The sequence below is a fragment of the Brevibacillus sp. FIR094 genome, assembly GCF_050477165.1.
In the GTDB taxonomy this organism is placed as follows: Bacteria; Bacillota; Bacilli; order Brevibacillales; family Brevibacillaceae; genus Brevibacillus.
Genome location: NZ_JBEAES010000010.1, coordinates 1 through 57,671, shown reverse-complemented (window position 1 = coordinate 57,671; position 57,671 = coordinate 1). Strand labels below are relative to the sequence as shown.

The 57,671-nt window shown below is 49.1% G+C and carries 44 protein-coding genes, 2 pseudogenes and 1 riboswitch (1 of these 47 running past the window's edge); of the genes and pseudogenes, 33 read left to right on the top strand and 13 right to left on the bottom strand.

Annotated features, from left to right (window positions below):
- From ACQ5DJ_RS10755 to ACQ5DJ_RS10745, 3 genes are all read left to right on the top strand, one after another.
- On the top strand, positions 1-309 hold the 3' portion of the coding sequence (locus tag ACQ5DJ_RS10755; protein WP_429842461.1) for a VanZ family protein. Its footprint begins 237 nt before the window's first position; 309 of the gene's 546 nt are visible here — the last part of the coding sequence; its start codon lies off the left edge, out of view; its stop codon occupies positions 307-309.
- A gap of 395 nt (positions 310-704) precedes the next feature.
- Positions 705-2,480 (top strand): DNA helicase RecQ, encoded by a 1,776-nt coding sequence (gene recQ, locus ACQ5DJ_RS10750; protein ID WP_429842460.1) that lies wholly within the window; start codon positions 705-707, stop codon positions 2,478-2,480.
- A 199-nt stretch (positions 2,481-2,679) separates the two neighbouring features.
- Positions 2,680-4,623, top strand: coding sequence for a bifunctional metallophosphatase/5'-nucleotidase (locus ACQ5DJ_RS10745; protein WP_429842562.1), 1,944 nt, complete (start codon positions 2,680-2,682; stop codon positions 4,621-4,623).
- A 73-nt stretch (positions 4,624-4,696) separates the two neighbouring features.
- Here ACQ5DJ_RS10745 and lplT read toward each other — a convergent pair whose 3' ends face one another.
- From lplT to ACQ5DJ_RS10725, 4 genes are all read right to left on the bottom strand, one after another.
- Positions 4,697-5,887, bottom strand: coding sequence for a lysophospholipid transporter LplT (gene lplT, locus ACQ5DJ_RS10740; RefSeq protein WP_429842459.1), 1,191 nt, complete (start codon positions 5,885-5,887; stop codon positions 4,697-4,699).
- 1 nt (position 5,888) lies between these two features.
- Entirely contained in the window at positions 5,889-7,997 is a 2,109-nt protein-coding gene (locus ACQ5DJ_RS10735; RefSeq protein ID WP_429842458.1) for an AMP-binding protein, read from the bottom strand.
- Positions 7,998-8,127: 130 nt separating this feature from the next.
- Positions 8,128-8,766, bottom strand: coding sequence for a response regulator (locus tag ACQ5DJ_RS10730; protein WP_429842457.1), 639 nt, complete (start codon positions 8,764-8,766; stop codon positions 8,128-8,130).
- Positions 8,767-8,785: 19 nt separating this feature from the next.
- Positions 8,786-10,165: a HAMP domain-containing sensor histidine kinase gene (locus ACQ5DJ_RS10725; protein ID WP_429842456.1), complete on the bottom strand. Its 1,380-nt coding sequence runs from the start codon at positions 10,163-10,165 to the stop codon at positions 8,786-8,788.
- Between the two features lie 269 nt (positions 10,166-10,434).
- Between ACQ5DJ_RS10725 and ACQ5DJ_RS10720 the strand changes: the two genes are divergently transcribed.
- The 8 genes from ACQ5DJ_RS10720 to ACQ5DJ_RS10685 all read left to right on the top strand — a co-directional run bounded on the left by ACQ5DJ_RS10720 (position 10,435) and on the right by ACQ5DJ_RS10685 (position 18,554).
- Entirely contained in the window at positions 10,435-13,113 is a 2,679-nt protein-coding gene (locus ACQ5DJ_RS10720) for a sigma 54-interacting transcriptional regulator (protein WP_429842455.1), read from the top strand.
- Between the two features lie 202 nt (positions 13,114-13,315).
- The gene (locus tag ACQ5DJ_RS10715) at positions 13,316-13,618 is read left to right on the top strand and encodes a PTS sugar transporter subunit IIB (protein ID WP_017252565.1); all 303 of its coding nucleotides are present in this window, start codon (positions 13,316-13,318) and stop codon (positions 13,616-13,618) included.
- Positions 13,619-13,631: 13 nt separating this feature from the next.
- On the top strand, positions 13,632-14,975 hold the full coding sequence (celB, locus tag ACQ5DJ_RS10710; RefSeq protein WP_026043405.1) for a PTS cellobiose transporter subunit IIC: 1,344 nt from the start codon (positions 13,632-13,634) through the stop codon (positions 14,973-14,975).
- Positions 14,976-14,996: 21 nt separating this feature from the next.
- Entirely contained in the window at positions 14,997-15,743 is a 747-nt protein-coding gene (gene chbG / locus ACQ5DJ_RS10705; protein WP_429842454.1) for a chitin disaccharide deacetylase, read from the top strand.
- 12 nt (positions 15,744-15,755) lie between these two features.
- Positions 15,756-16,082, top strand: coding sequence for a PTS lactose/cellobiose transporter subunit IIA (locus ACQ5DJ_RS10700; RefSeq protein ID WP_429814639.1), 327 nt, complete (start codon positions 15,756-15,758; stop codon positions 16,080-16,082).
- Positions 16,079-17,401 carry a 6-phospho-beta-glucosidase gene (locus tag ACQ5DJ_RS10695; protein WP_429842453.1) on the top strand — a complete coding sequence of 441 codons (1,323 nt, stop codon included), beginning with the start codon at positions 16,079-16,081 and terminating at the stop codon, positions 17,399-17,401. Before ACQ5DJ_RS10700 ends, ACQ5DJ_RS10695 begins: the two co-directional genes overlap by 4 nt.
- A 13-nt stretch (positions 17,402-17,414) precedes the next feature.
- The gene (locus ACQ5DJ_RS10690) at positions 17,415-18,254 is read left to right on the top strand and encodes a Cof-type HAD-IIB family hydrolase (RefSeq protein WP_429842452.1); all 840 of its coding nucleotides are present in this window, start codon (positions 17,415-17,417) and stop codon (positions 18,252-18,254) included.
- Between the two features lie 36 nt (positions 18,255-18,290).
- The gene (locus tag ACQ5DJ_RS10685) at positions 18,291-18,554 is read left to right on the top strand and encodes an HPr family phosphocarrier protein (protein ID WP_429842451.1); all 264 of its coding nucleotides are present in this window, start codon (positions 18,291-18,293) and stop codon (positions 18,552-18,554) included.
- A 65-nt stretch (positions 18,555-18,619) separates the two neighbouring features.
- Here the strand turns inward: ACQ5DJ_RS10685 and ACQ5DJ_RS10680 are convergent, their stop codons facing one another.
- The gene (locus ACQ5DJ_RS10680; protein WP_429842450.1) at positions 18,620-20,773 is read right to left on the bottom strand and encodes a histidine kinase dimerization/phospho-acceptor domain-containing protein; all 2,154 of its coding nucleotides are present in this window, start codon (positions 20,771-20,773) and stop codon (positions 18,620-18,622) included.
- The gene (locus ACQ5DJ_RS10675; RefSeq protein WP_429842449.1) at positions 20,751-21,443 is read right to left on the bottom strand and encodes a response regulator transcription factor; all 693 of its coding nucleotides are present in this window, start codon (positions 21,441-21,443) and stop codon (positions 20,751-20,753) included. The genes ACQ5DJ_RS10680 and ACQ5DJ_RS10675 overlap by 23 nt, the downstream gene beginning before the upstream one ends.
- Before the next feature lie 173 nt (positions 21,444-21,616).
- Here ACQ5DJ_RS10675 and ACQ5DJ_RS10670 point away from each other — a divergent pair, with 173 nt between their 5' ends.
- On the top strand, positions 21,617-22,237 hold the full coding sequence (locus tag ACQ5DJ_RS10670) for a class I SAM-dependent methyltransferase (RefSeq protein WP_429842561.1): 621 nt from the start codon (positions 21,617-21,619) through the stop codon (positions 22,235-22,237).
- An 18-nt stretch (positions 22,238-22,255) separates the two neighbouring features.
- Positions 22,256-23,998, top strand: coding sequence for a DEAD/DEAH box helicase (locus ACQ5DJ_RS10665; protein WP_429842448.1), 1,743 nt, complete (start codon positions 22,256-22,258; stop codon positions 23,996-23,998).
- Between the two features lie 57 nt (positions 23,999-24,055).
- Here ACQ5DJ_RS10665 and ACQ5DJ_RS10660 read toward each other — a convergent pair whose 3' ends face one another.
- Both ACQ5DJ_RS10660 and adh read right to left on the bottom strand, forming a co-directional pair.
- A complete protein-coding gene (locus ACQ5DJ_RS10660; protein ID WP_429842447.1) occupies positions 24,056-24,406 on the bottom strand; it encodes a DUF779 domain-containing protein in 351 nt (116 codons plus the stop codon).
- Between the two features lie 3 nt (positions 24,407-24,409).
- Positions 24,410-25,930 (bottom strand): aldehyde dehydrogenase, encoded by a 1,521-nt coding sequence (gene adh, locus ACQ5DJ_RS10655; protein ID WP_429842446.1) that lies wholly within the window; start codon positions 25,928-25,930, stop codon positions 24,410-24,412.
- Positions 25,931-26,174: 244 nt separating this feature from the next.
- Between adh and ACQ5DJ_RS10650 the strand changes: the two genes are divergently transcribed.
- From ACQ5DJ_RS10650 to ACQ5DJ_RS10560, 19 genes and pseudogenes are all read left to right on the top strand, one after another.
- Positions 26,175-27,908, top strand: a complete 1,734-nt coding sequence (locus ACQ5DJ_RS10650; RefSeq protein ID WP_429842445.1) for a sigma-54-dependent Fis family transcriptional regulator — start codon at positions 26,175-26,177, stop codon at positions 27,906-27,908.
- Between the two features lie 217 nt (positions 27,909-28,125).
- Entirely contained in the window at positions 28,126-29,202 is a 1,077-nt protein-coding gene (locus tag ACQ5DJ_RS10645) for a tartrate dehydrogenase (protein WP_429842444.1), read from the top strand.
- A 20-nt stretch (positions 29,203-29,222) separates the two neighbouring features.
- Positions 29,223-30,647, top strand: coding sequence for an aldehyde dehydrogenase family protein (locus ACQ5DJ_RS10640; RefSeq protein ID WP_429842443.1), 1,425 nt, complete (start codon positions 29,223-29,225; stop codon positions 30,645-30,647).
- Positions 30,644-31,413, top strand: a pseudogene (locus ACQ5DJ_RS10635) (SDR family oxidoreductase). The gene ACQ5DJ_RS10640 and the pseudogene ACQ5DJ_RS10635 overlap by 4 nt, the downstream one beginning before the upstream one ends.
- A gap of 64 nt (positions 31,414-31,477) precedes the next feature.
- Positions 31,478-32,533 carry a TRAP transporter substrate-binding protein gene (locus tag ACQ5DJ_RS10630; RefSeq protein ID WP_429842442.1) on the top strand — a complete coding sequence of 352 codons (1,056 nt, stop codon included), beginning with the start codon at positions 31,478-31,480 and terminating at the stop codon, positions 32,531-32,533.
- A 64-nt stretch (positions 32,534-32,597) separates the two neighbouring features.
- Positions 32,598-33,065: a TRAP transporter small permease gene (locus ACQ5DJ_RS10625; protein ID WP_392427223.1), complete on the top strand. Its 468-nt coding sequence runs from the start codon at positions 32,598-32,600 to the stop codon at positions 33,063-33,065.
- Positions 33,066-33,072: 7 nt separating this feature from the next.
- Positions 33,073-34,347, top strand: coding sequence for a TRAP transporter large permease (locus tag ACQ5DJ_RS10620; protein ID WP_429842441.1), 1,275 nt, complete (start codon positions 33,073-33,075; stop codon positions 34,345-34,347).
- Between the two features lie 16 nt (positions 34,348-34,363).
- Positions 34,364-35,727 (top strand): annotated as a pseudogene (locus ACQ5DJ_RS10615) (FAD-binding oxidoreductase).
- 147 nt (positions 35,728-35,874) lie between these two features.
- Positions 35,875-37,503, top strand: coding sequence for a formate--tetrahydrofolate ligase (locus tag ACQ5DJ_RS10610; protein WP_429842440.1), 1,629 nt, complete (start codon positions 35,875-35,877; stop codon positions 37,501-37,503).
- Positions 37,504-37,640: 137 nt separating this feature from the next.
- Positions 37,641-37,741, top strand: a riboswitch (cyclic di-GMP riboswitch).
- Positions 37,742-37,813: 72 nt separating this feature from the next.
- Positions 37,814-39,787 carry a methyl-accepting chemotaxis protein gene (locus tag ACQ5DJ_RS10605; protein WP_429842439.1) on the top strand — a complete coding sequence of 658 codons (1,974 nt, stop codon included), beginning with the start codon at positions 37,814-37,816 and terminating at the stop codon, positions 39,785-39,787.
- Between the two features lie 115 nt (positions 39,788-39,902).
- Positions 39,903-40,760: a transporter substrate-binding domain-containing protein gene (locus ACQ5DJ_RS10600; protein WP_429842438.1), complete on the top strand. Its 858-nt coding sequence runs from the start codon at positions 39,903-39,905 to the stop codon at positions 40,758-40,760.
- A 253-nt stretch (positions 40,761-41,013) separates the two neighbouring features.
- On the top strand, positions 41,014-42,555 hold the full coding sequence (locus tag ACQ5DJ_RS10595) for a DEAD/DEAH box helicase (RefSeq protein WP_429842437.1): 1,542 nt from the start codon (positions 41,014-41,016) through the stop codon (positions 42,553-42,555).
- A gap of 147 nt (positions 42,556-42,702) precedes the next feature.
- A complete protein-coding gene (locus tag ACQ5DJ_RS10590) occupies positions 42,703-43,026 on the top strand; it encodes a PepSY domain-containing protein (protein ID WP_429842436.1) in 324 nt (107 codons plus the stop codon).
- 191 nt (positions 43,027-43,217) lie between these two features.
- Entirely contained in the window at positions 43,218-44,648 is a 1,431-nt protein-coding gene (locus ACQ5DJ_RS10585; RefSeq protein ID WP_429842435.1) for a PTS mannitol transporter subunit IICB, read from the top strand.
- 63 nt (positions 44,649-44,711) lie between these two features.
- The gene (locus ACQ5DJ_RS10580) at positions 44,712-46,817 is read left to right on the top strand and encodes a BglG family transcription antiterminator (protein WP_429842434.1); all 2,106 of its coding nucleotides are present in this window, start codon (positions 44,712-44,714) and stop codon (positions 46,815-46,817) included.
- Positions 46,814-47,248, top strand: coding sequence for a PTS sugar transporter subunit IIA (locus ACQ5DJ_RS10575; RefSeq protein WP_429842433.1), 435 nt, complete (start codon positions 46,814-46,816; stop codon positions 47,246-47,248). The genes ACQ5DJ_RS10580 and ACQ5DJ_RS10575 overlap by 4 nt, the downstream gene beginning before the upstream one ends.
- Before the next feature lie 6 nt (positions 47,249-47,254).
- Positions 47,255-48,415, top strand: coding sequence for a mannitol-1-phosphate 5-dehydrogenase (locus ACQ5DJ_RS10570; RefSeq protein WP_429842432.1), 1,161 nt, complete (start codon positions 47,255-47,257; stop codon positions 48,413-48,415).
- 17 nt (positions 48,416-48,432) lie between these two features.
- Positions 48,433-50,154 carry a phosphoenolpyruvate--protein phosphotransferase gene (ptsP, locus tag ACQ5DJ_RS10565; protein WP_429842431.1) on the top strand — a complete coding sequence of 574 codons (1,722 nt, stop codon included), beginning with the start codon at positions 48,433-48,435 and terminating at the stop codon, positions 50,152-50,154.
- 18 nt (positions 50,155-50,172) lie between these two features.
- Positions 50,173-50,430 carry an HPr family phosphocarrier protein gene (locus tag ACQ5DJ_RS10560; protein WP_106839562.1) on the top strand — a complete coding sequence of 86 codons (258 nt, stop codon included), beginning with the start codon at positions 50,173-50,175 and terminating at the stop codon, positions 50,428-50,430.
- 64 nt (positions 50,431-50,494) lie between these two features.
- Here the strand turns inward: ACQ5DJ_RS10560 and ACQ5DJ_RS10555 are convergent, their stop codons facing one another.
- Positions 50,495-52,168 carry a sulfatase-like hydrolase/transferase gene (locus ACQ5DJ_RS10555; RefSeq protein ID WP_429842430.1) on the bottom strand — a complete coding sequence of 558 codons (1,674 nt, stop codon included), beginning with the start codon at positions 52,166-52,168 and terminating at the stop codon, positions 50,495-50,497.
- Positions 52,169-52,304: 136 nt separating this feature from the next.
- Complete coding sequence (locus tag ACQ5DJ_RS10550) at positions 52,305-53,372, bottom strand: YeiH family protein (RefSeq protein ID WP_429842429.1); 1,068 nt, start codon at positions 53,370-53,372, stop codon at positions 52,305-52,307.
- Between the two features lie 128 nt (positions 53,373-53,500).
- Between ACQ5DJ_RS10550 and ACQ5DJ_RS10545 the strand changes: the two genes are divergently transcribed.
- On the top strand, positions 53,501-54,397 hold the full coding sequence (locus tag ACQ5DJ_RS10545) for a LysR family transcriptional regulator (protein ID WP_429842428.1): 897 nt from the start codon (positions 53,501-53,503) through the stop codon (positions 54,395-54,397).
- A 48-nt stretch (positions 54,398-54,445) separates the two neighbouring features.
- Here the strand turns inward: ACQ5DJ_RS10545 and ACQ5DJ_RS10540 are convergent, their stop codons facing one another.
- The 3 genes from ACQ5DJ_RS10540 to ACQ5DJ_RS10530 form a co-directional block, all read right to left on the bottom strand.
- Positions 54,446-55,999 carry a HAMP domain-containing sensor histidine kinase gene (locus ACQ5DJ_RS10540; RefSeq protein WP_429842427.1) on the bottom strand — a complete coding sequence of 518 codons (1,554 nt, stop codon included), beginning with the start codon at positions 55,997-55,999 and terminating at the stop codon, positions 54,446-54,448.
- Positions 55,989-56,666: a response regulator transcription factor gene (locus ACQ5DJ_RS10535; RefSeq protein ID WP_429842426.1), complete on the bottom strand. Its 678-nt coding sequence runs from the start codon at positions 56,664-56,666 to the stop codon at positions 55,989-55,991. Before ACQ5DJ_RS10535 ends, ACQ5DJ_RS10540 begins: the two co-directional genes overlap by 11 nt.
- Before the next feature lie 175 nt (positions 56,667-56,841).
- On the bottom strand, positions 56,842-57,671 hold an 830-nt coding region (locus ACQ5DJ_RS10530), incomplete at its 5' end, for a hypothetical protein (protein ID WP_429842425.1).

Here is a 57,671-nt window from a genome sequence, read left to right as displayed (position 1 = left end):
AAAGGGATTCGGTATTACCAAAGCTGGCATAGTGCCGTGAACTTCGTAGGCAACGTGATCGCCTTCATGCCGCTAGGCTTCCTGCTGCCGCTCCTGTTTCCGAAAAAAGCCGGTTCAATGTTCCGAGTCACCCTGCTATCCCTGATGCTTAGTCTCGGTGTGGAGCTGACACAACTCGTGATGGATGTAGGAACGTTTGATGTCGATGATTTACTCCTGAATACAGCAGGCGGGATGATCGGATATATCGTGTACTTTTTCATTTGGCTTCTACAGAAAAAGCGGCTCATCTTGTCCGTCTCTTCATAGGCTACTTATAAGGCACCCATGTGGTGCTTTTTTGCTATTTTTGAAAAGGTGTGGATGACCGACAAAGCCGGTGAGAAGAAAAAGCACAGGACTCGCAGACCTTGACAACGCTTGCCCAGTCGGAACTTCAAAAAGGGGACCACGCTTGTCGAACACTTCTTCCTCGAGAACCTTCCGCCCGTAGGGTGGCTTTGGCTCGACGGTCCCCTTTTTGAAGTGTAGACGGACAGTGAATCCCCCACGCTGGCGTGTCAGAGTCGAAGAGAACTGTGCTTTTTCTTCTCCTCCACAATGTTGACTCAAACAAAGCACTCCCCCTTGTTTTGTCCCGATGCCTATGTTTACACTAATAGAAAACCATTGAAAATTCATGTCGAAAGAGAAGGTGATTCTCTTTGTTAGATAAAGCGCAAGAGATTTTACGAAAATACTTTGGCTACGAATCATTTCGGGAAGGCCAGAAAAAAATCATCACGAGCCTGTTGGCCGGACATGACACCGTAGGCATCATGCCAACAGGAGGCGGGAAATCGATCTGCTATCAAGTTCCAGCGATGCTCCAAGAAGGAGTAACCATCGTGATTTCCCCACTCATCTCGCTGATGAAGGATCAGGTCGACGTGCTGGTCAGCATGGGCATTCCGGCCACCCAAATTAACAGCTCACTGGATTATAGCGAGGTTCGCGATCGACTGCGTATGGCGGCGCGGGGAGAGTACAAGCTGTTGTATATCGCCCCAGAGCGATTGGAATCCGAAGTATTCCAAAACCTGATTCAGGATGTACCGATCTCGTTTGTGGCAGTGGACGAAGCGCATTGCGTCTCGCAGTGGGGGCACGATTTCCGTCCGAGCTATTTGGCGATTCCGCGTTTTCTTCAATCCTTGCCACAGCGCCCGATCGTCGCAGCCTTGACGGCGACAGCGACTCCAGAGGTAACCGAGGACATCAAGCGGCAGCTAGAATTAAAGGACGAGCGCCTTTTTATCACAGGGTTTGGCAGAGACAATCTCATCTTGTCTGTACGCAAGGGGGAGAACCGTCGAGAATTCATCCAGGCGTACTTGCGGGCGAATAAGCAGCAGGCGGGAATTATTTATGCGGCAACGAGAAAAGACGTGGACGCCTTGCATGCAGATTTGGACAAGCGTGGTTTTGCTGTGACCAAATACCATGCAGGACTGACGGAGGAGGAGCGTGCGGCCAACCAGGAAGCATTCCTGTACGATGATGTCCGGACGATGGTCGCGACCAACGCATTTGGGATGGGCATCGACAAGTCCAATGTGCGCTACGTCATTCATTACAACATGCCGAAAAACCTGGAGGCGTATTACCAAGAAGCAGGCCGTGCGGGACGCGATGGGGAGCCAAGTGAGTGTATCCTACTGTTTCAGCCACAGGATATCCAGACGCAAACGTTTTTCATCGAGCAGAATCAAGTGCTGGACGAGCGCAAGGAGTTGGAGTACAAAAAGCTGTACGCAATGATCGACTATTGCCGGACGCCGCGCTGCTTGCAGCAAAACATCGTGCAATACTTCGGTGAAACAGATGCTGCCGTGTGCGGACGCTGTGGAAACTGCACGGATGAGACAGAGCTGTCCGATATTACACTTGAAGCGCAGAAGATTTTCTCCTGCGTAAAACGTATGAGAGAGCGCTTCGGTGCGGCACTCGTCGCGCAGGTATTGAAAGGCTCCAAGAACAAGAAGGTCACCCAGTTTTCTTTCGATCAGCTGCCTACGTACGGTCTGATGAAGGAATACAAAGAAAAAGAAATCGCAGACTTGATCCAGCTCCTCATTGCCGAAGGATATTTGCAAGTAACGGAGAGCCAATATCCAATCGTCAAGCTGGGGGAGCGGGCATTGCCTGTTCTGCGGGGCGAAGAGCGCGTCGTGCAAAAAATCTCGATACGTCCTGTGAAACTGACAGAGGATGACGAGTTGTTCGAGCACCTACGGGCGTTGCGCAAGGAAATCTCGACGAGACAAAAAGTACCGCCATACGTGATCTTCCCAGACAGTACCTTGAAGGAAATGAGCAGTGTTTGCCCGACTGACAAGCAGGCCATGCTCAAGATCAAAGGAGTAGGCGAGGCGAAATTTGAGAAGTACGGAGAACTCTTCCTGGAGTGTTTGCAGAACTATGCAGCGATCAAGTCGTGACATTTACGTCACGGCTTTTTTTGCTATTTTTCTGTTCATATGCCTGCTATAGTTAGAGAGCAACCCAGAATTTTCATACATAATAGAATAGGAGGACAATAAGAGCAATACCATCGAGGGGCACTGACAGATTAAGAGAGACAGAGGGGAAAACATGAAAAAACTAGCGAAGGGCTTATTAAGTGTAGCACTTACAACTATGGTGCTAGGTAGTGCGATGATGGGGATCGCCGCACCGGTAAAAGCCGCAGAAACACCAACCAAAATTACGCTACTGGGTACATCTGACATTCACGGACGATTCATGCCGTGGGATTATGCTTTGGATGGCCCGAATCAAAATGGCAGCATGACGCAGCTGTTCACGATGATTAAAGAGATTCGTAAAGAAAATCCGAACACGGTGTTGCTGGACGCAGGCGATTCGATCCAAGACAACTCGGCAGAGCTGTTCAACGACCAACCGCAGTCTCCTATCATGGTCGCGATGAACGAAATGAGCTATGACGCATGGGCTTTTGGCAATCATGAATTTAATTTTGGGCTCGATGTATTGGACAAGGTTAGCAGCCAATACAAAGGCTCTGTTTTGGCAGGGAACATTTACAAAGAAAATGGCGAGCGTTTCTTGCCAGCATACACGATCATTGAACGCGCAGGTGTAAAAATTGGCGTCATTGGGATGAACACGCCGATGATTACCGATTTCGAAAAAGGAACCGATCATCTGGATGGCCTCGTGATCAAGAACCCGGTAGAAGAAACCAAGAAAGCCGTAAAAGAGTTGGAAGGCAAAGTAGACGTCATGATCGGTCTCATGCACATGGGCATCGAGAATGAAAACGGAATTCCGGGTACGGGTGTAGCAGATATCGCGAATGCCGTTCCAGAACTGACCGCGATTTTTGCTGGGCACATGCACAAGCTTGTGAAAAAGGAAGAGATCAACGGCGTCCTGATTTCCGAGCCAGACAAATATGCTACTCATATCTCCCGCATTGACCTGACTTTTGAAAAGAAAGACGGCAAGCTCGTGCTGACTGACAAGGAAGCGACAGCGCTCCCTGTAAAAGGCGCAGATGGCACACCAGCGGTATCCGATGCAGCGCTGGAGACCAAGCTCAAGCCTTTCCATGAGTTCGCACGTGCAGATGCTAACATCGTCGTAGCAGAGCTCAAAGGCATGAATCTGGTATCAAAAAATGAAATCGAGGGCATCCCGACGGTCCAAATTCAGGAGACGCCACTCTCTGACTTTTTCCATGAAGTGATGCTCTACTACAGTAAGGCAGATGTGGTTGCTCACCAGATCGATAACGACAAAGCCAAGCTGGATGTCGGTCCAATCAAGAAAAAGGATATCGCCTACAACTACCAATACGCGGGTGGCGAGATTACCGTTTATAAAGTAACCGGAAAAGACTTGAAGGACTATATGGAGTGGGCTGTGGGCTACTTCAATTCCACGCGCCCTGGTGACGTGACAGTAAGCTTTGATCCAAAACGCCGCGCATCCAAATACAGCACCAACGATTTCTTCGGTGGCGTGAAATACGAAATCGAACTGACGAAGCCATATGGCAGCCGCATCACGAACCTGCGCAAGCTCGATGAGACTCCGATCAAGGCGGAAGATACAGTGAAGCTCGGAATGAACTCATACCGGATGGAAGCTTTGCAGGCAAAAGGTGGCGCGTTGGAAGGACGCAAGTTCGAACAACTGTGGTCTTCCAAAGACAATAAGGCGTTTGGTGAGACAGGTGGAACAATCCGCAACCGTGCAATTGCGTACCTGAAAGAAGTGAAAAAGGGCGTTTACGAGCCTAAAGTACAAAACAACTGGAAGATTACAGGTGTGGATACCACTGCACCTGAACGCAAGGACGTCGTAGAGCTGATCAATGCAGGCATTCTGAGCGTTCCGAAAACGGCAGATGGCAAATACACCAATATCGCTTCCATCAACATCAAGGACGCGGTAACCAAAGAAGAAATCACCGAGCTGTCTGCAAAAGCAAAAATCGATGCAGCGAAGTTCGCGACTCTCAAAACAAAAGGTGAATTTTATCATCAGCTGAACGAAGCGAGAAAGGCTGCGGAAAAGTCGGTCACACCACCAACCAAAACGCAGCAAAAGAAATAACAGAGATGAATGCAAGAAAGCCGTGACGCTAGTAGTCACGGCTTTTTCTTTTCGATGACGCCAATCGGTAAAGTCAACGAACGATTCTTCTGCGGTACTTCACCAAGTACAACAGGAACCCGAGCAGCAGCAACCCTTGACCAACAATTGCACCAGAGATGGAGATACCGATATAGGTTATCAAGTAGTAAATGCCGGAGCCTACTGCCATCAGCAGATTCTCGATGAAGTTCTGAATCGCAATCGTTTTTCCGGATCCGACCATCCGCTTGCCTTCATCTTGCAAGACAGTATTCATCGGGATAATGAACACGCCACCCATGAATCCAACGAGGAGCAACAAACTGATGGCAACAAAGATATTATCCGTCCAAGGAAATAGCACGATGATGAGAAACATTCCGAATCCGTATGTCAGCGATCGAGTGAAATGAGACAAAGGAATGAGCTTCGGAGCGAGAAAAGCTCCGGCGATAATCCCGATGGATGTCGTTGCGAGAATCAGCGATACAGAGAAGCTCTCTGGGTTAATCCCAAGCGCGAGGGGAATCCAGGCCAGAACGGCCACGCGTAGGACAGCAGAGGACATCCAGAATGCTCCGGTTCCAATCAGAGCAAAGCTCGTTTCTGGGCGATTCATCAGGTGCTGGAAGTCGATGAAAAAGCGTCGTGCTTCTGCCCCATAGCGAATCGATGAATTCCCTCTCATACGCGGAATGAAGAAAGTCATACCAAGTGACAGCAGATAGATCAGCAGACAAATTCCTGAGGAGATAAGCGGCGCTGTCATGTTTGCGATGGCTCCACCACCGCCGATTCCTGTGAGAATCGCAAAGATCGTATAGGCTTCGATGCGTGCATTCGCATGAAACAGTTCATCTTCATTTCGGGTCAGTTCCGGCAAGATTCCGTACTTGGCGGGAGAATACACGACCGCTCCGACTCCAACTGTGAAGTAACACAGCATCAGCATTATGATGCTCGACTGGTCAATGAAAAACAGCAGGACGACACCAAGCGCTTTAATCAGGTTGCCGATCACCAGCACGATTGACTTGGCGTGCTTGTCGGCAAAAGGCCCAACCAGTGGCGCGAGAAAAACGTAAGGAAGAAAGAATGAAATCGATACGAGTGCAAGCATCGCGGGAGAAAAACCGTTCTCCCGCAGTAGATTCGCGATGACAAACAAAATCATATTGTCGGCAAAGGCCGATAGAAATTGAGTGAAGTACAGGGCCTGTAGTGGTTTTAATCGTATGTTCACATCATTTTCCTCCAGTCTCCGCCAGTTGTTTCAAGCTGACGTAATCCGTTTTGCCGCTACCGAGAAGTGGTAGAGCCTTGATGACTTGCATCGTACCTGGGATGAGCAATGGCGAGTATTGTTTTTCCGTCAAATAAGCGCGCAATTGGCTCAGTTGAACCGATTCATCTGTGGTAAATAGCAGAACACGCTCACCTTTTCGCGTATCATTCACTGTAATTGCAGCAAAACCGGAGTGTCCGAAGCACTGCATAGCCAGTTCTTCAACCAGATTGAGCGAAACCATCTCGCCGCCGATTTTGGCGAAGCGCTTCAGGCGGGATTGAATGCTGAGAAAACCGTCCTTGTCAGCTGTAACCAAATCACCTGTGTGATACCATTCCTCAGCGGGAACAAAACCTTTTCCGTGAATCATATAACCCTTCATGACGTTCGGGCCCTTCACCAAAAGCTCTCCACCAGCATCGATTCCTTCGACTGGTTCCAGCTTGGCGGACATTCCTGGCATCAAACGACCAACGGTTCCTGGTTTGTTAGCCAGCGGGGTGTTGAGCGACAGGATCGGAGCTGTTTCCGTTGCCCCATAGCCTTCAAAAATCCGTACACCGAACTTTTCCATCCACAGCTTGCGCACATCGTCCTTTAGTTTTTCTGCTCCTGCAAATACGTAGCGCAAGGAGTAAAAGTTGTAAGGATGAGCCATGCGTCCATAACCAGCCATAAAGGTCGAGGTTCCGAAGAGGATCGTCGCGTTTTGATCATAGACCAACTCCGAAATTGCCTTGTAATGCAAAGGACTTGGATACAGAAAGACTGGAATTCCTTTGATGACTGGCACGAGCGTTCCTACAGTTAGTCCAAAGCTGTGGAACATGGGTAGCGCATTGAAAAACTTGTCGCGACTCGTAATATCGATTGTACAGGTAACCTGTTGGATATTCGCGTACAGGTTGGTATGCGTGAGTATGACGCCTTTTGGCTTGCTCTCACTGCCGGAGGTGAAGAGGATCAGCTCGTTGCTAGCCGCAGAAGCTTTTTTCTTCTGCAAATAAGAGAAGAGTGCGGACACTTTGTCAAAAGCAGTAGCTGATGCCTTCAAATCCTCGAGATAAATAATCTTCATGCTTGGTGAAAGACCTGCGATGATGTGCTCCAGCTTCCCTTTTTCAATGAATACACGCGACGTCAGGATCGTATCGATATGGGCGGTCTCACAGCAATCCAGTAGCGAACGGATGCCAAGCGAAAAGTTCAGGATGGCTGGAGTAGTTCCGATGCGGAACAACGATAGTAACGTTACGAGATGGCCTACCGAATTGGGAAGAAATACACCGACAACCGGTTTTCCCAAGAGCATTGGCTGCAATTTGTTGCCGAGTAAGTAGCTGCCGATTAACAAGGTCTTGTAGTCGATCGATGACGTCAAGTCCTTGGCGATTTCCATTTTGGCACCATTCAGGCGAGCTGCTTCGAGAACTTCATCAAACAGATTTACGTTTTGCTTCATTCGGCTCTCGAACAAGCCCTCTTGGAGAATACGCAGGATACGATCATTGGCAGTGGCTTTTTGTTCGCGCATCGACAGGTTTTGATCGCGCTCGATAGTGAACGGAGTGCCTACTGTCATGGTCACATCCGGGAACCAGGAGAGCTTCAGCTTTCCTTTCAAATACGAGAAGATCGAACGTTCCAGGCCATTAATGATGATCGGGTAAACGGGTACGCCAGTACGTAGAGCCAGATAGCCAACACCGCTGTAGATTTTCATGATACCGCCCGTCATCGTAATCCGACCTTCTGGGAAAATTACCAGCGTCTGCCCGTTGCGGAGGACGCGGAGCATGTGGCGGATGGAGTACGGGTTGAGCGGATCGATCGCGATATGTTTACGGAAGCGGAGGAAAAACGCAAACCGCTTGGCGATCTCCGTGTTGACGACAAAGGTCGCTTCTTTTGGCAAGCAAAAGGATAGGAGTACCGCATCTAGCAAGGAGACATGATTGGGAGTGATAAGAGATGGCTTCGACAAGTCGATTTTGGAGAGCCCAAGTACACGAGGACGGAACCATAACATCAATATCGCTTTTAAGAAAGAATAAATAAGGGCCATGTGGACCACACCTTTACAAAGGATAATTAGAGGTTGATCAAAAAGTCGACTTTTGATCTTGCACTTTTAATTGTAAGGAGTGGAGCATGTAAAAAAAGTACCAACATTCATTGGTACCTGGTAATAAGACCTAGAATAGCTTTTTTTGGCTGGCTTTTGCGGCCGCTTCCTTGCTTGTTTTGACGCCCATTTTTTTCAGGATTCGATTGATGTGATTTTTGATCGTACGCTTCGTGATGTGGAGAGATTGTTCAATCTGCGTCTGCGTCTGACCTTGGTGAATTAGTTGTAGGATGTCCCTTTCTGCGGGAGATAACAGCTTTTGATTTTCATCATTTTTCAAACGCAAAAATTCATTGCGCAGTGCCGCAGCTGCCGTAGGGTGAATGGCAGATTGGCTGTTGTGAGCAGCACGGATGGCGTCGGGTATTTCCTTGAAGTTTGATTTGCTGATGTAATTGACGGCACCTGCTGAGAAGGACTCCACGATCACTGCCTCGTCTGTCAGAGAGGTGAGCATGATGATTTTACTGTCAGCTTGGAGTGCCATGAATTCGATTGCCGTCTCGATCCCGTCCAGATTATTCTCGGTCAAGTTAATGTCCATCAGGACGACATCAGCTTTGGCAGGCAAAAAGCGCTCGATTGCTTCGGCCTTGAACCCGGCTTCCCCTACTACAGTGAGATCTGGTTCTTTGTTCAGGAAGTCAATGAGACCTTTGCGCCAGACAGGATCGTCCTCTACTAAAAATACCCTGATTGGATTCATGTTTGTGAGCGTCCTTTCGCTATTCAGAGTCGTTTATGATGACGCGCTTTTTCGGGAAGAACAGGAAAACGGTGGTTCCTTTGCCTTGCTCACTGTAGATTTCCAGTTGGCCCTGATGCTTTTGCATGACATTGTAGCAGTAGGAGAGCCCAAGACCAAAGTTTTGTCCGGTCCTTTTTGTCGAGAAAAAAGGATCGAGTACATGAGGCAGGTTCTCTTTGGTAATGCCTGTGCCTGTGTCCGCGACAGTGATGATGAGATGCTTGTGGGACAAAAATAGCTGAAGATGGAGCTTGCCGCCCGACTTCATGGCTTCCAGCGCATTCATGCACAAGTTGGTGATGACTTCGCGCAGTTGTACGCCATCGCCATATAAGCGAAGGGTATCGTCCAATTCACTAATGACTTCTACCTGTTGTTTCAGGGTATAGGGCGTCAGATTTTGTGTGACTTGCCCGATGATTTGTCCGGGGTCACATGGTTCTTCGCGCAGCTCGACGTCCCGCAGCTGGTTTTGAATCCGATTCATCATGTCCAGCATATGCTGCGAGGATTGCATCAGGACAAGCGCGTCTTCTTTTAGCGACGGCTGGTTGGTTTCATCTGCATATGTCTCGATACGGTCGGCATACAGCGAGATTTTGCCTACTTCATTTTTGATCGTATGGTTAATGATTTGCGCACCGGAAGTTAAGGCACGTAAGGTACTGTCCAGACGTCTTTTTTCTACGCGGAGACGGACGCCAAGGAAGCCGTATTTCAAACTGATGGCAACGATCAGGATAAACTGGATCGTGACCACCGCCATGTTGTAGCGCCAAGCTTCGTAATCGTTCTGGATACGCATGATGTAGATGAAAATAAAGACGAAAAACAACGGAACGATGATGAGTACGTTCGTGAAAAAGCTGTTTTTTTTCACGAGTGGATCTTTTTCTCGCATGTACTGCACGACAAGCAGCGTACAGGAGAACAGAAAAAACGGAATCACCCATGCCACCATAATCCAGTAGTTAAAAAGCAGCTCGGGATAAACGGGTGTAATCCAAAGCATCCCAAGCGGCAAGAGAAGCGCAGCGTATTGTATCGTCAGCTTTACTCTGCGAGACATAAATTCAGCAGAATGTACGGCAAACATGAGAAACGTGTACGGCAAACCCACTTGGCAAGCAAAAGAAGAGATGCGGCTCACCAATATCAGGGTGTTCGTAGTCCCGGGCTTTGCGGCCAGGTAATCTGCAAAATAGGGCATGATCGTCTCGTCAATCACTCCTGAGAAAAAGCCCCCAGCCCCAACAAAGGCAGTCGCACAAGCCCAGCGGATCGACGTTCGTTTCGGGTCTGTGAACAGTACGAACAGACCTAATGCCCATATGGTGAACAATATGAAAACCATCATGGATTTGCTATCTCCTGTCAATCATTATTTATCTATTATATCGTACATAAGTCAAAGGACACGGAAAAATTAAAGGATGGACAAGCATGCAGGTGTTTATATTCAGAATATACATATCTATCCGTAAGCTTCGAAATCGCCTTTTTTACAAAGACGTATATATGCCCATCCTATTCATAGGAAAGCAGGTTTTTCCAAATATTCGTGGAAATGAAAAGGATTGGTTGTGTATTTCGTGACTTTCTATCTATTCAACGGCGGGTGATAGAGTGAAACGATTAGATTTAATATTCCAGACGTTAGTAGACGCTGGTCCTGATAAAAAAGTAAGCGCTTCAGAGTTGGCTGAGCGGCTTGGTTTGAGTCGAGCGAATGTGAGCAGTGATTTGAACCGTTTGTGGAAGGAAGGCCGAATCGAGAAGGAAGAAGGGCGTCCGACGCTGTTTTTTGCCAAGCAAGGAAACGATTCGCTCTATTTGGCGGAGACATCGCTGGACAGGCTGGCGAAAACCAACAAGAGCCTGATCACGCGTATTGAACAGGCAAAAGCGGCCGTCTTGTATCCACCGCGAGGGATGCATTGCTTGATTTTAGGCGAAACCGGTGTGGGCAAATCGTGGTTTGCTGGGATGATTCATGAGTTTGCCGTTGATATTGGACGCCTGGATAAGCATGCTCCTTTCGTGATTTTTAACTGTGCCGATTATGCCAACAACCCGCAGCTCTTAATCAGTCAATTGTTCGGAGTCAAAAAAGGGGCGTACACCGGAGCGGAGATGGACCGCAAAGGACTAGTGGAAAAGGCAGACGGGGGCATTCTATTTCTGGATGAAGTGCATCGGTTGCCAGCGGAAGGACAGGAAATCTTTTTTACCTTTATGGATAAGGGCATATTCCGCCGCGTAGGGGAAACGGAGATGGAGCGAACGGCGCACGTCCAGATTGTGATGGCTACGACAGAAAATCCAGAGTCGAGTCTCTTAAAAACGTTCATGAGACGCATTCCCATGGTCATCAAGCTGCCATCTTTGGTTGAGCGTGGCTTGGAAGAGCGTTTTAGTATTACGATGGAAATTTTTCAAGAAGAAGCTTTTCGATTGGGGAGAGAGATTCAGATATCGGCCAATGCTGTGCAGGCATTCTTGTGCTATCACTGCCCGAATAACATTGGACAGTTAAAAACGGATATTCAGCTAACCTGCGCCAGCGCCTATGCCGAATTCATTTCGTTAAAAAAGAATCAACTGCACGTATCGGTTCAGGACTTGCCGCATCATGTCAAGCAAGGGCTGCTTTTGGTGAAGGATTACAAGCAGGAGCTAGATGAAATCATTGGGACGGAGCACAATTGCTTTGTCGTGCAGCCATCAAAAGAGGGCATCTGGATCGGGCGAGAAACAGGGGATACGACGGACAGTGTCTATGAAAAAATCGAGCAAAAAATATATGAACTGCAAAACCTCGGTGTGAGTGAGGAAGAATTGGAGTTTGACATCGAGAATTATTTTACGACCTTTATCAAAGGTGTCCATCAACGGGTAAATAAGGGCGACATGGCCCGGATTATCGATCCGTTCATCATTCACCTCGTAGAAGAGATCGTTCGCTTCGCAGAGGCCAAGCTGGAGAAGATTTTGAGCCAGAAGGTGATCTTTGGTCTCGCGCTGCATATTCAGACGTCGAAGGAGCGCCTCGCACAAGGCAAGCAGATCGTAAATCCGCAAATCAACCATGTGCGAATCAAATACAAGAAAGAGTTTGCTGTGGCGCTAGAGTGCGTGCGCATGATAGAAGAAGCAATACTCATGGATCTGCCAATTGGTGAGGCTGGATATTTGACTATGTTTTTCGTGCTCGACGATGTCAGCATGGAAGAAGAGAGGGAAACAATCGGGGTGCTTGTTATTACGCACGGCAGCGGCGGTGCGACAGCGATGGTCGATGTGACGAACCGATTGCTAGTCACACAATATGCGAGAGCCATCGATCTGCCGCTCGAAGAAGATTCCATGAGTGTTTTGGAAAAAGCACTGAAAGTAGCCAGAGAGATCGGGAGCAAGGCTGGACTGCTGTTGCTCGTAGATATGGGGTCGCTGCTCGGCTTTGGCGAGATCATCGAGAGGGAGATTGGCATTCCGGTCAAGGTCATTCCGATGGTCAGCACGCCACATGTGATTGAGGCCACTCGAAAGGCTATGCTCGGCCATTCGCTGGAGGATGTTTATCGAGATGTCTTGGGCATTTCACTCTACCAGCGGGAGGAGCAGCCAAAAGAGCAGGTGCAAAAGCATGTTCCGGCGCTGACGATCGTCGCAGCCTGCCTGTCTGGGGAAGGCAGTGCCTTGTTTTTGAAAAAGCTGCTGGAATCGAGGCTCAGGTACGATGATAACTTGCTGGAATTTGTGCCGCTGCAACTGATCGATAAGGCACAAGCCCGCAGTCAGCTTCGAAAAATCAAGGAGGAGAGAAAAATTCTCTTCGTGGTGAGCAATTACATTCTCGACCGCGAATTGCGCCACCATAGCATGGACGATGTTTTGAACGGAGAGGCGATGTCTGATATCCAGAAAGTAATCGATCTGGAAGAGGCCTATCTGAAGATGCAAGAATCGCTTGGAGAGCACCTGCAAATGGTAGAGGGACAAGATATTCTCGCTGACGTGAGGATGTGTGTCGGCCGTATGGAAGAGCGACTGAACAATTCTTTGGTGTTTGACACGCGAATTGGGGCCTACTTGCACATCTGCTGCCTGGTTGATCGCTTGAAAGCTGGGGCGCAGTCCGTAGCGTATATTCAAAAAGAAAGCTTTTTGCTGGAGAACCGCAAGCTGTACAGCTTAATCCGTCATGAATTATTACCGCTGGAAGACAAGTATGAGGTAGTGATCAGCGAAGATGACGTTTGTTTTATCATGAACTTCTTTATACACAACAAAACACTGGCGTAACCAGTGTTTTGTTTTTTAATTTTTCCACCTTCAAAACAAAACACTACAGCGCTTACATAAAAACACTAATAGGGATGACAGGCGATGAGGTCGCGAAATATGCCTAAACATGCGGTTATTTTGGAAAGCGCATACATTTTTTGGTGTTTTGGCATGTAACTTGCTCTTATAAAAAGGCATATCGTCGAGAGGAGGGGGTACAATGAATATTTTATTGTGTTGCGCAGCGGGTATGTCGACTAGCTTGCTGGTTCAAAAAATGGAGGAAGCTGCCAAAGAAAAAGGGTTAGACGCAAAAATATGGGCAGTTTCCGCAGATGAAGTGAAGCATCATATCGATCAAGCAGCAGTGCTCTTATTGGGGCCACAAGTTCGTTACAAGCTGACAGAGATGAAAAAAGAAGGGGCATCCAGAGGAATTCCTGTAGACGTAATCAGTACGGTGGATTACGGAACGTTGAACGGGAAAAACGTGCTTGAGTTTGCACTTCGTCTAAAACAGTAGGAGGGGGATGCGTATGGGCGGATTTGTTTCTTTTATGGAAAACCGCATGATGCCGATTGCAGGAAAAATGGCGGAGCAAAAGCATCTGCAGGCCATTCGTGACGGAATTATCCTTACTTTGCCTTTGTTGATCATTGGTTCCATTTTCCTCATCATTGGCTTCATACCGATACCTGGTTATGACGAATTCATGGGTGGTATTTTCGGAGAGAAATGGCGAACGAAGCTGTTGTATCCGGTAGGTGCTACTTTTGATGTCATGGGTTTGATTGTTAGCTTTGGCGTCGCCTATCGACTGGCGGAGAAGTACAAGGTCGATCCGCTGTCGGCTGGAGCAATCTCTGTCGCATCCTTCTTGCTCGCTACTCCGTATAAAATCATGTTCACCCCAGAGGGAGCGAGTGCAGCCCAAGAGGTTGGCGGCGTCATTCCTCTTACGCTAATGGGGAGTCAGGGACTTTTTGTAGCCATGATATTGGCGATCTTATCAACGGAGATTTATCGCAAAATCATCCAAATGAAAATCGTCATTTCCATGCCACCCGGAGTTCCCCCTGCCGTTTCTCGATCTTTTGTGGCATTGATCCCTGCGGGTGCTGTGCTTGTCGTTGTCTGGCTGATTCGAATTCTTTTGGAAAACACCTCCTTCGAGAGTATTCATAATATTGTAAAAGATTTGCTTGTCGGACCATTGAGTGTAGTCGGCAGCAGCTTGATTGGGGCCATCATATGCGTGTTGCTTATTCACGTGCTATGGGCCGTCGGTTTGCACGGTGCTGCGGTTGTCGGCGGGATTATGAGTCCAATCTGGCTTACCTTGATGGACCAGAACAGAGCGGCGTTTCAGGCAAATCCGAACGGTGAATTGCCAAATGTCGTTACCACACAATTTTTTGACATGTGGGTATATGCAGGCGGATCAGGTGCAACTTTGGCCCTCGTGTTCCTGATGGTATTCATGGCGCGAAGTAAACAAATGAAAAACATCGGCAGGCTCTCAATCGGACCTGGTTTGTTTAACATCAATGAACCCGTCATATTCGGTATGCCGATCGTCATGAACCCGCTCTTGATCATTCCTTTTGTTCTTACCCCTGTCATCTTGGTCATTATCAGTTATTTTGCGATGTCGCTCGGATGGGTAGCAAAGCCTAGCGGGGTATCTGTTCCGTGGACGACACCATTGCTTGTCAGCGGGTATTTGGCTACGGGCGGTAAAGTGTCAGGGATGGTTCTCCAAGCCGTGAACTTCATCATTTCGCTCGCGATCTACTATCCGTTCTTCCGACTGTGGGATAAACAAAAAGTTAGCGAAGAAAAAGCGGGTACTGCTTCCGATACAGCTGTGACTATGTAATCGCTAGAGGAGAGGCTATCTATGAAACTGATTGTGAATGCAGACGATTTTGGGTATTCCAAAGGCGTCAATCTGGGCATCGTCGAAGCGCATCGGGAAGGAGTCGTTACTTCTACGACCTTGATGGTCAATATGGAGGGGTTCGAGCACGCTGTAGGGCTGGCCAAAGAACATCCAACGCTCGGAGTAGGTATTCATCTGGTACTCACATGCGGATCGCCAGTCAGTCAGGATGTACCATCGCTAACGGATGGAGAGGGGCGTTTTCGACGCGGGCAAGATCATTTGATTTCTGCTGCACCGGAGGAGATCGAGCGGGAGCTGCGGGCTCAATTGGAGGTGTTCGTGGCGTCGGGGCTCAAGCTGACGCATATCGACAGCCACCACCATGTGCATGCACATCCAGCCGTTTTGCCGATTGTTCTGAAGCTGGCAGAGGAATATAGAGTGCCAGTTCGCTATCCGTGGATGTCCGGGACGGAGGAGCAGCGAGTCCAGTCGACTGTTTTGACGACAGAAGGCTTTTCTCATCATTTTTATGGAGACGACCTAACCGTACAATCCTTCGTCAGGATCGTAGAGAATATGGCAGATTATCCTGTAGTTGAGATCATGACGCACCCTGCGTATTTGGACGAAGCGGTACTGACAGGCAGTTCATACGCAAAGCAACGAACCACAGAATTGAAAATCTTAACAGCAGCAGAGTTAAAGCAATACATTCGTGATCAAAAAATACAGCTCGTGACTTTTAGCGAACTTGGATAGGTGGAGATAGATTTGGACCATACAGACGTAATTTTTCAACTAATACTTCACGGAGGAAACGCGCGAAGTCTGGCAATGGAAGCGATCGCTCTGGCTAAAAATAGAGACTTGCCAGGTGCAGAGGACGCGTTGAAGCGTGCAGGAGAAGAGCTCGGTCGTGCACACCAAAATCAAACGGCACTTATCCAGAAGGAGATAGCCGGCGAAAAGACCGAGATCAGTATGCTCTTGATTCACGCCCAGGATCATTTGATGAACGCGATTACAGTCAAGGATTTGGCTACGGAGTTTGTAGAGCTGTACAGCCAAATCCATGAAGGCAAGGAGGCAGGAGTATGAGCGGAATCAAAATTGTAACGATCGGTGGAGGGTCTAGCTATACACCTGAGCTGGTGGAAGGCTTCATCAAGCGCTACGATGAATTGCCCGTTCGAGAGTTGTGGCTGGTGGATATTCCAGAGGGCGAGAAAAAGCTGCAAACAGTTGGTGCCCTGGCAAAAAGGATGGTAGAGAAGGCAGGGGTGCCAATCGAGATCCATTTGACGATGGATCGGAGAAAAGCACTTGCGGGCGCAGATTTTGTCACGACACAAATGCGCGTAGGACTCTTGGATGCGCGGATCAAGGATGAGCGTATTCCTTTGAAATACGGAGTAATCGGTCAGGAAACCAATGGTCCTGGCGGTTTGTTCAAGGGCTTGCGTACCATTCCGGTCATTATGGACATTTGTTGTGACATGGAAGAACTGTGTCCAGATGCTTGGCTGATTAACTTCACGAATCCGGCTGGTATGGTCACAGAGGCAGTGCTGCGATATACCAACCGTAAAAAGGTCATTGGGCTGTGCAATGTTCCTATTGGGATGAAAATGGGTGTTGCTACTGTTTTGGGGGTCGAGCAATCACGGGTTCATATTGATTTTGCCGGATTGAATCATATGATCTTCGGACTGGGTGTGTACCTGGATGGGGAAAACGTCATTTCCCAGGTAATCGATAAGATAACGGGCGACCAATCGGGTATTACGATGCAAAACATTTTGGACCTTGGTTGGGATAAAGATTTCATCAAAGCATTGGGGATTCTGCCGTGCCCGTATCATCGTTACTACTATCAGACCCGTACGATGCTTGAGCATGAGATGGAAGAAGCAGAGCAGAAGGGTACGCGGGCTGAAGTGGTCAAGCAGGTGGAAGCGGAACTATTCGCACTCTACGAAGACCCAGACTTAGATATCAAGCCTCCGCAGTTGGAGAAGCGTGGCGGGGCCTATTACAGTGAGGCTGCCTGCAATCTCATTTACTCCATTTACAATGACAAGCGCGATATCCAAACGGTAAATGTTCGTAACAATGGAGCGATTGCCAGCATTCCGGATGATTCGGCAGTCGAAGTGAACTGCGTCATTACAAGAGAAGGACCGATTCCTTTGGCTGTTGGTGATTTGCCTGTTCCCGTGCGTGGACTCGTACAGCAAATCAAATCGTTTGAGCGAGTGGCAGCGGAGGCAGCTGTAACGGGAGATTACCATCAGGCGCTATTGGCGATGAATATTAATCCGCTGGTACCGTCTGATGTGGTCGCCAAAAAAATACTCGATGAGATGCTGGAGGCGCACAAGGAGTATCTGCCACAGTTTTTCAAGCCCGTCACATAAGGATGGGACTCGTGTGAAATACAAACTCCTCGCCTTGGACGTGGACGGAACGATTTTGATGTCGAACCATACCTTATCCAAAGTAACAGAGCAGGCCATTACCCAGTTAGTGAAGCAAGGAGTCCACGTCACACTGGCAACCGGCAGGGCATACCCATCGGCCAAATCGTTGGCGCAACAGTTCCAGATCAGCGCACCACTTGTTTCCCATGATGGCGCATATGTCGCAGATCCCATGACGGATCATGTACTGTATGTACAGCGTATTCCGTATGAGATAGCGGCGAGGATTACAGATATACTCGTATCGCATGGCTTGGATGTCATGCTGCTGCATGAGTCTTATGCTGTCACGAATCGCACGTGGAAATGGACGGACTTGTTTCCACTGTTAAATGCCTGGACACTGCGCCAGCTCTGGAAAAATCAATACCCGCTCAAAATCCAGGCTTCGCGGTTGATAGCCGGATACGTTCGAAAACATGAAGTGTGTGCTCCGAAAATATTTGTCACGGGCGACGAGAAGCGTCTGTTGGTAGCGAGACAAGAGCTGGAGAAAGCCGAGCTTTCGGGGATTCGCGTGACGGCATCGGGCGCGAATAATTTGGAAATATTGCCTGTGGGCATCTCCAAGGCAAGTGGCCTTGCGGTAGTGAGTGAGAGGCTCGCGATTCAGCCTAACGAGATCGTTGCTGTAGGTGACAATTACAATGATGCAGAGATGCTCCAATTCGCTGGAATGGGTGTGGCGATGGGCAATGCTCCTGATGATCTGAAGCAGCTGGCTCGGCATGTCACGGAAACGAACGATCGGCATGGGGTAGCAGAAGTTATCGAGAAGTTTTTCTTGTAAGTGCAATACGCACAAGGACAGGAAGGGAGGCGTGAAATGATCCGTATTAATCGTGAAGTAGCTGTGAGTGGAGGTCTCCATGCTCGCCCTGCTTCTGTCTTGGTGAACCTGCTCAATCAATACAGCTCGTCGGTCAAAATGATTTACAACGACAAGCAGGCCAATGGCAAAAGCATCCTCAGTGTAATGGCTCTCGGGGCTAAGACTGGAGATGAAATTATGTTTGAGGTGGAGGGGGCCGATGAGCAAGAAGTGGCTGCAAGTATAGAGGCCCTTTTTGAAAGAAATTTTTCCATCTAATAGGATGAAATCTACGTAATAAAGCCAGTGCCTAATGACCGGGCACTGGCTTTCCTATTTGATCCTTAAGCGTGTTTGCGGAATACGACCATGACTTTGAAGTAATCGCCATCAATTTCGATGGACAGTCTGCCACCTTGCAATTCTACGATGCTTTTTGCGATAGCCAAGCCGAGGCCAGAGCCTTCGGTATGTCGGGATTGATCAGCGCGTTTGAACCGTTCAAACAGTTCCTGTGCATCAAAGTCGATTTCATAGGCGGAAACGTTTTTGAACGTTAGGATGACCTCATCTTGTGTCTCTGCCAAATGGATCAGGACGCGCGTATTCGGCATGGAATACTTCAGGGCGTTGCCGATCAGATTTTCAAATACGCGCCACGTTTTCTTGCCATCCAGAGGGGCGACAATCTTTGGCTGCTCCGTCGTTACGCGGAAGGTGAGCGTCGATTGCTCGATTTTATCACTGAATTCTGCAATGGACTGGTTGAGCAGGGAGGCGACATTCACTTGCTCGATATTTAGCTCAACCGCGCCGCTGGACATTTTGGCTGCGTCAAACAGGTCATCGATGAGGACGCGCAGTCGATCTGCTTTGCGATCCAAGACATCGACGTAGCTCTTGCGTTCCTCAGGTGTCAAATCTTCCTGCTTGAGCAGGGTAACGTAGTTGATAATCGACGTCAGCGGTGTTTTCAAGTCATGGGAGACATTCGTGATCAGTTCGGATTTCATGCGCTCGCTTTTGATTTGCTCTTCCATCGCGTGCTTGAGTCCTTGTTTGATGTTGTTGAGGGAATGAGCAAGATCGGAAAGCTTCCCCTTTTTAATCTTTCCAATGGTTGCGTTCAGATTGCCCCCCGCCATTTCGGAGGCTCCGTGCATGATGCGATTCATTAGTCCCAAACGGCGTAGAGTGTATGGGAAAACGATGACCATGTAGAACATGCCATACAAGAAGCTAAAAAACAGTAAGGCGCCAGAGCCTTCGACTAGGCCGACGAATCCAAAACCGATACTCATCCCAAACATGACAGTCAGGATGAACAAGGTGGATATTTTAAAGAACAAGCCGCGGTTGGCGTAGCTTTCTTGAAGAAGAACACGCTGTCTGGCAAAAATACTCTTTTGCCACTGCTGCGTAAATCTCTCGGGTTGGTTATACATAAGCCATGCCTCCATGAATTGTAGAAGCAAGAAAGCAGTAAACAACGAAACGAACGCAAGGGTGAAGAAATGGTCCCCATCAATTGGCAAGAAGAAAAAGCGCAAGTTCGAGATCATGATGAAATACATAAAACCAAGTACGAACGCCAGCGCCATTCGAATATCCAACGGGATAAAGCGGAACAGTGCCAAGCTTTTCGCTACAATCGGTACTTCTAGCGCTTTGCTGACTGGCAAGTACCAGTAGCAGAGTGCAAGGATGAGCAGAGTACCCCCGAGCAGAACAAACTCGGTAATCAGCCGATCACGAATGGAATCGTAATAAAGCGCATCTGCGTGGACCTGACTATATCCGTCTGGTTCTTTTGGGACATAAAAGATACCACTTAGTTGATTCAGTTGATAAGTGCGATTGATGCTTTCCAAATCCCCGTTTGTATTAGGGAGGTTGATTGTATAGCGCGCATATCGTGCCAGTTCCCAATCTGTAGGTTCTTGAGGGAGATTGGTGTAAGCTTTGTTGTTCTTTTTATCGGTGACATAGTATTTGAAGGAGCCACTTCGAAGAGTGAGACTGTTTATTCGTTCCTCGTACTCGGCATCTCTTTCGGCGATTCTGTTGTTCACTTGCTCCTGATAATGCGACATTGCTTTCGCGATGTCTTCTTGTAAGCTACGTGAATGTTCTTCGGTTAATTGGGCGACTCTCTCGTTGTCACGCTCTCTTTTTGCCTGTTCTATCATATCTGAGAGCTGGTTATCTTCCTTAATCGACCGGATGGTTTCCTCATGCTCTTTTTTGAGCTGATTCGCTGTTTTCTCGTCGAGCTTTCCTGGAGTGTAATCTGCATAATCTACATGAACGTTTTTCACCAGATCGGCAAATGTCTCTAATTCACTATTGAAGCCTGAGCTTTGAAAGTAATTATCCTCTTCGAGAGTCTCACGCTTATGGTACAGATCGGCCATCGTTAGGAGAGCGAGCGAAATACTCACGATCATAACAATGAGCACGGGCACCGCAAAGCGTTTATTTTTCGATTTTGTATCCAATTCCCCATACCACCTTCAAGTATTTAGGTTCCTTCGGGTTGATCTCTATTTTTTCCCGAATGCGTCTCACGTGGACGGCCACCGTGTTTTCCGCGTTCATATAAGGCTCTCTCCAGACCCGTTCATAAATTTCCTCGATCGAAAACACCCGACCCTTATTTTCCATTAACAGCTCCAAGATTTTGTACTCGGTAGCAGTCAGCCTGACCTCGTTACCGTCAATCGCTACGTTTTTTGTGCTTTTGTTCAAGGTCAAGCCGCGCACCTGAATCTCATCTTCTGTCATTTGAGCGCTTCCCAGATTGGTAAAACGTCTTAACTGAGATTTGACCCTAGCGATGAGCTCCAAGGGATTAAAAGGCTTCGTCATATAGTCATCTGCACCGATGTTGAGCCCGAGGATTTTATCGGTATCCTCTGATTTGGCTGAGAGCATGATGATCGGGATGTTTTTTTTCTGGCGAATTTGAAAGGTGGTAGTCATTCCGTCCATTTTTGGCATCATGATGTCCATCAGGATGAGTTGGATCTCTTCATTCTCCAGTACTTCCAACGCTTCCAGTCCATTGCTAGCCTTGAATACGGTCATGGATTCATTTTTGAGATAGATTTCGATTGCGTCGCGGATTTCAGCCTCGTCGTCGACTACGAGGACTTGATATTTGGTCATGATTCGTCCCACCTTATGAATGCATTATGGTACTATCTTAACGCCCAGCTCTAACAAAACAGTAATGAAATGTCTTACAAATTTCTTAATAAACCACGTTCAGGAAATGCTAACTAATAGGATCAAACAGATAAATAAGGTAAGATGTGAGGAAGAATACAAGAAAATTGGTGATGGCTTTGCTGGAATGGACCGGGGAGAGAATTATCCCCAAGCTTTTAAAACCTACGAATGGCATGCTGTTGGAGCACATAGCCAGATATTATTTTGCCGCGCCTTATGTAAAAGGTCGAGTGCTGGATATCGCTTGCGGTACCGGCTATGGATGTCATATGATCGCAAAGGATCGAAAACGAGAGCTGACAGAACTGATCGGAGTCGACAATGATGAGGCGACGATATTTTACGCCAATCGGGAATACAACCATCAAAAGATTACGTATCAGCAGGGCGACGCGCTTGATCCAACGCTTCCCGAGCAATTGGGGTTGTTTGATACAATTTTGAGCTTTGAGACGATTGAACATGTCGCAGACGATTTGCAGTTTATGGATAACTTGTATCGGATGCTGAAACCAGGTGGTACGCTCGTGCTGTCCAGTCCCTTTGGCAGAGGGCGAGGCATGCAGACGAGTGAGCCCTTCCATGTTCATCAGTTGACGCAGGAAGAGTTTGCGGAGCTGTTTGTACGCTATTCTGACGTGGATATGTACTATCAGAGAGGCGTTACGTTTGAAAAAACACCTCGCGATGGCATACGGTACTTTATCGGCATGGCAGTATGTACGAAGTAATAACGGAACGATTTATGAATGGAGATGGCGAAACTGGCTGATTTTTGGAGATTGGGAATACATAAGGAACTGATAGATGCTCTGCAAGCAAATAAGATTACCGAGCCTACACCGATTCAGGAAAAAGCAATTCCTGTTGTGCTGGAAGGAAAAGACGTAATCGCGCAGGCACAGACGGGAACCGGGAAGACACTCGCATTTGTCCTGCCGATCTTGGAAAAAGTAGATCCACAAGCGACGCATGTTCAGGCGTTGATTCTTACCCCTACTCGGGAGCTTGCCTTGCAAATTACGGCAGAGGTAAAGAAGCTGACAGAAAAGCTGGAAGACATCCATGTACTCGCAGTTTATGGTGGACAAGATGTCAATCAGCAACTGAGAAAGCTGGCAAGAAAAATACAGGTAGTCATCGCGACACCGGGACGTTTGCTGGACCATCTGCGAAGAGGGACGATCGATTTATCGCAAGTTTCAATGTTTGTCCTGGATGAGGCGGATCAAATGCTTCATATGGGTTTTTTGCCTGAGGTAGAAGATATTATGGCAAATACGCCTTTTGAAAAACAGACCTTGCTGTTTTCGGCAACCATGTCAGAGCAGGTGCAAACACTTGCGAAGCGCTTTATGCAAAAGCCGGAAAATATCAAAGTTCAAGGCAAACGTATCACATTAGAGGATATTCGCCAAATTGCGGTGGAGACGACAGATCGAGCGAAGCAAGCGACGTTGCGCAGTCTCTTGGATGAAGTACGGCCGTTTCTCGCGGTGATCTTTTGCAGAACGAAGCGTAGAGCTAGTACGTTGAATGCTGCTCTGCAAGGTTTGGGCTATATGTCTGACGAGTTGCACGGAGATTTGTCACAGGCGAAGCGCGAGGACGTCATGAGGAGATTCCGCGAGTCGAGGATTCAGTACTTGGTCGCAACTGATGTGGCAGCGCGCGGGCTTGATGTAGAGGGAGTCACACATGTTTTCAATTACGACATTCCAGAAGATGTAGACAGTTATATACACCGGATCGGCAGGACGGGGCGAGCCAAGGAAAAAGGAACGGCTTTCACGTTGGTGGCTGGGAAGGATTGGGGGCAACTCAGGGAGATTGAAGAAGGGATCAATCTGTCTCTGGAGCGGCGTGAAATGGATCGCGGGGAATCGGATGATCAGAAAAAGCAAAAGCCTGAGAGGGAGCGAGCCGAGAAAGCAAATCGGCGCGGCGACAAACAAGGCAGAGAGGCAAGAGGCAAAGGCAAGTCCGCTGAGGGAAGGCAGCAAGGCTCTAGGGAGCGTCGTGATGGAGATGGACGACGTCAATCAAAGGGTGGCAGTTCTGAGCGAAATTCAGGGAAACGTGAACGCGTAGAAGTTCGCTCTGAGAGCAAGGCGAAGGGCAGAGACCGTGCAGCAGGCGGGTTCGAGCGCAAGCCGAAGGACGGTAACCGAGCAACAACAGGTGGCTTTGAGTACAAACCAAAGGACGGTAACCGAGCAACAACAGGTGGCTTTGAGCGTAAACCGAAGGAAGGAAACCGAGCAGCAGGCGGTTTTGATCGTAAGCCGAAGGACGGTAGCCGAGCAACAGGCGGTACTGGACGTAAGCCGAAGGAAGGAAACCGTGCAGCAAGTGGTTTTGATCGCAAGTCGAGCAGCTCTGGCAAGAAGCCGGTAACTGCGCAACGCGGCTCAGCTCGCCCGAATGCAAAACAAGGCAATCGAGCAAGCGCTGCTCCTGCAAAACGTACCTCTCGCAAAAAATCGAGATAGCCATCCAAGCAAAAAAAGACCGTTCCAGCCAGGAAAAAGGCAGGAGCGGTCTTCTTTTTATTCCCGTTCCGTGTCTGAAAATACCCGTGAACGTGTGAGGAAGCGTACCCCCTCAGGTCCTTCCAGGGAAAACATTCCGCCACGCCCATTCACGACGTCAATGATGAGCTGCGTATGCTTCCAATACTCATACTGCGCTTTGCCCATGTAGAATGGGCAACCACCGATCTCGCCCAACAAGACGTCCTGCTCACCTACGAGAAATTCTCCGAGTGGGTAACACATGGGGGAGCTGCCATCGCAGCAGCCCCCTGACTGGTGAAACATCAGGTCACCGTGTTTGGCGCGAAGCCGTTCAATTAATGCCAGTGTAGCATCTGTCGCGAGCACTTTTTGTGGCTGGCTCATTGATCAAAAGAAGCCCAGAGCTTGATCGCTGTAGCTGACCAGCAGGTTTTTCGTTTGTTGGTAGTGGGACAGCATCATTTTGTGTGTCTCGCGACCGATACCGGACATTTTGTAGCCGCCAAACGCTGCGTGAGCCGGGTAAGCATGGTAGCAGTTGGTCCAAACGCGGCCAGCCTGAATTTCGCGGCCCATGCGGTAGGCTGTGTTCGTGTCGCGTGACCATACACCAGCACCCAAGCCATACAAAGTATCATTGGCCATAGCGAGGGCTTCTTCGGTATCCTTGAAGGTCGTTACGGAGACGACCGGACCGAAGATTTCTTCCTGGAAGATGCGCATTTTGTTGTGGCCTTTAAAGACAGTTGGCTGGATGTAGTAGCCGCCCTCTAGATCACCTGCAAGCTGTGCACGAGCGCCGCCAATCAGGCATTCGGCTCCTTCTTGTTTGCCGATATCCAGATAGGAGAGGATTTTTTCTACCTGCTCCAAGGAAGCTTGTGCGCCGATCATCGTATCCGTATCGAGCGGATTTCCTTGCTTGATATTGGCTACGCGTTGCAGGGCACGCTCCATGAATTGGTCGTAAATGCTTTCGTGAATGAGCGCACGGGATGGGCACGTGCAAACCTCGCCTTGGTTGAGCGCAAACAGTACGAAGCCTTCAATTGCTTTGTTAAAGAAGGCATCGTCTTTTGCAGCCACATCCGAGAAGAAGATGTTTGGCGATTTTCCGCCCAGCTCCAGCGTCACCGGAATGATATTTTGGGAAGCGTACTGCATGATCAAGCGCCCTGTCGTCGTTTCACCCGTAAAGGCGATTTTCGCGATGCGGTTGCTGGATGCAAGTGGTTTACCCGCTTCCAGACCGAAGCCGTTGACTACGTTGATGACGCCAGGAGGGAGCAGGTCGCCGATCAGCTCCATCAGCACCATGATGGATGCAGGTGTTTGCTCCGCTGGCTTGAGGACGACGCAGTTGCCCGCAGCTAAGGCTGGAGCCAGCTTCCATGTAGCCATGAGGAGCGGGAAGTTCCACGGAATGATTTGACCAACGACACCGAGTGGCTCATGGAAATGATAAGCGACCGTATCGTTATCGATTTCAGCGAGTGTGCTTTCTTGCGCGCGGATCGCTCCGGCGAAGTAACGGAAATGGTCAATCGCCAGCGGGATGTCGGCCGCGAGCGTTTCACGAACGGGCTTGCCGTTTTCCCACGTCTCTGCGTTTGCCAGCATCTCCAGATTGGCTTCCATTCGATCTGCGATTTTTAACAAAATATTCGCGCGCTGTGCAACAGAGGTACGACCCCACGTGTCTTTTGCCTCATGGGCAGCGTCCAGTGCCAGCTCAATATCATCGGCTGTCGAACGGGCTACCTCGCAAAAGACCTTGCCATTTACAGGTGATACGTTTTCGAAATACTCACCTTTCACTGGCGGAACCCAATTTCCCCCGATGTAGTTTTCATAGCGATTTTTGAACGTCACCTTGGAACCGGTTTGGCCGGGCTGAGCATAGATCATTGCGAGCGCCTCCTCATTTATCACATATTTCTTTACAGCCCTCTCTAAAAGCAAGTCTCGTACCAACGTGAAAAGCTCGAAATGACAGCGTTTTCGTAAGTGGATGCGGGTAGAAATTGTTCCATAATGGATCATGATGTGTTCCGTATTGGGACAAATGTGCTCGTGGTACGGCTGGTTTTTTCTATAGCAAAGACTCTCATGTTATACTGAGAGGGAATGATTTTTGGGGGAGGGAATCGTGTTGTCGACGATTGTTCAGCAATCTTGGAAGCGCTGTCAGGAAGCGAACCTCAAGGTTACGGAGAAGGCCAATGATCAAATCATTTCTGCCCGACGAATCAAAGAAATCATTCAGGATAATCACCCTCTGATTCGTGAAAGTCTCCCGCTTTTTAACAAGCTTGCGCCCTTCTTGTTATCGACGGAACATATCGCACTTTTGTCTGACCGGGAAGGAAATATTATTCAAACGATCGGGGACCCGGTTTTCGCTAACCAGGCACAAAAAGTACAACTGCAAATCGGGGCGAACTGGACAGAAGACTACAAAGGAACCAATGCGATTGGGACAGCACTGATCGCACAACAGCCGATTCAGGTACAGGGAGAGCAACACTACTTCTTGGAAAATCGCTTTCTTACATGCTCAGCGGCACCTATTTTTTCACCTGCGGGTGAGCTGTTGGGCATCATTGATATTAGTACGCGTAAAGAATATTCCCATCCGTTTGCCCTAACAATTGCTTGCATGATCGCAGAGGCTCTTCAAAACCGCTTTTTGTTATCAGATGCGGAGCGCGTGATTGCCTTACCAGTCTCATCAAGCCGAGGCGATGGTCGAGAAAAGCTGGCACTCGTCGGCTTGGATCGGGACGAGCGTATCGTGGGCCTAAATGAGGCCGCGCAGCAGCAACTCGGAAAGGAAGTTTTGGGAACAAGAGTAAGTGCGGAGCAAGAGCGTGCCAGCCGTAATGTGAAAGATCATCGCCCGCGTTTTTGGTCTGCGGCACCCAAAGCGCAGCTGAAGCCATTTCCGCGTCTAGCAGGTTCATGTCCGCTCTTTTTGCAGGCAAAGATACTCGGACAAAAGGCAGCGCAGGTAGATTTTCCTGTGATCATTTTGGGGGAAAGCGGTACGGGAAAAGAGCTGTTCGCTCAAATGGTCCATGAGACAGGCCCGCGCGCGCAAGAGCCTTTTATCGCAGTGAACTGCAGTTCGATTCCAGAAAATTTGATTGAGAGTGAATTGTTTGGATATGAAAGCGGGTCATTCACAGGGGCACATCGGGAAGGAAGAATCGGAAAGTTTGAGGCGGCGAAAAAAGGCACGATCTTTTTGGATGAGATCGGGGATATGTCTTTGCGTGCGCAAGCGGCACTTCTGCGCGTTTTGCAGGAAAAGGTCGTCACCCCGGTGGGGAGTAATCAATCCCGCCCCATTTATGCACGGATCATTGCCGCTACGCATCGAAACCTGTCTGAGGAGATAAAGGCTGGACGTTTTCGGGCTGACCTGTACTACCGGCTTAAAGGGGTTTCCATACATTTGCCGTCGTTGAAAAAGCGCAGTGATATCATCCAAGTGGCGGAGCATCTATTGCAGCAGATCGACATAGAACAATCGTACATACTGACCACCGATGCAAAGGATAAGCTGTGTGCTTATTCGTGGCCGGGCAATATCCGGGAACTGCAAGGCGTGCTGATTCAAGCGGTGTTTTTGGCTGAGGGGGACACGATAGATTGCGATCACATCCAGCTGGAGGGAGTGATGGAAGCCGATACGCCTGAGCCTTCGGATCATGCCATTCCTTCGTTGCGTGAAACAGAGAGAAAAGCGATCAAAAAGGCACTCGAAAAAAGTGGCGGTAATGTCAGCAAGGCGGCCAAAATGCTGCAAATCGGTCGAAATACCTTGTACCGCAAAATAGAAGAATACCAGATTGGAGCACCGATCCATCAGGAAGAGTCATAATGGATGAAACAGTATAGCTTGGCGTGAACAAATGTTGCAATGCGTGTTGCAACATTTTGTTGCGCTGTATGCAATATCACTAGACGAGTGATACATGGAGAGGAACGGATGGAAGACTTTTATCCGGTCAGAGGCATGATACGGAGCTTGGCATTAATCATGCAAGTGAATAGTGTTGTGTAAAGTCGAAAAATTGAGATTTTTAGGAGGGAGACTGTTGCTTCACTATTCCATTGCAGTAATTCCAGGAGACGGAATCGGTCCTGAGGTCATGGAAGAAGGCCTGAAGGTGTTAGGAGCCATAGAAGAGAGTCACGGTGGCATTCGGTTTGCTCGTGATGTCATGGATTGGAACTGTAGCTACTATCTCCAACACGGCAAAATGATGCCGGAGAATGGACTCCATATGTTAAAAGACTATGATTTGATTCTGCTTGGTGCAATTGGTGCGCCTGAGGTTCCAGACCATGTCTCTGTGTGGGAGTTGATCTTGCCGATTCGGCGAGCATTCCAGCAGTATGTGAACCTTCGCCCGGTCAAGCTGCTCAAAGGTCTGGAAAGCCCGCTTCGCTATAAGGGGCATGCCGATCTCGATTTCGTCGTGGTGCGGGAGAATACAGAGGGTGAGTACTCCAATATGGGTGGGCGCATGCACCAGGGTACACCGTACGAAATGGCGGTGCAAAACAATGTCTTTACCCGGTACGGCACAGAGCGCATCCTCAAATATGCTTACGCACTGGCGGAAAAACGTTCGAAAAAGAGCGTGACCGCGGCTACGAAGTCCAACGGCATTAACCACTCCATGCCGTTCTGGGATGAGATCGTCAAGGAAGTCAGTCAGGAATACCCAGGTATCTGCACCAATCTTTATCATATCGACGCGCTTGCTGCGTATTTCATCACGCGACCAGAAACGTTTGACGTCGTTGTCGCGAGCAACTTGTTTGGAGATATTTTGACCGATCTCGGGGCGGCGATCGTTGGTGGTTTGGGTTTGGCCCCTTCCGCGAACATCAATCCGGAGCGCAAGTATCCATCCATGTTTGAGCCCATTCACGGCTCTGCGCCAGATATCGCGGGCAAAGGAATCGCCAATCCAATCGCACAAGTATGGAGCCTCGCCATGATGATGGATCATCTCGATCTTCCAGAGCTCAGTGCTGTCATCATGAACGCGATCGAAACCGTGTTGCTAGATGGCAAGGTGCTCACTCCTGATCTTGGGGGGACGGCGACAACAAAAGAATTGGGAGACGAAATCGTTCGCCACATCTATCAAACAACGAGATAAATATAAGGGAGGAAGAGGACATGGAAGCGAGATCGTATGATTTGTACATCGGCGGAGAATGCGTGAAAACAGAGAGCTACATTCCCGTCCTTCACAAATACACGGGCGAGTGTATCGCGCATATTGCCAAGGCAGAGCAGCAGCATGTAACAGCAGCGGTGGAAGCCGCGTGGGAGACTTTTAAGACGGACAAATTGACCCCTTTTCAACGATATAAAATCTTGCTGAAAGCCTCTGAGCTAATGGAGGAACGTCGGGACGAGATGGAGCGATCACTGATTCGCGAAGTGGGCAAAACGCGCAAGGACGCGATGAATGAGCTGGATCGGACGATCAATACACTGCGCTTGTCAGCAGAGGAAGCCAAGAAAATTCACGGGGAAATGATTCCGCTGCAAGCAACAGAAGGCTCGGAAAACCGTCTGGGCTTTACGATTCGAGTGCCAAAGGGAGTGATTGGTGCCATTACGCCGTTTAACTATCCCTTACTACTCAGCACGCACAAGATTGCACCAGCGCTAGCCGCAGGAAATACGCTGGTGGTTAAGCCAGCTACAGTCACGCCTATCGCAACCTTTTTGTTGGTGGAGATTCTGGAGGAAGCGGGTTTGCCAAAAGGCTATGTAAATATCGTGACAGGGGCAGGTAGCCAGGTAGGGGAATGGCTGCTGGATGAAGAGCGCATTGCCATGTACACTTTTACCGGGTCGGGCGAAGTCGGTCGCCGCATCAAGGAGCGAAGCGGCATGCGTCCCGTTGCGCTGGAACTGGGCAACAACTCTCCCAATATCGTGCACCTCGATGCAGATTTGGAGCTGGCAGCCCGTCAAACAGCCGCACGCAGCTTTCACAATGCTGGTCAGGCGTGCATTGCTGTCCAGCGCATTTACGTGCATGAATCGGTTATGCAGGCGTTCAGTGACTTGTATGTTTCGCATGTCCATCAGTTGAAGGTAGGAAATCCGGAAGATGCGGACACGGATGTCGGACCGATGATCAGTGAACAAGAAGCGAGTCGTACTGAGGAATGGGTACAGGAAGCGATTAGCCAGGGGGCCAGATCGCTCTTGCCTGTCAAACGGGAGGGAGCTCTCTTCTATCCGGCTGTGTTGGTGGATACAAGGCCAGAGATGAAGGTGGTTTGCCGGGAAGTATTCGCGCCCGTCGTTACGATCATTCCGTACAGTGATCTCGATGACGCGTTTGCCCAAGCCAACGATTCGGAATACGGCTTGCAGGCGGGGATCTTTACCCGTGATTTGAACATCGCGATGAAAGCGGCACGCGTGCTGGAGTACGGTGGCGTGGTAATCAACGACGTATCGACCTATCGCAATGACGTCATGCCATATGGCGGAGTCAAAAACAGCGGACTGGGCAAGGAAGGTCCGCGTTATGCAGTCGAAGAGATGACGGAAGAGCGAATGGTGGTGATCAACCTATGAGCGGGCAACTTCTGCAAGGAAAAACGGCGATTGTAACAGGGGCCGCATCAGGAATGGGCAAGGCCATTGCGAAGTTGTTTGCGGACGAGGGAGCCAACGTCATTCTGGCTGATTTGAACAAAGAGGCGGCAGTAGCGGTCGCGCAAGAACTGCCACAAGGGAAAGGTCATGCGGTGCAAACGGATGTGGCAGACGATACGAGCGTTGCTGCACTTGTGAAGGAAACGTTCGAAGCGTACGGCTCGATCGATGTCCTGGTCAACTGCGCGGGTGTTCCCCAAGCGTTTACCCCCATTGAGGCGCTGACCTTGGAGCAGTGGGATCGCATCATGTCTGTGAACACGAAGTCGATCTTTTTGACGACAAGGCATGCGGTTCCCCACATGAAGGAGAAGGGGAAAGGCAGCATCATCAATATCGCTTCGATTGCCGGGATCAGAGCCGTCCGGGGCTGAATGCGTACTGCGCGTCCAAGGGGGCCGCTATCATGTTGAGCAAGGCACTGGCGATTGAGCTGGCTCCTTTTCAAATCCGGGTCAATGTCATCAATCCAGGTCCAGCAGAGACACCGATGCTGGGCAAGTTTATCAATGGAGATGAAGCGGAGGTAGAGGCCGGGAAAAAAGATATTTTCATTAGCAGTGTTCCATTGGGCATGTTGATTCAGCCGGAGGATATTGCGCAGGCGACCCTCTATTTGGCTTCTGATCTATCCAAAATTGTCACGGGCGAGGTCATGAATGTAGACGGTGGAAGAGGGATCTAGTAAAATGAACTAAATTTTCATATTATTTAAAAAACAGAAAAATCAACACAGGGGGTACTGTTGCATGTTTCGGAAGAAGGGGAGCTTCGTGCTAGCGAGCATCATGTCTGTGTCTTTATTTCTGGCAGCGTGCGGAGGAGGAGGCGGTCAACAGACTGCCCCGCCTGCGGGACAAGCCGGGGGGACAGAAGCACCGAAAAGTGATGGCCAAAGCTATGTATTCAAAGCAGGGCATTCACTGACGGAGGATCATCCATACCATTTGGCATTGAAAAAAATGGCCGAGGATGTCGACAAGCGCTCGAACGGAAAAGTGAAAATCGAGGTGTATCCGCTGAGCCAGCTAGGAGCGGAGCGTGAATTAACAGAGGCGCTGACCTTTGGAACGGCGGATATGTCGATTACCTCGACTGCGCCCGTGATGAACTTCCATCCGAAGCTGGGCGTACTGGATCTCCCGTTCTTGTTTGATAGCCGTGAGCAGGCGTACAAGGTACTCGACGGACAAGTCGGGCAGGATATCCTCAAGGATTTGGAAAACGCCAATCTGGTTGGGCTGGCTTGGGCCGAAAACGGCTTCCGCCATATTACGAACGGCTCGAAAGTGATCAAGAAGCCGGAGGATGTGGCAGGGTTGAAGATACGCACGCAGGAAAACCCGATCCATCTGGCTGCATTCGAAGCATTGGGAGCGAAGCCGACGCCAATGGCTTGGACAGAGGCACTGACGGCGCTACAACAAGGAGTTGTCGATGCCCAGGAAAATCCGGCGATTGTCGCACAGACCTACAAGCTGTATGAATCCAAGCAAACACAAATGGCCTTGACCGGGCATGTCTACTCAGCAGCGATGATCTTGTTCAGCAAGCCTGTATGGGATAAGCTCCCGCCAGATGTCCAGCAACTTCTTGCTGAGGAAGCCAAAAAAGCGGGTCAGTACGAGCGCGAGTTGATGATCAAGATGGAAGAAGAGGCCATTTCCAATATAAAAGCAAAAGGTGTAGTCATTACCGAGGACGTTGATAAGCAAGCTTTCCGCGATGCGATGAAGCCCGTCTATGACAAATTTTCCGGGCAGTTTGGCAAAGAGCTGGTGGATCAAATTGTAAATACAAAATAAACGGCAGAAGGGAGACGAGCCACTCTGGCTTTTCTCCCCTTTTTCCTGCGAAAGGAGATTGTGTGTGGGCAACCTTGTATCCAAAATAAACAGCATCCTCCGTTTTTTCGTCATTGCCCTTCTGGCTATTATGGTGATCGCTGTCTTCCTGCAGGTGCTTTTCCGTTTTTTGCTCGACCAGCCCTTGGCCTGGACGGAGGAATTGGCTCGGTATTTGTTGATCTGGATCACGTTTCTGGGTTCAGCGTACGCGATGTCGATCAAAGCACACATCGGTACGGAATACATTCAAAAGTACTTGTCGCCTCGCATGAACAAGGTGGTACTGGTTATGGCTGCTTTGTGTAGTCTGGTCTTCTTTCTCGTCATGGTTCAGCAAGGCTACTTGTTATCTTCGAGAAGCATGACACAAACCTCACCCACTTTGCTCGTTCCCATGGGCTATGTATACATGGTGATTCCGATCAGCGGTGCCTTGCTCATCATGAACGTCATCCATGTGACATGGAAAGACATTACCGGGAAGGAGTGACCAGATTGTGGGTACGATTTTGTTTTTAACACTGTTGGTGCTCCTGATCCTGAACGTACCGATTGGGGTGGCACTGGGGTTATCTGTCGTTGTCGTGTTTATGCTGGAGGGAAACATCCCTCTTCTGGTTGTCATTCAAAAAATGTTCAACGGGACAGATTCCTTCCCGCTGATGGCGATCCCGTTCTTCCTTCTGGCAGGAAAGCTGATGGAGACAGGCGGGATCTCAGCTAGGCTAATTCGTTTTGCGAATACGATTGTCGGGAACCTGCCTGGAGGATTGGCAATCGTGGCGGTTATGGGTTGTACCTTTTTTGCAGCGATATCGGGTTCTTCTGCCGCGACAACAGCAGCCGTAGGGGGAATTTTGATCCCGCACATGGTCAAAAAAGGATATCATGTCCGGTTTTCTGCGGCCTTGCATGCAACAGGCGGAACGATCGGTGTCATGATTCCTCCGAGCGTACCAATGGTTTTGTACGGGGTAGCAGCGAGTGCTTCGATTAGCGACTTGTTTATCGCGGGGATCGGGCCGGGCATTCTCGTAGCGATTTCGTTGATCCTGTACTCATATTGGATCAGTAAGAAAAACGGCTGGGGTGGCGGAGAGAAGCATACGCCCAAAGAGATATGGGAGGCATTCAAGGATGCCATTTTGGCGATACTCATGCCGATCATTATTCTTGGTGGTATATACGGAGCTGTCTTTACTCCAACAGAAGCAGCAGTGGTAGCCGTGATTTACGGTCTGGTTATCGGGCTTTTCGTCTACCGGGAAATCAAGTGGAAGGACTTGGGGGAAATATTCGCAGGCTCTGCCAGCATGACAGCGGTCATTATGCTGATCATCGCGACCGCCAATGCATTTGGCTATCTGATGACGAGGGAAAACATCCCGCAGGAAATTGCGCAATTCATGCTGGGGATTACCGACAGCACGATCATCACGTTGCTCATTATTAACATCTTGTTGCTCATTTTGGGGACGTTTATGGAAACGGCGGTTACGATCATTCTCCTGACACCGATCCTGCTGCCGATCACGAATTCTTTGGGCATTGATCCGGTGCTATTCGGGGTGATCATGGTCGTCAACTCCGCGATCGGTATGTTGACTCCTCCGGTTGGAATCAATTTGTTGGTAGCAGGAAATATTGCGAAGCTCCAGAATACGGAAATTGAGCGAGCGGTGATCCCGTTTTTGGTCATCATGATCGTCGACTTGATGCTCATTACTTACATTCCTGAAATTAGCTTATTCCTTGTCAACTTGAGCAAGTAACGGAGGGGGAACCAAAGTGGATTACAAGCAAGCGTTAGTGGGACTGTTGGGGGAAGAACGAGTATCGACCAATCCCACTGTACTGGAGCACCACAGCCATGATGAATCGTATCATACCCCGTCTCTTCCGGAAGTGGTCGTGTTCCCGCAGACGGCAGAGGAAGTCAGTCAAATCATGAAGCTGGCCAACGAAAAGCGCATTGCGGTAACGCCGTTTGGCATGGGGACCAGTCTGGAAGGCCACGCGATTCCTTATGCGGGCGGTATTAGTATGGATTTTTCCTTGATGAACCAAGTGCTGGAGGTACGACCGAAGGATTTCCTCGTGAGAGTCCAGCCCGGTGTGACGCGTACCCAGCTTAATAAAGAATTGAAAAAGCACGGATTGTTTTTCTCCGTCGATCCTGGAGCGGACGCGACTTTGGGGGGGATGGCGGCTACAAATGCCAGTGGAACAACCTCTGTCCGCTATGGCGTAATGCGTGATCAGGTGCGCGATCTGGAAGTGGTGACGGCGGACGGACGTATCATCCGTACAGGGAGCATGACAGCCAAATCCTCCTCAGGCTACCATCTTACGGGGCTGTTTGTCGGGTCGGAGGGAACGCTCGGTGTATTCACAGAGCTGACCTTGCGTGTCTACGGTATCCCTGAGGCGACAACGGCGGCACGCGCCAGCTTCCCTTCTGTTCAGACTGCCGTCGATACCGTCGTAGATATTCTCGGAGCCGGTATTCAAGTAGCGAGAATCGAGTTGGTTGATGAACGTTCTATCCAACAAGTGAATCTGTACAAAGAAACGAGTTATCTGGAAGCACCGACGCTGTTTATCGAGTTCCACGGCAGTGAACAAGGGCTCGCGTATGATATCGACTTTGCGCAGAACATCGCCGATGGACATGGCTGCACGCAGTTTCTTTTTGAAACCGATTCGAAGGCGCGGACGCAGCTCTGGGACGCTCGTCATAACCTGGCGTATGCCTTCCTGCACAAATCCCCCGGGAAAAAGCTGATGGTAACAGATGTTTGCTTGCCGATTTCTGAGCTGGCAGGAGCTGTTGTGGACGCGCGGCAAGCGATTGATCGCGCTGGGCTGGATGGAGCGATTGCAGGGCATGTCGGGGATGGGAACTATCACGCTATCCTGATGATCGACCTGAATGACCCTGAAGAGGTGCGCGCGCCGAGGTAGTAAATGCCCATCTGGTGGAATACGCATTAAGTCGAGGAGGAACCTGCACTGGAGAGCACGGTGTGGGTGTGGGGAAAATCAAATACCAGCGCAAGGAACACGGGGATGCACTGGACGTCATGCAAGCTATGAAGCATGTGCTGGACCCGAACGGCATTTTGAATCCGGGTAAAATTTTCGGGAAATAACAGAGAGCCTGCATTCTGAACGTTTGTCGGAATGTGGGCTTTTTCTTTTGCGTAATGTGTCGAAGGGGAGAGGAGAAAGGATGATTATGCAGAATGTAGAAGATTGGTAACGGGTGCATTACATTCTGGTGTGGCAGGGAGGCAAGTATGAAGTCTATTGTTGAAATTGCCAAGATTGCAGGTATCGAAGAACAGCATTTGGAGCTATACGGAAAGTATAAAGCCAAACTATCAGATGAACTATGGGAGCAAGTGAAGGATCGCCCTGATGGCAAACTGATTCTTGTTACAGCGATGAACCCCAATCCGGCGGGAGCAGGGAAGACACTCACGACGATTGGTCTGTCACAATCATTAAATTATCTCGGGAAGAAAACAATTGCAGCGCTTCGCGAGCCATCCTTGGGTCCTTGCATGGGGATCAAAGGAGGCGCAACGGGAAGCGGCCAAGCACAAATTCTCCCAGCTGATGAAATTAACCTGCATTTTACAGGGGACATTCATGCGATTACAGCTGCTCATAACTTGTTGGCAGCGATGATCGACAATCATATTTTCCATGGCAATCAGCGCGGGCTCAATCCAAAGAAAATCGTCTGGAAACGGGCAATGGACATGAACGACCGCGCACTGCGTAACATCGTTGTTGGTCTGGGTGACGGTAATGGCATGACGCGTGAGGATGGCTTCATGATTACGACCGCGTCAGAAATCATGGCGATTTTATGCTTGAGTGAGAATCTAGCAGACTTGCGCGAGCGGTTGAACCATATCATCATTGGCTACGATTTCAATGATCAGCCTGTACGGGCAGAAGAAATCAACGCGGTCGATGCGATGTGCGTTCTCTTGAAGGAAGCGATTAAGCCCAATCTCGTACAGACAATCGAGGGAACTCCGGTCATTATTCACGGCGGACCTTTTGCCAATATCGCACATGGGTGCAGCAGCGTGATCGGGACCAAGATGGCCTTGAAGCTGGCGGATTACGTCGTAACAGAGGCGGGATTTGGTGCCGACTTGGGGGCAGAGAAGTTTTTTGACATCAAGTGCAGAAAAGCAGGCTTGACTCCATCGGCTGCCGTTGTGGTGATTACGGTTCGCTCGTTGAAATTCAATGGCGGGGTAAAAGTACCTGACCTGGCAGTGGAGAACTTGTCTGCTCTGGAAAAAGGCTTTGAAAACGTCAAGCGCCATCTGGAAAACCTGCAGAAGTTCGGTGTGCCAGCAGTGGTAGCCATCAATCATTTTGCGACGGACACACAGGCAGAGATTGATGCCGTCATTGCGCTATGCCAAGCCGCCGGAGCCGAAGCGGCACTCTCCAAAGTATGGGCAGAAGGCGGAGCTGGCGGTGTCGAGCTGGCTGAAAAAGTGACGCGTGCAGCAGAGCGGCCTTCGTCCTTCCGATTCTTGTATGAGGAAGACCTCAGCATTAAAGACAAGATTGAGACTGTCGTGAAAGAAGTATACCGTGGATCAGGGGTTGTCTTTTCGCCGCTTGCATTGAAAACGATGCAAAAGGCAGAAGAAATGGGCATGTCGCATCTGCCTGTGTGCATGGCGAAAACACCGTACTCCTTTACGGACCGCGCTGATCTATTGGGGGCACCTGTTGATTTCACGATCCAAGTGAGCGAAGTGCGTATATCAGCAGGAGCTGGTTTTATCGTCGCATTGACTGGAAGCTTGGTTACGATGCCAGGCCTCCCCAAAAAGCCGGCTGCGGAATCGTTATATGTAGACGAGGATGGGCAAGTAATCGGATTAAGCTAATCAAAAAGTTTGACAAAAAGCTGACAACTGTAAAAGGTTGTCAGCTTTTTTTCCATTATGAGGTTTATTAGCGAAAAGTTATGGGAAATGAAAGGTGAGATTGAAAAAAAGTGGATTTTCATTGAAAAAACAACAAGGAATGACAAAGGCAAACCTGTTGAAAGGCAGGGACGCAAAGCCACGGGTCTAAGGACGAAAGTCAAATGACTTTCGCAGCTAGGACAGCCGGGTTGCCATACCGTAGTCATGATGGGCTGTCGGTGGGCAGTCTTTTTTTTGTTGAAAAAACAGAAGGGAGAAGTGATTCGGTATGAAAAATAGTTTGAAGAATAAGCTAATTATCGTTTTGTGCTTGCTGTTGGTTATTAGTTTGGGTACGGTTTGCGGTGCAAGCTATTGGAGTGCTTCCAATCTTTTGGCAGACAGTCTGGACAAAGAAGCTGAGTTGTCAGCTAGCAATCTCTCGATACGTATCGATGGTTTCTTTCAAGAAAAAATTAGTATTGTAAGAGCGGTAGGAGGGCTGATGTCGGCTGATCAAAATGTCGAACAGGACCTGAAGCTCATTCAAGAAGCTCAAAAGGAAAACCCGGAGTTTGAGACGTTCTTCTTTTCACATGATTTAAGCGGTAAGAAAGTAATCAATTTCAAGGGTGAAGTGACCGATATCTCGGATCGCCCGCATATTAAGGAAGCCAGCAAAGGGGAAGGGAAGGTTGTTGTCTCCGAGCCAGTCATTTCAAAACGAACAGGGAATAACATCGTGACCCTTGTCGTTCCATTGATGAAGGACAACCGTCAATACGGTTATATCGGTTCTACTATTCCTATCAATGAAATCCAAAAAAAGGTGTCTGAAGAGAAATTTGGCCAAGCTGGTTACGCCTTTTTAGTAAGCAAAACAGGAACATTTATTTATCATCCGAAAAGCGAGTACATTCTGAAGGAATCGATTCTCGACATGGGTATTCTTGAGCTTCAGACAGCTTTTGAAGATATCAAGCAAGGGAATCATGGAATCGCCCAATACAAATACGAGAATGTAGAGAGATTTGCTTCCTATGCTCCTACCAATTTGAACTGGGGCCTATACATCACTGCACCTGTAGCGGAGCTGCATGCGCCTGTCGATCAATTGTCAGTCCGATTGATGGTGATCTCCCTCATCGTGTTGGTGATTGGGGTTGTCCTCGTTTATTTCTTGGCTGTACGCTTGGTGAAACCAATTGAGCGTCTGAATCACGCAGTAAATGTAGTGGCGAAGGGGAACTTGAAAGAGACTGTAACGGTTGATGGAAAAGACGAGATTGCAGTTCTGTCACGTGATTTTAACCAGACGGTATCGCACTTGAAAAATTTGATCGAAGACGTATCTCTGTCGTCTGATCAAGTACAACGTTTTAGTCAGGAAGTATCCGAAGGCATTAAACAAGCGACGGAAAACATCAACCAAATCGGCTTGTCTATTGCACAGATTTCTGAGGGAGCAGAGGCGCAGGCCACCAGCTCGCAGGATGTCGCATTGTCCATGAATGACATGGCAGCAGGCATCGTGAAAATCGCGGAGACATCTGCACATGTTTCAGAGGCTGCCCAGGTAGCAACAGAGCAGGCAGAGCAAGGAACTGCTGTGGTAGAGCAGGCAGTTCGCCAGATGGGAAGCATTGGCGAGGGAACCTCGAAGGCGACAGTAGCCATCGAGCAGCTCAACAATCGCTCCAAAGAAATCGAAGGGATTCTCGATACGATTAGTCAGTTGACCTCGCAAATCAATTTGCTTGCCTTGAATGCTTCGATTGAGGCAGCACGTGCCGGTGAGCATGGACGTGGGTTTGCTGTGGTTGCCGGAGAGGTGAAAAAACTGGCGAATCAATCCGAAGAATCCGCATCCAAAATCGCGATGCTAATCGGGGAAATCCAGCAGGATACTCGTCACGCAGTAGAGGTCATGACTGAGGGGAACCAAGACGCACAGCAAGGCATTCAACTGGTCGAAGAGGTTCGCGAAATCTTTGGGCATATTTTGGAATCTTCCCGTAACGTTGCTGCGCACATTTTGGAAGTATCCGCAGCATCTGAACAAATGTCAGCGGGCTCCCAGCAGGTGAGTGCTTCTGTGGATGAAATGCATAACATCGCAAAACATGCTTCACTCGACGCGCAAACCGTGGCAAGGGCGACCGAAGACCAACTTCAAGCCATCCAGGAAATTGGCCAGTCTGTCGAGCGTTTGAACGCAGTAGCAGAAGAATTACAGCAAGGAATCGGCAGGTTTACTGTGTAAGAGGCAGCTCAACTGGTTGTAAGTCCTCTTCTTTGAAAGGGGGGATGCTATTAGGGGATGATGGAGTTTGTTTCTAATAACTAAATTCATTACCAACAACAGGAGGAGAAACCAGATGAAAAAATTTACAAAAACAATCTTGGCGAGCACACTCGCTGCAACTATGCTCATGACAGGAGGAACAGGTGCTTTTGCCGCAACAGCGGTTAAGCCTGTCCCAACCGTAGCTGCTGAAGCTGCTAAAAAACCGCAAGCGAAGAAGTTTGAGTCTCGTTTGGACGAAATCATTGCGAGAGGCTACATCCTCGTAGGTACGCCAGGTGACTACAAACCGTTTACATATTTGAATCCGAAAACGAACGAATTCGAAGGTTACGATATCGACGCGATGAAAGAATTCGCAAAAAGTCTAGGAGTAGAGGCGCGTTTTGTCCAAACCTCTTGGCCGACACTGATGGACGATATGTTGGCAAATAAATTCGATATTGCTGTCGGAGGCGTTACGCGCAACACAGACCGCCAGAAAAAAGCACACATGAGCGATCCTTATATTATGTTCGGTAAAGCTCCGCTCATCCGTGCAGAAGACAAGGACAAGTACAAGAGTGTAGCAGATATCAACAAGCCAGAGGTGCGCATTGGTGTGAATCCAGGAGGCACCAACGAAAAATTCGTTCGTGAGCACCTGACAAAAGCAACCGTAACTGTTGAACAAAACAACCTCGACATTCCTGGTCTGGTAGCAAGCGGTAAGTACGATGTGATGATCACGGATACGCTGGAAGCGATTGTATATTCCAAAGCGGATTCCCGCCTGTATGCCGCTCTGACTGACAACCCGTTCACGAAGAGCGAAAAAGCGTACATGATCCAACGTGGAGACAGCATCTTCGCTAACTATCTGGATGTGTGGATGGACGAAATGAAACTGCAAGGGAAATTTGATGAGCTTTACAAAAAATGGGTAAAATAATCCAATAACAGACAAGCAGCCTGATTCTGGGCTGCTTTGTTATTTTTTACAGACGATCACAGCACAAAATTAGGAGATTTGGGTATATATGCAGTTTGCTTTTTCAGGCATTGCATGGTACGATTACAGCTATGTTCTTTAGGGTGCTACGTACAATCGGGGATAAAAGGGCATGTTCCGGATCGTAAGGAATAGTGCCCTTTTTTATGAGAATTTTATATATGAAGGTATTGATAAAGGAGACTGACATTCATTGGCGACTTTTAATGATTTTGGCTTACATCACTCCATTGTTAGAGCGTTGAGCAACATGGGCTTCGAAGAGGCTACAGCTATTCAGGATCAAACGGTTCCTGTAGCACTGCAAGGTCGTGACCTGATCGGTCAGGCACAAACAGGTACTGGTAAAACGGCTGCATTCGGTATTCCACTGATTGAACGCATGGATGAAACAAACGGAAATATTCAAGGGGTTGTATTGACTCCAACTCGTGAGCTGGCTGTTCAGGTGGCAGAAGAGATTAATAAAATTGCCCAATTTAAAAACATCTCTGCCCTGCCAATCTACGGTGGTCAAGACATCACGCGTCAAATCAAAGCGTTGAAAAAACGCCCGCAAATTATCGTAGCAACACCTGGTCGTTTCATGGACCACATGAGAAGAAGAACGATTCGTCTGGATGCCATCGAGGTAGTTGTTTTGGACGAAGCGGATGAAATGCTGAACATGGGTTTCATCGACGACATTAAGGAAATCTTGAAAGAGGTTCCAGAAAGTCGTCAAACCCTGCTGTTCTCCGCGACGATGCCAAGAGCGATCCAGGAAATCGCCCAGCAGTTCATGAACGAACCAACCATCATTCAAGTGAAAGCAAAAGAAGTAACCGTACCAAACATCGAGCAGCAATATATGGAAGTAGCAGAAAGACAAAAATTCGATGTTCTGTGCCGTTTGCTGGATATTCATTCGCCTGAGCTGGCTATCATATTCGGTAGAACCAAGCGCAGAGTGGATGAGCTGTCCGAAGCTCTGACCAAGCGCGGTTATGGAGCAGAAGGTATCCACGGAGACCTGAACCAGGCAAAACGCGACAGCGTACTGCGCAAGTTCAAAGAAGGTACAATCGAAGTATTGGTAGCGACTGACGTTGCAGCCCGCGGTCTGGATATCAGCGGTGTTACACACGTATTCAACTTCGACATTCCGCAGGACTCCGAAAGCTACGTTCACCGTATCGGTAGAACAGGACGTGCTGGTAAAACAGGTCTGGCAATCACGTTTGTCACTTCCCGTGAAATCGACCATCTGCGTCTGATTGAGCGTACGACGAAGCGTCGCATGGAGCGTCAAGCCGTTCCTTCGATGGCAGAAGCTATGGAAGGTCAACAAAAAATGACAGTAGACAAAATCCTGGAAGCGTCTGGCAGAGATGATTTGTCTGCTTACAAAACATTGGCAGAACAATTGCTGGAGGATGTTGATTCCGTAACGCTGGTATCCGCAGCTCTCAAGCTGTTGACCAAAGAGCCGGATACGACACCTGTTCGCCTGACGGAAGAGGCTCCTCTTCGTGTAGGGAAGAAAAAGCTACCTCCAAAAGGAAAAGGTGGCTTTGGTTCCGGTTCCGGTTTTGGTGGAAAGCGTCCATCTCGCCCACGCAATGGCGAATCTCGTCCACGTAGTGGTGAATCTCGTCCACGCAGTGGCGAATCTCGTCCACGCAGCGGTGATTCCCGTCCACGCAGTGGCGACTCCCGTCCACGTAGTGGCGAATCTCGTTCACCACGCAGCTAGGAATCGAGCGGTAATGCAAGCAAAGACTGGTGTGCACATGTGCGCATCGGTCTTTTTTTCGTGTTGACCTGCCTGCGAATATTTAGGGGAATCCGTGAAAAACTAGGAGTGTTTTGGCACGAATTTTCGCGCAGGGAGAGAGTAAGCATGAGGAAAACAGCCATTGGAAAGTGGGCTGGTATTTGGCTCGCCGTATTGGGTGGGGGGATGTCGGTTCATGCATCTGGACATTCCTTTGATCAAGCGAAGGAAATTTCTGCGATCATCGAGCCAACAGACATTACCAAAGAAGACGCCATACGAATCGCCTTGCAGCAAGTAAAAGGGCGGGTTGTCCATGTTGAGTTGGAAAAAGACGAAGGTGTTCTCGCGTATGAAATTATCATTCTCACCGAGCAAAATCAGGTGTTTGAAATCGATGTCGATGTGAAGACCGGAAAAGTGATCAAGGTTGAATCGGAGAATTTGTAAGGAGAAGGCTTCTGCAACTGGGCAGAGGTCTTTTTCCTATGGACAATTAAGTTTTGGCAACAACGAGTCAGACAAATTCGCGCTTTGATTTTGTTGTTACCTCCTATGAAAACGCTTTATATTTGAGGTGTACACATTACCTTTTTCAATCATGTCAACATCTCATAAATAGGGGTAAAGGAGGGTGCAGTATGGAGAGTGTGGAAACAAAAAACGCTTCGGGTGGAGTACGGGTCTCGGTACAAAAGTTTGGACGATTCCTGAGTGCAATGGTGATGCCGAATATCGGTGCTTTCATCGCTTGGGGGTTGATTACCGCTTTATTTATCCCAACAGGTTGGCTGCCTAACGAAAATTTGGCCAAACTGGTTGGACCAATGATTACGTATTTACTGCCACTGCTGATCGGTTATACCGGCGGGAAAATGGTCCATGATGTTCGAGGTGGGGTCGTAGGTGCCGTCGCTACGATGGGGGTTGTCGTAGGTGCGGACATCCCGATGTTCCTGGGAGCCATGATCATGGGTCCTTTGGGTGGCTGGGTTATGAAAAAAGTGGACCAGTTGTTCGAAGGAAAAATTCGTTCCGGCTTTGAAATGTTAGTGAATAACTTTTCCGCGGGTATTGTTGGCGGGTTACTGACACTTTTTGCTTTCCAAGCAATTGGACCTGTCGTTGCAGGCTTGAGCAAGGCGCTTGCAGGGGGTGTAGAAGTCATTGTGGGTGCAGGATTGTTGCCGCTTGCCAGCATTTTTATCGAGCCAGCGAAGATCTTGTTCCTGAACAATGCGATTAACCACGGTATTTTGAGTCCGATTGGTCTGGATGAAGCGGCGAAGTTGGGTCAATCGATTTTCTTCCTGCTTGAATCCAATCCGGGACCAGGTCTGGGAATTTTGTTGGCATACTGGCTTGCTGGTAGAGGCAGTGCCAAGCAATCGGCTCCGGGTGCTGTCATCATTCACTTCTTCGGGGGTATCCACGAAATTTACTTCCCGTACGTGCTGATGAATCCGCGTCTGATTCTGGCGGCCATTGGTGGCGGGATGGCTGGTGTGTTTACCTTCACGCTGCTTGGCGCAGGATTGGTGGCGCCACCGTCTCCAGGTAGTATTTTCGCCTTGATTGCAATGGCACCACGTGGTGGATTGCTACCGGTACTGGCTGGTGTGTTGGCAGCGACTGTCGTGTCCTTCCTCATTGCATCTGCTCTCTTGAAAATGAGCGCGAAGACAGACGAAGATGAACTGGAAAAAGCCACAGAAAAAATGCAAGAGATGAAAGGCAAAAAAGCGCAGGAACAAGAAGCGGTAGAAGCTCCAGTGAAGCATGAGGTAGCTGCTGCAGACGTGAAGAAAGTCGTCTTCTCTTGCGATGCGGGAATGGGCTCCAGTGCGATGGGAGCGGCGTCCTTGCGTAAAAAGTTCAAGGATGCGGGCCTGACCGAGATTACGGTCATCAATACAGCGATCAACGACATTCCAGGTGACGCTGATATCGTCATTACGCACAAGTCTTTGACAGAGAGAGCGCAGGTCAAAGCGCCTTCTGCGGAGCATATCTCCATTGAAAATTTCTTGAATAGTCCCGAGTATGACAAGTTGGTCAAACGCCTGGGGTAAAGGGAATCAACGCTAGTGAGAGCTAGCGTCTTCCCTCTTTGGCGTTAAGGAGGGAACGAAGACATGCATGTATCCTCTCGACAGCGATCTATTATCGAGATTTTATTGCAGGAACAAAAAGGAGTTACCGTGGGTTCAATCGCCGAACAGATTGGTGTAAGCGGCCGTACCGTTCACAGGGAATTGGATGCGCTGGCCTCTTTGTTTGACGAATTTGAACTGGAGTTAGTCAGAAAAACAGGCTCAGGGCTTGAAGTAGTGGGGACCGACGAGCAAAAGCGTGCACTCAGAATGTCTGTCCTGCATCACATGACGAAGGAATACACCGCGCAGGAACGAAAGGCAATCATCCTCTGTGCGCTCCTGGAGGCATCGGAGCCAGTCAAACTGATTTCGTTGGCGATCGATTTGAAAGTGACGACAGCGACCATCAGTCATGATCTGGATGATTTGGAGACCATGCTCGCGCGTTACGATCTATCGCTTTTGCGAAAACGAGGGTATGGCGTGGAGTTGCAAGGTACAGAGTCATCCAAGCGGCGGGCTATCAGCAGACTGATTGCCGAGCATCTGGATGATCACGAGCTGATTGGGATTATCAAAGAAAATATTCAAAACAAGGCACTGAGGGACATTGATTCGATTTCGGAACGGCTGCTTGGCTTGATTGACCGGGAAAAGCTGATCAAGGTCGAGAATGCATTGAGCCATCTGGACGAGGAGCTTCCCTATCCTTTGGCAGACAGCGCCTACCTCGGATTGGTCACCCATTTGGCATTGGCCATGGAACGGATTGAAAAAGGGGAAGGCATTCATTTTGATGAGAATACCCTCAGTGAATTGATTGGAACACCCGAGTATGAAATAGCCAGCAACATCATGGAGCGGCTAAAGCAGATTTTCCAAATGGAGATCCCAGCAGATGAGATCGGCTATATTACGATGCATTTGCGGGGAGCCAAGCTGCGGCATTCTCCGGATGACCAGGTATGGCCGGAAAATACGGAGCTCATGGTCATTACGAAACGCTTCATTCAAGCCTGCGAAGAACGCTTGGACCTTCCGCTTGGCAATGACGCCTCGCTGTTCCATGGTCTGCTGACGCATTTGGAGCCAGCGTTATTCCGATTACAGCGGAAGATGGAGATTCGCAATCCGATTCTCGAGCAGATCAAACAAAACTATCCAGAGCTGTTTGCTGTAACAAGTGAAGCGGTCCATACGATTTTGCCAGAGCTACAGGTTCCAGATGAAGAAATCGGGTACCTAGTGATGCATCTTGGTGCGGCCCTGGAGAGAACGCGCCATGAGCAGCAGTGGTACCGGGCATTGGTAGTATGCTCCAGCGGGATCGGCTCCTCCAAGATTTTGGCAACGCGTATTAAAAAAGAAATACCGGAGATCGTCAGCTTGAAAAATCTGTCCATGTTCGATCTGGAAGAGGTTCCGGCAACGGATTATGACTTGATTATTTCCACCCTTCCATTGCCGATCGATCCAGCGGAATATGTCGTGGTCAGTCCGCTGCTTCCGCCAGACGATATCCAAAAAATTAAATATCAATTGCATACGACGAGTCAGAAACGATCCCATCAGGAGAAAAGTCAGCTGGTTCCCGTAGGGCAGCAGTCCATCGAACAATTAAGGGCCATGCAATACTACGCTGCGTACGCCAATGAGCTTTACGATGGGCTATGGGGAATGAAATGGGAGAATTGTGATCAGGACATCGCCCAGCTTTTGGGACAAATCAGCAAGAGGCTGAAAGAACGTGGAACGATCGAGGAGGTCGAACCGGTAGTCAAGCAGTTGATCGAGCGGGAAAAGCTCGGCGGTTTGGGGATTCCGGGAACATCCTTGGCCCTTTTTCACGGAAGAAATGAAGCGGTGAACAAAGCGTCTTTTACGTTTCACCAATTACGAGAGCCCATCCTTCTTCGCTCGATGGATGAAGAAGTGATATCCATTGACACGCTTCTGCTCTTGTTAGGGCCGAAAGAAGTGCCGAAGGAAGGGCTGGAAGTACTTAGTGAGATCAGCTCCCTTTTGATTGAAGAAGAAATGCAAGCGGTTTTGAAAACAGGAGAAACACAGCAAATTGCTGATTATATAGCAGGCAAAATGTATGCGTTTTGCCTAAAAAAGATAGGATTGGAGAGAACAAAATGAAAAACATACTGACAGCAGAAAAAATCATGTTGAATGCAAAGGTAGCCAATAAAGAAGAAGCGATCAGACTGGCAGGAGAGTTGCTTGTGCGTGCAGGCCATGTAACGGAGGCGTATATAGAGAAAATGCAAGAGCGCGAGCAGTTGGCGACCACATATATCGGAAGCGGCGTAGCCATCCCGCATGGAACGAACGAATCCAAGGCAGAGATTCAATCCACCGGGATTTCCATCATTCAGGTGCCGGAGGGTGTAGATTTTGGAGAAGGAAATACAGCGTATTTGCTGGTGGGCATTGCTGCTGTTGGAGACGAGCATCTAGAGGTGCTCTCGAACATCGCGATTCTTTGCTCCGAGGAGGAAAACGTCAAGCGGATTGTAAACGCGGCTTCGGCGCAAGAAATCATCGCGATGTTCTCCGAGGAGGTGTAATCCCCTATGCTAGCTGTACATTTTGGAGCAGGTAACATTGGGCGAGGATTTATCGGACAACTTTTGCAAAAGGCTGGCTATGAAATTGCGTTTGTGGATGTCAATGCGGCTTTGGTCGATGAGCTGAATGAGCGAAAATTGTATCGTGTGCAACTAGCAACAACAGGAAAACCGGAGTCGGTCGTGGAAGGAGTTCGAGCGATAAATGGTCAGGATGTAGCGGCGGTAGCTGAAGCGATCGCCACTGCCGATTTGGTTACGACGGCAGTTGGTCCCAACATTCTTCCGCACATTGCAGGGGCCATCGCAGCCGGCATTACCCGGAGACTTTCTGTTCATGCGAAGCCACTCAATGTGATTGCATGTGAAAACATGATTGGCGGCAGCGAGAAGCTGAAGGAGCATGTGTATGAGCATCTGACGGAATCGGTTCGAGCCGAGGCAGCACAATGGATCGGATTCCCTAATGCAGCGGTAGACCGGATTGTTCCTTTGCAGCAGCATGATGACAAGCTGCTGGTTATGGTTGAAACGTTTTTCGAATGGGTGGTAGATTCGTCGCAGATAGTTGGAGAAGTCCCTAGCATAGAGGGCGTTACCTATGTGGAGGATCTTGCGCCGTACATCGAAAGAAAACTGTTTACCGTCAACACAGGTCATGCGGTCATCGCGTACCTGGGGTATCAGTTGGGGATGAAAACGATTGATGAAGCGATGCGAGACGACCGGATTGTTCAGGCGACACGCGGGGCTCTTCAGGAGACAGGTGCACTGCTTACGGCCAAGTACGGATTTGACCCGCAAGTGCATGGGCAGTATGTAGAAAAAATTCTCGGCAGATACACCAACCCGCTACTGTCTGACGATATTGTCAGGGTGGCACGTTCGCCGATCCGCAAGCTGTCGCAGCATGATCGTTTGGTCGGACCAGCGCTACAATGCATGGAAAAAGGAATGAATCCAGAGCATTTGGGTCTGGCGATTGCAGCGGCACTGGCATTCGACTATCCCGAGGATGCGGAGTCCGCACGGATACAAGCAAGCCTGAAAGAGTTTGGATGGGAAAATACATTACACAATTGTACCGGCATTCCGGCAGGTCATCCTCTTGAGGAGATCGTGCGCGAACAGGCACGCAGATTGAAGGAATGGTCAGGTAGCCATTGAGAGAGGCTGGTGTTACGATGTCCCAAAAGATCACAGGTGTAAAAGCTTCAGCAGGTATAGCCATTGGTAAGGCGTTTTTACTGACGACGCCCGACTTACAGATTCATACCGTAGCGATTGAAGATCCGGCGAGTGAAATCCAACGCTTTCAAGAGGCGTTGGCTCGAGCGAAAAATGACTTGGAGGACATCGTTCTGCGAGTGGAGCGGGAGATGGGCACGGATCATGCAGACATTTTCAAAGCTCACGTGCTCGTCTTGGAAGACCCGGAACTGGTCGATACCGTCAAAGATAAAATCTCAAACGAAAAGACAAACGCTGAAAGTGCCTTGAATGATGTCGCACAAGCATTCATCGGACTTTTCGAGCAAATGGACAACGAATACATGCGGGAGAGAGCAGCAGATATTCGTGACGTGACCAAACGTGTACTTTCTTACTTGCTCGGGGTACCGTTTGCAGGGCTCGGTGAGCTGACAGAAGAAGTGATCATTGTAGCGGATGATTTGACGCCTTCCGATACGGCTCAATTAGACCGTCGCTATGTCAAAGGCTTCGTCACGGACATTGGTGGACGAACCTCGCATTCTGCGATTATGGCACGTTCTCTGGAGATTCCTGCTGTTGTCGGAACACAAGGGATTACTCGTGCGGTTCAGCCCGGGACACTCGTCATTCTCGATGGGCATGAAGGGATCGCAATTATTGACCCGAGTGAAGAGGAAATCGCTGTCTACAAACGCAAGCAGGCTGATTACGAAGCGCAAAAAGCCGAACTGGCGAAGCTTGTGAACAATAAGACGGTCACGTTGGACAATCATCATGTCGAGCTTGCCGCCAATATCGGAAGTCCTGAAGATGTCGCTGGGGCAATGGCCAATGGTGCTGAAGGTGTAGGGCTGTTCCGCACGGAGTTTCTGTACATGGGACGCAATGATTTTCCGACGGAAGAGGAGCAATACATTGCGTACAAGCATGTGCTGGAGCATATGGGCGACCGCCCAGTGGTTATTCGCACATTAGACATTGGCGGGGACAAGCATCTCTCTTACTTGGCTTTGCCAGAAGAAATGAACCCGTTTCTTGGATATCGCGCCATCCGACTGTGTCTCGACAACCAGGAACTATTTCGTACGCAGCTGCGTGCTCTACTGCGCGCAAGTGTACACGGCAATTTGAAAATCATGTTTCCGATGATTGCGACACTGGAGGAGTTCCGCCAGGCGAAAGCGATTTTGGAGGATGAGAAAAAATCCTTGGTAAATCGCGGAATAGTAGTATCCGATCAGTACGAAGTGGGTATCATGATTGAGATCCCTGCAGCGGCACTGATGGCCGATCAATTTGCACGAGAAGTTGACTTTTTCAGCATTGGAACCAATGATTTAATTCAATACACAATGGCAGCCGACCGTATGAACGAGAAGGTCGCTTATCTCTACCAACCTTATCACCCTGCCGTTTTGCGCTTGCTGCTCAATGTCATTAAAGCAGGGCACGCGCAGAACAAATGGGTAGGCATGTGCGGGGAGATGGCGGGCGATCCAATCGCGATCCCGATTTTGTTGGGAATGGGTCTGGATGAATTTAGTATGAGTGCAGGGAGCATTTTGCCTGCGCGCCAACAGCTGAGTCGTTTGAGTGTAGAGGACGCAGCGAAACAAATTGATACGATTTTGCAGATGAGCACTTCTGCGCAAGTAGAAGCGTTCGTGAAGGAATGGCTGGAGAGAGTGTAGAGAAGGAGGCATATCAGAATGGTAGAGAAAAAATTAGTGGTTCAATTGGCGCACGGCCTGCATGCACGTCCTGCTGCGAATTTTGTGAAGGTGGCCACGTCCTTTTCCAGCGAAATTAAAATCATCAAAAATGAGAAAAATGTAAATGGCAAGAGCATCATGGGCATTATGGCAGCAGCGATTGGAAAAGGGGAAGAAATTACCCTGATCACAGATGGTGTCGATGAACAAGAAGCGATGGCAGCATTGGAAAAAGCATTGACCGAACAGGAATAGTGAAGAGAAAAGAAATGATGAAAAACCCCTCAATTCGAGGGGTTTTCTGTTGTTCCGGAAAAGTTCACGTAGACAGAAAGTGTGCGAATGAGTAAGAAATGGGGGTCAATCGCTTTTGGGTTCGTTGTTCTTCTAAAAGCAGCGCCATTTTCAGGCGGATGCGCTCTGAGTGTGTGGTTTTGTAGAGGGGGATTACCAAATTCCGTGTTTCCAAAGGATCGTTCGTGAGATTGTACAATTCGTAATCAGTCACAGTGGGGTTGTATACATCCTCAGCAAAATAGCGGGAGTATTTCCATAGAGCACTGTGCCCGGCGGATTGCATGTAGGCGAGAACTGTTTCTATCCGATTCGGAGGAATGACAGAGTCATAGGGTTGGTGTTGCACGCTCACTTGATGCTGTCCTTTTGTCACATCGTCGTCCGTCATGAAGTAGATCGGTTCACTGGAGATAGATTCCGTATCGTAAGACAAGATGAGGGGAGAAAGGTCACGACCGACAAGAGGTTGTACCTCACTATGTGTGAAGGTCAGCTCCTCACCTAGTCTGTCTGTGTCTACTCCAGCCATACCGAGAAGTGTCGGAAGAATATCCACATGACTGGTTAACAGCTCTGTTGAGGTTGCGTGTGGAAAAAGGAGTGGGTTGTGGATAATGAGGGGAACGTGAATCGCCTCTTCATAGGCACAGTACCATTTTTGATGCAGGCCGTGGGCGCCCAACAATTCCCCGTGATCGGATGTGAACACGACCAGTGTTTCGGGATAAAACGAACTTGCGACGAGTGCTTCAAGAACGCGCATGACTTCCCGATCGGCGTTTTTCTGGAGCTGATAGTACAGTCTTCGATAATGGGTTTGGTCCGAAATGGGCTGGAACGCTTGGGGATATACCTCCCGATAACTCGCTTGGCAGCGAGGTTTTGTCGCAAGTGATTCGTGCTGAGTAGGGGGCGGGGCAACAGTGGGAACGGACTTATCCACATGGAAGCGAAAAAACGGTGTGCCCGCAGAGATATCCCCATAGATGGCGATATCATGTGGATTGACGAAAGACGCCACGATCAGCCAAGGATGGTAGTTTTCAACGGAGTGCTTCTCCTGGTCTAATGCATGGAGCAGCTTGATGACTTCGCTACTGTATACCACATCACGACCATTTACGCCGATGGCTGCGGACGAACCGGAGTTATGAGGCGCTATCCCATGTGGTTCAGGCCCTATCCAACTGGAAAAGCCATAGCCGTCCAGCCGATCAGCAAGCAAGTATAAGCGCTCTTTATCGGGATCAGGAACTCCCGTTACAGGAATGTAGCTGGGGGTGGGAAAATGGGTACCTGGTACCCAGATGTCGGCATCGGATATATGCCACTTGCCTTTATAGAAACACCGATAGCCCGCTTGACGAAAATAATTCCCCATCGTCGGAACGGTATTGCGATCGAGCCACAACATGTCACTGTCGGGAGATCGTTTAGCCACGCCGCTGGTCTGGGTGACGCCGTGCAAAGAGGGGTACTGACCAGTGAACAAAGTGGCTCTGCTAGGGCAACAGCCTGTGGAGCCGGCGTAATGACGCTCGAACTCCAACCCATGCTCTCGCAAAAAAGCATGAGCGTGGAGTGTATCCTCACTCCATGCACGTATCGCAGGCTCTTCATAAACAGGGGGAAATCGTTCCTGATCCACGATGATGAATAAGATGTTCGGTCGTCTCCTCAACCATTTTCTCGACATATAGATCCCCCTCGGCAAAGATGTACACATCTTTATCAACATATGGGGATAATCTTTGTCCTTATCCACAAAAAAAATCGCCGATCATCAAGAAATCGGCGAATTCGAACTCGTATATTTGGTTATCCACAGTTTTTTAGACCAATACAAAGGAGAGCACCGACAAAAGAATCGAGGTAATACTCATCGCAATCAGTGGGCGCGCGGCTTTTGTTCGAAGTGCTCGCAGATCGACATTGAGGCCAAGTCCGACCATAGCCATAGTGAGCACAAAGGTTGTGACATTGGCGACACCATTATGGAACGCTTCTGAGACAGGGATGTATGTGCCGAGAACGTAGCTTCCAAAAACACTCATGGCGAGGAAGCCGATCAGGAACCAAGGAAATTCGATTTTGGTGCCACTTTGTAATTTCCCGGAGCGTTTCATCCAAATCATCAGGATGAAACAGAGCGGGACCAACAGAAGCACACGCCCCAATTTTGCCAGCAGTGCAATCGCTAGCCCATCTTGACCCGCCGGTGCAGCAGCCAATGCGACATGCGCAATCTCATGCAGACTAATTCCTGACCACATGCCGTATTCGACCGCGGACAGGGGAAGGAATGGACGCAGGATCGTGTAGGAAATAGCAAATAAGGTTCCGACGAGTGCAATCATTCCTACTCCAATGGCGGTATCTTCATCCTTGGCAGCAATGATCGGGGAGACGGCTGCAATCGCCGCTGCTCCACAGACGCCTGTACCGACTCCGAGCATGAGGGAGAGGGAAGAGTCTGCTTTCAGCCACTTGGCTATTAGCATCGTAACCGCGATGGCAAAAATAATGACACCAGCGTCATAGACGAGAAGCCCGAGACCTTGATTCAAGACGACGTCGATATTGAGCTTAAGACCGTACAAAATAATAGCCAGACGCAGTAAACGTTTGGCGGAAAATTGAATCCCTGATCGCAATGCTTCCGGATACCCACGAAAATGCCGGTATGCGACCGCGATCAGGATCGAACAGGCGAGGGGGCCAACTTGTTGAAAGCCAGGTATTTTTGCTAAGCCGTAGCCTGTCAGGGCGATGAAAAAAGTAAAAGCGATTCCAGCTATCCACAGAGAGAAGGATGCGGGGGTGCTTTCGTTGTTTTTTGCGGGCTGTACACTGGCATTGCTTTCATTCAATGGCATGCTGCTTTTTACCGGAGTTGCCATTGCCATCACTCCTCGAAAAGATTTACAAACTCAGCATACGGCAACTGTTATAATAAGAAAAATAAATCATTGCGATGATCATCATAAGTGAAATGAATGGTTAGTGGTGGAAGGGAGAGTGAAAGCAGTTGGATCAGCATTTGCTTGTGTTCGTGACCGTTGCAGACAGACAGAACTTTTCCCGAGCTGCAGAAGAGCTCCATATGACGCAGCCTGCCGTTAGTCAGTATATTCATGCGCTCGAGCGCACGATAGGGACAAAGCTCCTGGAGCGAAGCAACAAATATGTTCGCTTGAATAAAGCGGGGGAGATTGTCTATCATCACGCTCGGGAGATCTTGGGCTTGTACACGCGGATGCAGAGCCTCGTGGATGATTTGATGAATACACCAAGCGGGCATTTGACGATTGGCGCCAGCTACACATACGGAGAGTATGTGCTGCCTCATGTCATTGCGCGTCTTCGTCAGTATTACCCATTGATTACCCCCACGATTACGATTCACAATTCCACAGTCATTGCTGAGCTAGTGGCGAAGCGACAACTCGACGTCGGGATAGTTGAGGGGGAGTATGTGGACGAAAAAATGTGCGTGGAGCCGTTTGCTGATGATCGTATGTATTTGATTGCTTCTCCGGAGCATCGATTGGCCGGGCAGACAGAGGTCAGCATTGACGAACTAATGAAGGAAACGTGGATTGTGCGGGAAGAAGGGTCAGGCACGAGGGAAGCGGCTGAAAAAATGTTTCGCCAACTGCAATTCACACCGCAAAAGCGAATGGAGTTCGGCAGTACACAGGTGATCAAGGAGTCAGTGGAGGCTGGCCTGGGAATTAGCTTGCTGTCTTATTGGGCCATCCGCAAAGAACGCAAGCTCGGTACGCTCTGTACATTGAAGGTGACGGGGACACCGGTTACTCGTGATTTTTCGCTCGTCACGAAATCCGACGAGTTTCATACCAAAGCATTGGACATTTTCATGGATCTTATCCGCACGCATGTGCCGGAGGGGGCTCATACGTAAAAGAGGAAGCGGCACGATTCATCGGTGCTGCTTCCTCTTTGTTTATTTTCATACGGACGAGTCTGGATGGGCGAGTGTAAGACGAAAGGTTGTTCCTTCTGGAGAAGTCTGAACCAATTCGACATTTCCACCGTGTGCCTTTGCCAATAGGCGCGAGATCGTCAAGCCCAGCCCCAGGCCTTGCTTCTTTTTGCGTTTGCTATCCCCACGATAGTACCGTTCGAAAATGAAAGGAACCTCTGACTCAGGAATTCCTTTTCCATTGTCGGTTACATCGATGGAGAGGAAGTTGGTTTGGTTGTGGACGTCGATCTTGATTTGCGTTGCATTTGCGGCAGTGCTGTTCCCCAATAAATTGAGCAAAATTTGTTTGACATGTGATTCATCGCCGATCCATACGATTTCTTGTCCAGTCGGATTAACTGTCACAGATACGTCTGCAAATGAGGGCAAGGCTTGCACCTGTGCGACTATCTGATCCAAGGTACAGTCGATCTGAATGGACTGCTTCTCGACGAAAACCTCACCTGCTTCCATGGATGAAAAATCAAGCAGGTCATTGACCATTGTCTGGAGTCGTTTGGCTTCGTCCATGCTGATTTGCATGAATTCATCCGCATCTGCACCTTTCACTACGCCGTCTTTGACCGCTTGAATCATCCCGCGGATCGAGGTGACAGGGGTGCGCAGCTCATGGGAAACACCAGCCAAAAGGTCGGTGCGCATCCGCTCTAGTTGTCCAAGCCGTTTCGCCATTTCATCAAAGGAATGAACCAGCTGACTGATTTCTGCTTCTTTGATTTTGGAGGAATTGGGCAAAGAAGGTGTATAATTCCCGCTGGATATTTGCTCTGCCGCTATGGCCAACTGCCGCAGTGGCTGTGTTAACGAGCGAGACAGTACATAGACGATGGCCCAACCGCACAAAGTGATGATTCCGATGGAAACCATGATCGTGATATAAGTGTGAACCAAATCATTGTTAAGGGGGGTACTGACGTAATAAGTGCCTGCGACTGCATTGTGTTCATAGTAAGGGACACCTACACGCAGCCAGGTAGCTCCCTTTGTGGCAACGACCTCCCGTATTTCCTTTGTTTTGTCCACAGGCTGGGCAGGAGTAGGCAACTGCGCAACGGTAACGGTCGTCGTCTGATTCAGCATATCCTTCTTGAACGTCTTGCCCGCATCATCGTAAATCTGTACCACGTGATCGATTGGGACAGTCGGCATGACTCGAAATGCGATCATGGCGGTATTGGCTGCGGGTGTTGCGGTGTCAGGAATAGCCGGAGACGCAGGACCAGTCACAGCAGTGACAGCCTGATTGGAACCAACAGTTGTTTGTGCCAAATCCTCTATCTTTACAGAAGAAGTCGAGGTGTCCTTGGCAAGCAACACCTTGGTATATGAATCAGCGAGCAACTCTGTTCTTGCTTCCAATACTTGAAACTGTTGTTCTGTAGCTGCTTTGTTAATCCAATAGATGCCAAAAAAGCCAATACCAAAAAGAATGATCGATAAAATCAAGGCATAGCGCCACGTCCAGTAGCGCAAGAGCGGCACGGCAGTCCTGTTGGCAGAGAATTGTTTAGTAAACACGTAGGCTGTACCCCATTCCTCTGATCGTGCTAATCTCCCCTTCGGAAGTCGGCCAAGGCAACAAGCTTTTACGCAGACGTTTCACAGCGGTATCCACAGAACGATCCCCTCCTTCAAAATCCATTCCCCACACTTGATCCAGTAATTGATCGCGGCTAAAGCATTGGTTCGGATGTCGCGCCAGGAAAACGAGCAGCTGCCAATCCCGTGGCATCAAGGCAAGGGGTGTTTTCCCGATCAAGGCATTCTGGGCAGTAACATCTATGGAAAGTGTCCCGAGTCTGATCGTATCTGCTTCGGAGATATAAGAGGAACGGCGGAGCACAGCTTGTACACGGGCGAGCACTTCTTCTGGATCAAATGGCTTGGCGATGTAATCATCTGCACCTTGTGCTAGCCCTTGGAGCTTGTCTGGTACGGTACCGCGCGCCGTGATGATAATGACAGGGCAGCTGCCGTATTGGCGAATCTTATCGAGTATATCCAAGCCGTCATGATCGGGTAGCATCAGGTCAAGCAGGACAAGATCCGGTTTCCAGGAGAAAAAAGTCGGGATTGCTTCGTGATTACCCTCATTCCATTTTACCTCATAGCCCGCCCGTTCCAGGTAGACCTGGACAAGTCGGGCGATCGGCATTTCATCCTCGATGAGTAGAATTCGTTTCACGAAGAAACACCTCCTATCTATCTCAAGTCAATTTGTACTTATCATAGCAATGATAGACATCATTTTGACTGTAATCATTTGTAAAAAATGTTCTTGTTCAGTTGTTTAGCAGGGCGTAACTAAACCTCTGGCAGTTTCCTGCTAGAGGTTATTGTGTGTGCTTGAAAGGCAACGCTTATTTTTTGATGGCAGCTACTGAGACTGTTGTACCTTTTGTGATCTTGCCTTCTTTTTCGAGCTGTTTGATCAATTCGTCAACGGTGATTCCTTTCTCTTTTGCCATTTGCTCCAAACTGATTGCAGGGTGAGTAAAGGAAGCTGCTTCACCAGTGGCGATCGCGCCTTCTTTTTCAAGCTGCTTGATCAACTCTTCCACAGAGATGCCTTTTTCTTTCGCTACTTCTTCCAGATTGATAGTTGTCGTGGAAGCATACATTGCCAGCTTGCCATCTTCTTTAAGCTGCTCGATCAACTCTTCTACGGAGATGCCTTTTTCTTTCGCCATTTCTTCCAGATTCATAGCAGGGTCCAGAGCGATGAATGCTCCGCCGTCCTGGTTTTCAGGATCGAGAGAAATGACTGCGAAGCCCTGAATGGTGCCGTCTGGGTTGCTGGTAGCTGTTGCTTTCGTCAGTTTTCCTTCTTTTTCAAGCTGCTCGATCAGCTCTTCTACAGAGATGCCTTTTTCTTTCGCCATTTCTTCCAGGTTCATCGTCTCAATGTTATCGCTGTTGGCATCGAATTTCATGAAGGAGAAGCTAGTTGTCAGATCGCCGTCTTTCGTGATGGTAGCTGCTCCTTTCGTCAGTTTACCTTCTTTTTCAAGCTGCTTGATCAACTCTTCTACGGAGATGCCTTTCTCTTTTGCCATTTCCTCCAGGTTAAAAGTCGGTTTTAGAAGAGCATCTGTACCATCTGTGTTCACTATTTTCAGTGGAGCGGAAGTACCAGTCGTTTTCGCTGGTTCATTTGCCGCAAACGCGGAACCTGCCATTGCGGATACTG

Bases quoted from the DNA above. Each gene is read 5' to 3' on its own strand.
- ACQ5DJ_RS10610 (WP_429842440.1), top strand. From the start codon at position 35,875: ATGAAGTCTATTGTTGAAATTGCCAAGATTGCAGGTATCGAAGAACAG.
- adh (WP_429842446.1), bottom strand. From the start codon at position 25,930: ATGATCTATGCTCAGCCCGGCCAAACCGGTTCCAAGGTGACGTTCAAA.
- ACQ5DJ_RS10730 (WP_429842457.1), bottom strand. From the start codon at position 8,766: ATGAATCCAATCAGGGTATTTTTAGTAGAGGACGATCCTGTCTGGCGC.
- ACQ5DJ_RS10575 (WP_429842433.1), top strand. From the start codon at position 46,814: ATGAAAAACATACTGACAGCAGAAAAAATCATGTTGAATGCAAAGGTA.
- ACQ5DJ_RS10660 (WP_429842447.1), bottom strand. From the start codon at position 24,406: ATGAGCCAGCCACAAAAAGTGCTCGCGACAGATGCTACACTGGCATTA.
- ptsP (WP_429842431.1), top strand. From the start codon at position 48,433: ATGTCCCAAAAGATCACAGGTGTAAAAGCTTCAGCAGGTATAGCCATT.
- ACQ5DJ_RS10725 (WP_429842456.1), bottom strand. From the start codon at position 10,165: ATGATGGTTTTCATATTGTTCACCATATGGGCATTAGGTCTGTTCGTA.
- ACQ5DJ_RS10555 (WP_429842430.1), bottom strand. From the start codon at position 52,168: ATGTCGAGAAAATGGTTGAGGAGACGACCGAACATCTTATTCATCATC.
- ACQ5DJ_RS10640 (WP_429842443.1), top strand. From the start codon at position 29,223: ATGGAAGCGAGATCGTATGATTTGTACATCGGCGGAGAATGCGTGAAA.
- ACQ5DJ_RS10550 (WP_429842429.1), bottom strand. From the start codon at position 53,372: ATGGCAACTCCGGTAAAAAGCAGCATGCCATTGAATGAAAGCAATGCC.
- ACQ5DJ_RS10560 (WP_106839562.1), top strand. From the start codon at position 50,173: ATGGTAGAGAAAAAATTAGTGGTTCAATTGGCGCACGGCCTGCATGCA.
- ACQ5DJ_RS10695 (WP_429842453.1), top strand. From the start codon at position 16,079: ATGAGCGGAATCAAAATTGTAACGATCGGTGGAGGGTCTAGCTATACA.
- chbG (WP_429842454.1), top strand. From the start codon at position 14,997: ATGAAACTGATTGTGAATGCAGACGATTTTGGGTATTCCAAAGGCGTC.
- ACQ5DJ_RS10735 (WP_429842458.1), bottom strand. From the start codon at position 7,997: ATGGCCCTTATTTATTCTTTCTTAAAAGCGATATTGATGTTATGGTTC.
- ACQ5DJ_RS10605 (WP_429842439.1), top strand. From the start codon at position 37,814: ATGAAAAATAGTTTGAAGAATAAGCTAATTATCGTTTTGTGCTTGCTG.
- ACQ5DJ_RS10630 (WP_429842442.1), top strand. From the start codon at position 31,478: ATGTTTCGGAAGAAGGGGAGCTTCGTGCTAGCGAGCATCATGTCTGTG.
- ACQ5DJ_RS10670 (WP_429842561.1), top strand. From the start codon at position 21,617: ATGGCTTTGCTGGAATGGACCGGGGAGAGAATTATCCCCAAGCTTTTA.
- ACQ5DJ_RS10745 (WP_429842562.1), top strand. From the start codon at position 2,680: ATGGTGCTAGGTAGTGCGATGATGGGGATCGCCGCACCGGTAAAAGCC.
- ACQ5DJ_RS10570 (WP_429842432.1), top strand. From the start codon at position 47,255: ATGCTAGCTGTACATTTTGGAGCAGGTAACATTGGGCGAGGATTTATC.
- ACQ5DJ_RS10685 (WP_429842451.1), top strand. From the start codon at position 18,291: ATGATCCGTATTAATCGTGAAGTAGCTGTGAGTGGAGGTCTCCATGCT.
- ACQ5DJ_RS10675 (WP_429842449.1), bottom strand. From the start codon at position 21,443: ATGACCAAATATCAAGTCCTCGTAGTCGACGACGAGGCTGAAATCCGC.
- ACQ5DJ_RS10585 (WP_429842435.1), top strand. From the start codon at position 43,218: ATGGAGAGTGTGGAAACAAAAAACGCTTCGGGTGGAGTACGGGTCTCG.
- ACQ5DJ_RS10580 (WP_429842434.1), top strand. From the start codon at position 44,712: ATGCATGTATCCTCTCGACAGCGATCTATTATCGAGATTTTATTGCAG.
- ACQ5DJ_RS10590 (WP_429842436.1), top strand. From the start codon at position 42,703: ATGAGGAAAACAGCCATTGGAAAGTGGGCTGGTATTTGGCTCGCCGTA.
- ACQ5DJ_RS10600 (WP_429842438.1), top strand. From the start codon at position 39,903: ATGAAAAAATTTACAAAAACAATCTTGGCGAGCACACTCGCTGCAACT.
- ACQ5DJ_RS10715 (WP_017252565.1), top strand. From the start codon at position 13,316: ATGAATATTTTATTGTGTTGCGCAGCGGGTATGTCGACTAGCTTGCTG.
- ACQ5DJ_RS10665 (WP_429842448.1), top strand. From the start codon at position 22,256: ATGGAGATGGCGAAACTGGCTGATTTTTGGAGATTGGGAATACATAAG.
- celB (WP_026043405.1), top strand. From the start codon at position 13,632: ATGGGCGGATTTGTTTCTTTTATGGAAAACCGCATGATGCCGATTGCA.